Origin of the sequence: Streptomyces sp. NPDC058664, assembly GCF_042716635.1 — a bacterium.
Taxonomy (GTDB): Bacteria; Actinomycetota; Actinomycetes; order Streptomycetales; family Streptomycetaceae; genus Streptomyces.
Genome location: NZ_JBHXRW010000046.1, coordinates 1 through 57,350 on the forward strand (window position 1 = coordinate 1; position 57,350 = coordinate 57,350).

A 57,350-nucleotide genomic window follows, 5' to 3' on the forward strand; every position below is an offset into this window, starting at 1 on the left:
GCGGGCCATCTCGACGCAGTCGTCCCAGCGGCCTTCGAGCATGGCCTCGCGGAACTTCTTCGAGCCGTTGGCGTTCGTCCGCTCGCCGATCGCCAGGTAGGCGGTGTCCTGGCGGAACGGCACATGGCCGTACAGGGAGGACGCTCCCGGCTCCGGCGTCGGGCGCCGGTGGAGGACGGCCGCGCCCCGCACCCGCTCCACGATCTGCCGCAGGTGCTCCGGGGTCGTACCGCAGCAGCCGCCGACCAGGGCGGGGCCGTAGTCCCGTACGAACGCCTCCTGGGCGTCGGCCAGTTCGGCCGGCGACAGGGGGTAGTGGGCGCCGTCGGAGGTGAGGACGGGCAGGCCCGCGTTCGGCATGACGGAGATCGGGATGCGGGAGTGCCGCGACAGGTGCCGCAGGTGCTCGGCCATCTCCGCAGGGCCCGTGGCGCAGTTCAGGCCGATCATGTCGATGCCGAGCGGTTCGAGCGCGGTGAGGGCCGCGCCGATCTCCGTGCCGAGCAGCATCGTGCCCGTCGTCTCCACCGTGACCTGCACGATGACCGGCAGGTCCACGCCGACCCAGTCCAGGGCCCGGCGGGCGCCGATGACGGCCGCCTTCGTCTGGAGCAGGTCCTGCGAGGTCTCGATGAGGAGGGCGTCCGCGCCGCCCCGGATCAGGCCCTCCGCGTTCTGCCGGAACGCCTCGCGGAGCGGCTCGTACGTGACGTGTCCCAGGGTCGGCAGCTTCGTGCCGGGGCCCATCGAGCCGAGGACCCAGCGGGGGCGGCCGTCGGCGGCCGTGTGCGCGTCCGCCGTGGTGCGGGCGATCCGGGCGCCGGCCTCGGACAGCTCGTACACCTGGTTCTCGATGCCGTACTCGGCGAGGGCCGCCAGGTTCGCGCCGAAGGTGTTGGTCTCGACGCAGTCCACGCCCACCGAGAAGTAGGCGTCGTGGACGGAGGCGACGATGTCGGGGCGGGTCAGGTTGAGGATCTCGTTGCAGCCTTCGAGGCCCGTGAAGTCGTCCATGCTCGGGTCGGCGGCCTGGAGCATCGTGCCCATCGCCCCGTCGGCCACCACGACCCGTTTCGCGAACTCGTCCCGGAGCGACGGCCGGACAGCGCTCACGACAACCCCCTCAGATGCGTCACCAGGGTCGCCGTGCAACCCACCCCGTACGTCGTCCTGATCCGGTCCAGGAGCGTGTCCCGGTACAGCCGGTACTCCTGCGTCCCCACGGAGGCGAGGACGGTCGCCGCGACCGCGCAGCCCAGCTGCGCCGCGCACCGCTCCGGTACGCCCCACAGCCAGCCGGCGAGGAACCCGGAGCGGAAGGCGTCCCCGCCCCCGGTCGGGTCGACGACTCCTGCGACCTCCACCGCCGGCACCGCGAGCGGCTCCCGGGCCTCGCCGCGGATGCGGACGCCCGCCTCGCCGTGGGTGGTGACCCAGGTGCCGACCCTGCGCAGCACCTCCGCCTCCGCCCAGCCCGACTTCTCCAGGAGCAGCGCCGTCTCGTACTCGTTGGTGAACAGGAACCTGGCCCCGTCCACCAGCTCCCGCACCTGCGCCCCGTCGAGCCGCGCCAGCTGCTGCGACGGGTCGGCGGCGAAGGGGATCCCCAGGTCGCGGCAGGTGCGGGTGTGCCGGAGCATCGCCTCGGGGTCGTCCGGGGAGACCAGGACCAGTTCCAGGCGGCCGGTGCGCGCCACGACCTCGCGGAGGTCGATCTCGCGTGCCTCGGCCATCGCCCCCGCGTAGAAGGTGGCGATCTGGTTCTGGGCCCGGTCGGTCGTACAGACGAACCGGGCGGTGTGGAGCGACTCGCTGACGCGCACCGAGTCGGTGTCCACACCGTGGTCCTTCAGCCAGACCCGGTACGGCTCGAAGTCGGCGCCGACCGCGCCCACGAGGGCGGGACGCAGGCCGAGGACACCGAGTCCGAAGGCGATGTTCGCTGCCACTCCGCCGCGCCTGACCTCCAGGTTGTCGGCGAGGAACGACAGGGAGACCCGGTCGAGCCGGTCGGCGAGCAGCTGCTCGCCGAACCGGCCGGGGAAGGTCATCAGATGGTCGGTCGCGATGGATCCCGTGACAGCGATACGCATGTCCCTCAGACCCCTTCTCCCTGACGGGCTGCCTTCTTCAGGGCCCCCGCCGCCGTCCTCAGGGCCTCCACGCGGTCCGTGCGCTCCCACGTGAACTCGGGGAGCTCGCGGCCGAAGTGGCCGTACGCCGCCGTCTTCGCGTAGATGGGCCGCTTGAGGTCCAGGTCGCGGATGATCGCCGCGGGGCGCAGGTCGAAGACCTCGCTCACGGCCGCCTGGATCGTCTCGTCCGGCAGGGTGCCCGTGCCGAAGGTCTCCACGAAGAGACCGACCGGCTCGGCCTTGCCGATCGCGTACGCCACCTGCGCCTCGCAGCGGCGGGCGAGGCCGGCCGCGACGACGTTCTTCGCGACCCAGCGCATGGCGTACGCCGCCGAGCGGTCCACCTTCGACGGGTCCTTGCCGGAGAAGGCGCCGCCGCCGTGCCGGGCCATCCCGCCGTACGTGTCGATGATGATCTTCCGGCCGGTGAGTCCGGCGTCGCCCATCGGGCCGCCGACCTCGAAGCGCCCGGTCGGGTTCACCAGGAGCCGGTAGCCGTCGGACTCCAGGCTGACGCCCTCCTCGACCAGCTCCTTGAGAACGTGCTCGACGACGTACTCGCGCACGTCCGGGGTGAGCAGGCCCTCGACGGAGATGTCGGCGGCGTGCTGCGAGGAGACGACCACCGTGTCGAGGCGGACCGGGCGGTCCCCGTCGTACTCGATGGTGACCTGCGTCTTGCCGTCGGGCCGCAGGTAGGGCACGGTGCCGCATCTGCGGACCTCGGTGAGCCGGCGCGAGAGGCGGTGGGCGAGCGCGATGGGCAGGGGCATCAGCTCGGCGGTGTCGTCGCAGGCGTAGCCGAACATCAGGCCCTGGTCGCCGGCGCCCTGGGCCGCCAGCTCGTCGCCCGTGCCCTCGACCCGGGACTCGTACGCCGTGTCGACGCCCTGCGCGATGTCCGGCGACTGGGCGCCGATCGACACCGAGACGCCGCAGGAGGCGCCGTCGAAGCCCTTCGCGGAGGAGTCGTAGCCGATGTCGAGGACGGCCTCGCGCACCAGCTTCGCTATCGGCGCGTACGCCGTGGTGGTGACCTCGCCCGCGATGTGCACGAGACCCGTGGTGATCAGGGTCTCGACGGCGACGCGCGAGGACGGGTCCTCGGTGAGGAGCGCGTCGAGGATGGTGTCGCTGATCCGGTCGGCGATCTTGTCGGGGTGTCCCTCGGTCACCGACTCCGAGGTGAAGAGGCGGCGGCTCATGCCTGGACCTCCACCGGAACCTGCGCAGGGGTGTTGAAGAAGTGCTGCTCGATGGCGGCGAGGGTGCGGATGGACTCGACCTCCAGGGTCTCCATCTGGATGGCGGTGCCGCTCTCCTGCTCCAGGAGGAAGACGAACTCGACGAAGGACAGCGAGTCGATGAGCCGGTTCTCGATCAGGTCGAGGTCGGACGCGATGTCGTCGCGCTCGGGGTGACGGTCGAGGATCCAGTTCTTCACCGTCTGCAGGCCGTCGGCCATGGTTGCTCTCCTTTAGCTGCTACTGGATACGGAAGGGGTGGGGGCGGGGGCGATGATCGGGGCGGCCACCGCCACCGCGTAGTCCACGTCGTGGCTGATGGACACGGTGATCTCGGTGATGCCGGACTCGGCGGCCATCTCGGCGGCCGATCGGTGCAGCTCCACGAGCGGCCAGCCGCCCTCGGAGCGCCGCACCACGATGTCCGACCAGGGCAGGAACCTGCCCCTGACCCGTAAGGTCTTGAAGGCCGCCTCCTTGGCCGCGATCCGCCCGCACAGGCTCAGTACGTCGAGCCCGGAGGAGGTACGGCAGTCGGCGAGCTCGCCGGGGGTGAGCATCCGCTCGAAGAACCGCTCCCCGTACTGGGCGAGGAGCCTGCGGACACGGTTGACGGACACGATGTCCATGCCGAGGTTCGCCCACCCCAGGCCGCCCGCCGGCGGGGCGGCGGGACGGGCCGGCACGTCAGATCACCGGCCCGGCCGCGCCACTCGCATCGGCCCGCATACGGGCGTTCGCGTCGAGCACCGCCCGGCGGGCGGACTCCCAGTCGCCGTGGCGCCGGGTCAGTGCGGACAGCCACCGTTCGAGGCCGAAGGCGACGCAGCTGGTGAAGGCCGGGCCGCCGGTGGACTCCAGGGTGATGTCGCAGCGGTCGCCGAAGAAGTTCCGGTGCGTGTTGACCGAGGCGATGGCCAGGTCCTCGTACAGGAACTCGTACTTCACCGGGGTGAGCCGCTGGAGGAGCGCCTTCGAGCCGCCCTTGTCGAAGAACGGGTCGCAGGCGGCCTCCTTGCGCAGCGGCAGGTCGAGCGCCGCCGCGAAGGCCTGGATACGGGCCGTGAAGTCGGCGAGGTGCGTCTCGGCGTGCTCGCGGCCGCCGATGGCGACGATCTCGCGCATCCGGAAGCCGAGCTGGCGCCGCATGCCCTCGTAGTGGGTCTCCTTGCGGAAGCACCAGGAGCAGGTCGTGACGAGGGTGTCGTCGGCGACCCGGGTGCCCTGGTGGTCGAGGTAGACGGCGTAGCAGGAGGCCGAGGGCAGGCCGAGCGCGGCGGGTTCGAGCGCGGCGGCGGGCCAGTGCCCGTGCTCGCCGTCGAAGGGTGCGGTGAGGCGCCCCTCCAGGTCGAGCGGGGCGGTGAGGACGGCCTGGTGGGGGAAGTTGTCGTAGTAGTCCAGCTTCGCCAGGTCGGCGGCCGGCAGGAGCGGGGGCATGGTCATCGGGCGGGCGCCCGCGGTCACTCCCCAGCTCTCGAAGGTGTCGTCGAGGAGCCGCAGCAGGCGGGTCCCCTCTGGTCCCAGGGAAGGCAGGCCCCTGGTCGCCCCGACGTTCTCGGGGGTCGTCACGGTCATGGTCGGTGCACCTCTCGGGTGAGGGGTCCGGTCGCCGTCGCTCAGACGACGGGCAGGGTGTCGTCGGAGAAGATCCCGGTCTTCAGGAAGAAGGCGAGCGGCTTGCGGATCGCCTTGCGCTCGTGGGGGCGGCGGTTCGGGTCGGCGACCAGCGCGTTGCGCAGGGCCAGCGGATCGGGGATGCCGGCGTCGCGGTACACGTGGGGGTTGTAGAGGGAGTTGACGCTGTAGACGACGTACCGCTTGAGGTACGCCTCGACCTCGCGGACCCGCTCGGCGCTCACGGCCTGGCACATCCGGCCGTACAGCAGGGAGACCAGTTCGCGTCCGAAGGCGATGTGCCGGGACTCGTCCTGGTGGTGGATGCGGTTGACCTCGCGGATGGTGTGGCAGAGGGAGTCGTCCTTCGCCATCCGGGCGTTGTAGTGGTCGACGAGCTCCTCGAAGAAGAGGATGCGGGTGAAGACGAGGAAGTTCTCGACCTCCGGTTCCCAGGCCGCGTCGGCGCGCATCGCGGTGGAGCCGTAGATCTTGTGGCCGTAGCGGCGGCAGAACTCGGAGAAGAACCACATGTGTTCGTTCTCCTCACCGATGAAGTGGTGGAAGAAGTCCGAGGGCACTTCGAAGCCGGGCATGTGGATGCGGCCGACGACCTCGATGAGGAGCTCGCGGATGCCGTGCACGTTGAGGCTGTAGAAGTTGATCGACTCCCACTTCGACAGGCGCTGAAGCGTTTCCTCACCGAGGGTGTCGTAGTGCTCGGTGCCGTGGACGGTGAGCAGCTCCGGGGTCATCCAGAAACGGTTCTCCTCCAGCGTCTCGGGCCACTGGAAGGTCTGGTACGGGTTGTAGTAGTCCTCGACGGAACGCTCGCTGAGCCGCTCCAGGACCTCCATGAACCGGTCGGTGACGGGCAGGGGGGCGGTCACGCCCATGATCGTGGCTCCTCTTTTTTGGGGCTCGGTTCGCCTCCGGGGCCTGGAGTCGGGCTCACGCGTCCGTGCGTGCTCGCTCCCCCGTCCCTCGGGAGCTCCGCGTGCTCGGACGCGTTCCCCCGACGGCCCCCTTCGGCTCACTCGCCGGTGCGGGGGGACCGGCCCCGGCGGCTTTCAGGGACGGACTTCGTAGACCGCGTTGACCGGGGTCTCCGTGGCGCGCCGCCAGCGGGTGAAGCCGGCCTCCTCCGCGATGGCCCGGAAGGCCTTCTCGCCGGAGTGGTTGCCCAGGGCGTGCGGGCCGCGCTGGGCGACCGCGACGGGCAGGCACATCACGGCGGACAGGGCCATGAACATGCGGGCGGCGGGCGTCTGGGCGTCGATGTCCTGCGGGGAGACGTTCGACTCGACGAGCATCCAGGTGCCGTCCGCGTCCAGGGACTTGTGGACGTGCTGGGCGGCGGCGACCGGGTCGCCCATGTCGTGCAGGGCGTTGAAGAAGCACACCAGGTCGTAGCCGGAGCCCGGGTAGTCGTCGGCGGAGGCGACCTCGAAGACGACCCGGTCGGAGAGACCGGCCTCCTCGGCGAGCTCCCGCGCGATCGAGACGGCCTCCTCCGAGTAGTCGAAGCCGTGCACGGTGGCCTGCGGGAAGGCCTTGGCGATGAGGAGGGTGGTGTGGCCTACGCCGCAGCCGACGTCGGCGACCGTGCCGCCGGCGGCGAGCTTGTCGGTGACCTGGTGGAGGGCGGGCAGCCAGTCCGGGACGAGCTTGTGCTCGTACGTCGGCTGGAAGAAGGAGCCCATGCCGGTGTCGAGGGCCGCGTCGTGCTCGGCCCAGCCGACGCCGTCACCGGTGCGGTACGCGTCGACGAGCAGGTCCTCGGTGGCGTACAGCGCCTTGAGGGCGGTGAAGAACCCGGCGGCGTAGGTGACGGCCTTCGGGTCGGCGAGGACCTCGACGTGGTCGGCGGGGAGGGTGTACGCGCGGGAGCTCGGGTGCCGCTCGACGTACCCGGCGGAGAGCTGGGCGTGCAGCCACTCCTCGATGTACCGCTCGTTCGTGCCGGTCCTGGTGGCGAGCTGCGCCGCGGTCAGGGGGCCGTCGGCGGCCAGCGCCTTGTACAGGCCGCGGACGGCCGCGCCGGCGTCGGTGATGACCCTCTGGTGGAAGTCGTGGGCGCTCATGCGGCCGCCTCCTCGCGGTGGGTGGGGAGATCGCACGTGAACAGGAACGAGCGGGGCACGCGGGGGACCGACCGGGCCGGCACCGGGTAGGGCCAGCGGTCGAAGTCGGCGCCCGGCTCACCGGGCTGCCTGACCTCGCGCACGGCCCAGCCGCAGTCGGCGAGCAGCGCCTCGGGCTCCTCCGTGCCGAAGAGCCACGGGTTGCCGTCCTCCTTGAGCGCGCTCATGAAGGTGCGGGCCAGCGGGTTGTCCAGGGCGGACTTCGAGATGACGTCGCCGAGCAGTACGGAGCCGGGGGCGGCGTGCGCGGAGAGCGTCGAGATGAGGGCCCGTACGGCCTGCTCGGGCAGGAAGAACAGCAGGCCCTCGACCACCCACAGGACGGGCTCCTCGCTCTTCCAGCCCGCTTCCTCGAGGGGACCGGTCCAGTCCTGGGTGAGGTCGACGGGGACGGTGATCCGGGTGCGGCCGGCGGGCCGCGGCTCGTTCGCGAGCATCTCGGCCTTGGCCTCCAGGAGGGCCGGGCGGTCGAGCTCGTAGACGGTGACGCCGTCGGGCCAGGGCAGCCGGAAGAAGCGGGTGTCCATGCCGGCGGCGAGGAGGACGACCTGGCGGATGCCCCGCTCCTCCACGGCCTTGACGATCGCCCGGTCGAGGTAGGTGGTGCGGATGGCGAGGAACGGCACGATGCCGCCGCCGTCGTAGCGGTCGAGCAGCTCGAAGCCGATCTCGTCGGCGACGGTGCGCGCGTGGGGATCGGCGAACAGCCGGTCCTCGCGCTCGGTCTCCAGGGCGCGCGCGGCGGCGGTCCACTGGGCGGTGCGGGATACGGCCTCCACAGGAGGTCTCCCTTCGGTTGGTTTCCGGCGGTACGGGCGGCCGGGGATACAGGTGGCCGGGATACGGGCGGCCGGCGGTACGGGCGGTACGGACGGCCGTGTTCAGGGGCAGGGCCTGACGGAAGGACGGTTCCGTCAGGCGCTCATGACCGGGACACAGTTCTTGGCCGGTCGCGCGCAGGCGACGGGGTCCTCGGCCGCGGGCATCGACGACGGATGGTCGGCCTCGGAGTCGGCGGGGCGCCGGCGGAAGATGCTGTGCAGGATCATGCTGAACACGGCCGTCCCGTCGGGGGCCACCAGGGTGCACCGCGGTCTGACGGTGCCGGTGGCGGGGTTGAACGGCGACGGGGTGGAGCCGAGGATCTCGACGCGCGCGGTGAGGACGTCGCCCGGACGGACGGGACGCAGGTAGCGGACCTCGTCGATGCCGGGCGAGCCCGTACAGGCGCTGTAGGCGAGCAGCCCGTCGACGTAGCGGCGCATGAACATCGCCTGGGTGTGGAACCCGCTCGCGATCAGGCCGCGGAACGGCGACCGCTCCGCGCGCTCGGGGTCCGTGTGGAAGGGCTGCGGGTCGAAGCGCCTGCCGAACTCCAGCACCTCCTCCGTCGTGACGGTGACGGTGCCCAGCTCGTGGACGTCGCCGGGCCGGAAGTCCTCGAAGTAACGCATCACGCGCCCCCCTTGACCTAGGAGTGGTCTTTTCCTGGCACCCCCCAATCTATGAATCAGTCGTTTATTTTGTCAACCCAAAAGAACTGGATTCCCCTCGGTTCAGGGCCTGTTCGAGGTCGGCCCAGAGGTCCTCGGCGTCCTCGATGCCGACGGACATCCGCACCAGGCCCGGGGCGATCCCGGCGGCGGCGAGCGCGGGCCCGTCCAGCTCGCGGTGCGAGGTCGACGCGGGATGGGTCACGAGGCTCTCCACCCCGCCGAGGGAGAGCGCGAGCCGGGCCACCCGTACGCGCTCGACGAAGCGCCGGCCCGCCTCCCGGCCGCCCGCGAGCTCGAAGGAGAGCAGCCCCCCGCCACCCGAGAGCACCTTCCGGGCGATGTCGTACGAGGAGTGGCCGGCGAGCAGGGGGTAGTGGACGGCCGTGACGCCCGGGTGGCCTTCGAGCCGCTCGGCGAGGGCGGCGGCGTTGGCGCAGTGCTGCCGCATCCGCAGCGGCAGGGTGGGTATCCCGCGCAGGGTCAGCCAGGCGGCGAACGGATCGGCACAGGCGCCGAGTTCGACCGTACGGGGCCACACCCGGCGGCGCAGGGCGTCGTCCGCGAAGACGGCGGCGCCACCGAGGACGTCCGAGTGCCCGGAGAGGTACTTGGTGGTCGAGTGGACGACGATGTCGGCGCCGTGCTCGAGGGGGCGGCAGAGGACCGGCGAGGCGAGCGAGTTGTCGACGACGCTCGTCACACCGAGCGCGCGGGCGGCGGCGAGCAGCCCCGGCAGGTCGGGGACCCGGCCGGTGGGGTTGGCGATGGTCTCCAGGACGAGCAGCCGGGTCGCGGGGTGCACGGCGGCGGCCTCGACCTCCGCGGGGTCGTCGCCCGATATCCGTACGACCTCGATCCCGTACCGCTCGGCCAGGTCCGACAGGACCGCGTGGGTGCCCCCGTACAGGCAGTGCTGGGCCACCACCCGGTCGCCGGGCCGCAGGAGCGCGAGCAGCACCCCGCTGATGGCTCCCATCCCGGAGGCGAAGGCGATGGCGCCCGCACCTTGCTCGAGCCCGGCGAGGGTCTGCTCCAGGGCCCGTACGGTCGGATTGCCGCGGCGGCTGTAGACGTACTGCCCGTCGGGTCCCGCCATGGCGTCGGCGAGCTCGGCGGCGGAGTCGAAGGCGAAGGCGGAGGACTGCACGAGGGGCACGGAGAGCGGCCGGCTGCCGCCCTGGAAGGGCTCGTTGAAGACGTGCACGGCGCGGGTGTTCAGTTCCACGGCTTTCCTTCCCTGATACGGAAAAAGGGGTCGCGATACGGAAAAGGGGCCGCCCGACGTCCTGGACACGGACGTCGGGCGGCCCCTTCGGGGCGGTTCAGGCGGACACCTTCTCGCCCTGCGCGGCGGGCGCGGCGGCGGCCTCGGCGGCCACGGCCTTGTCGCTCTTCATGACGAGGAGGGTGATCACACCGCCGAGGGCGGCGACGACCGCGGCGCCGATGAAGGCGGCCGAGAAGCCGTCCGTCAGCTTCGGCAGGTTGCCGAGCTGGTCGGCGCCCTGGGACATGGCGACGGCGGTCAGCGCGGCGAGGCCGAGCGCGGAGCCGACGTTGTACGTGGTGTTGACGATTCCGGAGGCGAGACCGGCCTGCTCCTGCGGGGCGCCGGACATGGCGGCGATCATCGCCGGGATGTAGGCGAGGGACATGCCGAGCGCGGCGACGAGCGAGGCCGGCAGGACGTCGACGAGGAAGCTGCCGGTCGGCGGGACGGCGGCGAGCCAGACCAGACCGGCCGCGAGGACGAGCAGACCACCCGCGACGAGCGGCTTGGCGCCGAACTTCGTCATCAGCCGGGAGGTGATGGCCGTCATGAAGATCATGAGGAGCACGGTCATCGGGAGCAGCGCGGCACCGGACTCGAAGGCGCCGAAGCCGAGGACCTGCTGGAGGTACAGGTTGAGGAAGTACCACATCGGGATCCACGCGGCACCGAGCAGCGTCATGGCCAGGTTGGCCGAGCCGAGGCGCGGGACCCGCCAGACGCTGAGCGGCATGAGCGGCTCGCTGATGCTCTTCTGGATCACGAAGAAGAGGACGAGGAGGGCGGCGGCGCCGATCAGCTGGAGGATCGTGCCGGTGGAGCCCCAGCCGACCTCGGGGGCGCGGACCACGGCGAAGACGGCGAGCGCGAGACCGGCGGTGACGGCGGCGGCGCCGAGGACGTCGACCGAGCCGCGGCGGGACTCGACGTCCGGGAGCAGCTTGGTGGCGGCGAGGGTGGCGAGGCCGATCGGGATGTAGATGATGAAGACCCACTGCCAGCTCATCCACTCGGTGAAGACACCGCCGAGGAAGACGCCCGCGGTGCCGCCGGCGGGGGCGGCTGCGCCGTAGAGCGCCATCGCCTTGCCGAGCTCCTTCGGGTCGTGCATGAAGAGCATCATCAGCAGGGTCATCGCGGAGGGCGCGATGAGCGCACCGCCGACGCCCTGGACGGCGCGCCCGGCGATCTCGACCCAGGCGGTCTGCGCGGCGGCGGCCAGCACGGATCCGGCGATCATGACCGCCCAGCCGGTGACGAAGATCTTGCGGGCTCCGACGAGGTCGGAGAGGCGTCCGCCGAGGAGCAGCAGACCGCCGAAGACGATCACGTAGGCGTTGAAGATCCAGGAGAGCTCGCTCTGCGTGAAGCCCAGGTCCTTCTGCATCTCGGGGAGTGCGACCCCGATGATCGAGGTGTCCATGATGACCATGAACTGTGCGGCGGCGAGCACGACAAGTGCCCACCAGCGCCGGGGATTGACGGTTGACATTGCCCTGACCCTTCGCTCGCGACGAGCCCCGAGCTACGTTCGGGGCATACCCCTAGGGGGTACCTTCGCGGAGCACCGTAGCATACCCATGGGGGGTATGTAAGGGAGGGGTGGGGGCGCGTGGGAAGCACCCCTTCCGCACCGCCTGCCGGGCAGAATGCCCCCATGACCGCAGAGGAAGACCACGAGCTGCTCCCGCGCTGGAACGCCACCCTGCTCGCCGCCCGCGCCGGCCGCGGGGGCCCCGACCCCGCCCCGTACGGCCGGAACCTGCTCTCCCGCTGGGCCGAGCCACAGCGCCGCTACCACACGGTCGACCACCTCGGGGCGGTCCTCGACCACATCGACGAACTGGCCGACCAGGGCGGCGAAGGAGGCGAGTTGGAGCTCGTACGGCTCGCCGCCTGGTTCCACGACGCGGTCTACCGCCCGGACCGCTCGGAGAACGAGGAACGCTCGGCGGTCCTGGCCGAGAAGGCCCTCACCGAGGCCGGCCTCACCGCGCACGAGGTGGCGGAGGTGGCCCGCCTGGTCCGCCTCACCACCACCCACGACCCGGACCCGGGCGACCTGAACGGCGAGACGCTCTGCGACGCCGACCTCGCGATCCTGGCCACCGACCCGGACACCTACGGGGGGTACGTGGCGGCGGTCCGCGAGGAGTACGCCTTCGTCCCCGACCCCGCCTTCCGCGAGGGCCGCGCCGCGGTCCTCCGCCAGCTCCTCGGCCTGCCCCGGCTCTTCCGGACGCCGTACGGCGCGGCGGCGTGGGAGGAGAAGGCCCGGGAGAACATGGAACGCGAACTCAAGGAATTGACGGACATTTCCGACCGGGACTGAAAAGGCCCAGTCGAAGCCAAAACGTAATGGGAGGGCCCGCCTACCGCCGGTAAGATCATTCTGCTCATTCTTCGCCAGCGAGAGATGCCAGGAAGACCATGAAAATGCGCAGGGCCCTCCCTATTGCCGCCGTCATACCGGCCCTTCTCGCGATGTCCGCCTGCAGCGGCGAATCGCCGGAATCCGACGGCAAGAAGCCGAAGGCCGGCGCGAGCGCGAAGATCACGCAGAGCCCCGAGGAGAAGAAGGCCGCCGAGGCGAAGCGCCTGGGGGCGCTCGACGGAAAGGCCATCGAAAAGGCCGCCATCACCGGAAGGACCGCGGGCTTCGACGCCAAGAAGGTCGCCACGGCGGATGTCGAGGCCGGCCGCGGCATGGAGGCCGACAAGAAGGCCTGCCAGCCCCTCGCCAGCCTGATCGGCGGGTTCACGCACATCCCGGCGGTGAGCGTGGCACACCGCTCCCTCCAGCCCGGCGAGGCGACGAACGCGACCGTCGGCTCCATGTGGCTCGCCTCGCACTCCGAGGACGACGCCGTCAAGGTCATGAAGGAACTCCGCACGGCCGTCGCCGAATGCCCCAAGGGCTTCAAGACCCTGGGCCTCACGTACGGCAAGGTCGAGAACCTCCCGGCGCCGAAGCTCGGCGACGAGGCCGTCGGTTACCGGATCACCGGCGACATCGGCAAGCAGAAGGTGCCGATGACGTACACGGTGGTGCGCAGCGGGGGTGTGATCGTGGCGTTCTACGGCGTGAACATGCTGGACCCGAAGAAGGCGGCGATCCCGGAGCCGGTGGTGAAGGCCCAGCTGGAGCGCCTCTCCACCCAGACGGGCTGACGTAACACGAAGGGGGCCTCCCCGATGCGCGGTGCACCGGGGAGGCCCCCTTCCTCATTCGCTCGGACGGTCAGACGGTCAGCTGACGCTCCCCGATTCCGCCGGGAATTCCGGCGGCCAGGGCAGACGCGCGTCGTACAACGACTGCCGCTCGCCCATCAGCTCGTACTCCGCCTCCCGCCAGTTCGGATTGCTGCCGACGACGAAGCTCTCGCCGTCCCGCTCCAGCATCCAGGTGTAGGCGGCGTTCTCCGCCGGAATGCCGTGCCGTTCGTGGAGCACGGCGAACTCTTCTGCGGTCGCCCGCCGGATGTGGAGCCCGTTCTCGTAGTAGGGCTTGAGGAACATCAGTTCCACATGCCCGATAAAGACCTCGACCCTCGTCGTGGTCCGGTCCGCGAGCAGGGCCTCACTGGTCAGAAAGAGCTGGCGGTGTGAGGGGTTGAACCCGGTCACTCTGAAGAACCGCCCCTCTCGGACGAAATCTGTCATGCCCTCCAGCTCCTCAGAATTCCTCGGGAACGAGCGATCCGTCGGGGTAGGTGAAGCGCTTGGGGTAGACGCGCTCGTACGCCTTCAGTTCGGGGTTCCACATGTGCCACTCGATGGACTTCCAGGTGCGGTACTCCCGCCGGACGGCCGTGCGGAGTTTGATCATCTCCCACGCGGTTCCGTAGCCTCCGGACTGGATCACGCTCCAGGTGCTGTTCTGGATCGTCTCCCCTCGCGCCAGGAGCATGCTCAGCGCCTCGTCGGCGTTCCTGGCGCCTTGGACGCCGTCCAGGGACACCGAGATCCTGACGTTGGGGTGGATCACCGCTCGCTCCACTCCCACCGTCCACAGGGCGCGTTCTCCCATGCCCATGCTCGCCGGCATGACGATGCCGTAGTCCAGGTTGTTGAAGGTGCGCCCGCCGATGGCGTCGGCCAGGTGGTTCGAGCCGGGGCTGGTCGACCCGGCGTTGACTCCGAGGACGATGTGATCGCCGGGCTTGACGATGTCCTTGAGGATCTCCTCGCACTTCTTGACGATGGCGTCGTTGCTGGTCGACGCGACGGAGAACGACGCGACCGTGAAGCTCGCGACCCTGGAGGTCCCGGCGTCCGCCGCCTCGCACGCCTCGCCGGCCTTCCGGAGGATGCGGCTGAGGATGCCCTGGACGGCGGCCTCGGTCAGACCGATGGTGCGCATGGCCCGATAGGCGTCCATGAACCCGACGCCCAGCCTGAGGGAGGCGTCCAGCGCGGCCACCGCGGCCTTGGCCGTCCGGAAGATCGGGCCCGCGACGAACCAGCTGGCCGCCCAGGCGCAGTCGCCCCACGTGCCGCCCGACTTCCCCGGTGTGAGGAGCTTGGCGCAGCCGATGAAGTCGCCGAGCATGACGTCGACCGGGTCGATGCCCGAGTTGAACTCGAGCATCGTCAGCGTGTAGCTGAGCCGTTCGGTCTCGGGCTCCGACACGTCGGGCTTGAGGTAGATCGTGTCGGCGGCCGGGCAGCTGCCCGTGGTGGTCGCGTACTTCTCCCACGACACCGCGCACATGTACACGTCGACGTGCGACCTGTACGTGACGTCCGCCGTGACCGTGCAGTTCCCGACGTGGACCCACGGGCTGCAGTTGTCCTTGACGACGTTCTTCGGCTCACCGATGTACTCGATGTGGTCGAGAACCGCCCACACGTCGCCGATCCCGGTGGTGACGCCCTGCGAGATCTGCTCGCCGTTGCCGCTCTTCTCCGTGCGGTCCGCGGCGTCCTGGGCCTCCGTCGCCGCGTCACGCGCGCCTTCGGCGGCCTTCTCCGCCGCCGTCGCGTCCTCCTCCGCCTTGGTGGCGGTGGCACGGGCGCTCGCCGCGTCCTCCTCGGCCTTGGTGGCCGCTGCGCGGGCCGAAGCGGCGTCCTTCTCCGCCTCGGTGGCGGCGGTGTCCGCCGCGGCCGCGTCCGCCTCCGCGTCCATCGCCGCCGACGACGCCTTGAGGGCGTCCTCACCGGCCGACTTGGCGTAGCCGTCGGCCCGGCTCGCCGAGGCCTGGGCGGCCTTCGCGTCCGCCGCGGCCTGGGTGGCCGATTCCTGGGCCCGCTGGTACGCCTTGGCGGCACGGGCCGCGTCGGTCGCCGCGGCCGCGGACGACTGCGCCGCGACCTTCATGTCGGCCGCGGCCTGTTCGGCCAGGGCCTTCGCCTCGGCGGAGAACCCTTCCGCCTGGGTCGCGGCGGCGGCCGCGGCGGCCGCCTGCTGCTGTGCGATTGTCAGGGACTGCTGCCCCGTCAGCACCGCGAACGCCGCCGAGCTGTCGGCCTCCTGGAACGGACCGCCGAGGGTGATCGCCTCGTTGGCCGGCTTGATCACCGCCTTCGCGGAGTCACGGGCCGCGAGCGAGGCCTGCACGGCCGCGAGGGCCTTGCCGGCGGTGGTCGCCGCCCAGGCGGCGGTCTGCAGCGCCTCGCTGCGCGCCGCGGCTGCCTCCGTCTTGGCGGTCCTGGCCGCCGCGGAGGCCTTCTCCGACTGCTCCTTGGCACCCTTGGCGTCGGCCGCCGCCGCCTCGGAGGCGTCGATGGCCTCGGCCGCCGCGGCGTGCGCCGCTGCCGCGGAACCCGCCGCGATCCAGTAGGACGCCCAGGCGCTGTCGGACGCCGCCCTGGCGCGGGACGCGGAGCCCTGCGCCTTCGTGGCGGCCTCACGGGCGTCGACGGCCGCGGCCGTGGCCGCGTTCGCCGACGCGCGGGCGTTGGTGGCCGCCGCGGTCGCCGTGTTGGCGGCGGCCCGGGCGTCGGTGGCGGCGGTACGGGAGGCCGTGGCCGCGTCCGTACCCTCGTCGGCGTCGGCCTTGGCCTCGAAGGCCGCCGCCTTCGCGTTCAGCGAGTCCCGCCGCAGCTCGGCCTCGAGGGCCCTGTCGCGGGCGGCGACCGCGTCGCGCTCCGCCTGCTCGGCGACGCCCCGCTTGGCCGAGGCCGTGGTTCCCGCCGCCTCGGCCGAGGTGCGGGCCTCGCTCGCGATCCGGCCCTGGGCGAGGGCGTCGGCCTCGTGGCCCGCCGCCTTGTCCCGCTCGCGCTCCGCGGTGGCCCGGTGGGCCGCCGCGTTGGCGCGCTCCAGCTCGGCGACGGCGCGCTGCTGCTGCGCGTTCGCCGCGGCCTTCCGGGCGTCCTCCTCCTCCGCCAGCGCGGTTTCCTTGGCCTTCTTGGCCTTCTCGGCGTTCGCCGCGGCCGAGGCCGCGTAGGCGTCCGCGCTGTCCGCCGCGGCCTTCGCCTGGGCGGCGGCCTCCTGGGCGGCGATGCGGCGGAACTCGGTGTTCACCGCGTGCGCCTGGGTCTTCGCCAGGGCGAGCAGCGTCTGGGACGTCGAGACCGTGGCGTTCGCCGCGTTCAGGGCCGTCTCCGTCGCCTTCGCGGCGGCCGTGGCAGCGGCGCCGGAAGCACGCGCGACCTGCACCGACTGCTGGGCGTACATCAGGCCCCGGCCGCGCGGCACCTCGGTGGCGTCCGCGATCGTCCACGCCTGCTGCTGCGCCGTCACCGCGCGCTGGGAAGCGGCGGTGGCCAGGGCGGCCTCCTCCTTGGCCTTGGTGACCAGGGCCTCGACCTTGCCGCGGGCCCTCGCGAGGTCCGTGTTCGCCTGGTCGAACAGCGCCTGCTTCGGCTTGAGGATGTGGTGCGGGTCGCGGGCGAGCTCGTCGTGCCAGTACTTCTGCCAGAGCAGGACCTGCTCCGCGAGCCACGCCTGACCGATGGCCTCGACCATGTGGTCGGTGGCGGCCTTCGTCGCCGCGGCGGCGTCGGCCTCCGCCCGCATGATCAGGCCGCGCTGCGTGTTCTGCCCCGCGTACTCCGACTCCCACTCGGCCGAAGCCTGGGAGACGACGTCGCTCAGGGCGTTGCGCGGGTCGACCGGGTCACCGTGGTTGCACGTGGCCCACGCCTGCTTGAGGTTCTCGACCTCGACGCGGAACTCGGCCGTACCTTCGGTGACCTTCTTGGCGGGGAAACCGCCGTGCCGCAGGTACGTCGCGACGTCCGCCGACGTGGTGCCGCCCCAGAACATGCTGTTGGTCGTACTGGCGTCGCGCAGCATGGAGTCCGCCGCGAAGTCGTGCCAGTCGTCCTTGCCGCGGTTCTGCTCGGTGACGGCCTTCGCCCGGGTGAGCGCCTCCGCGCCGGGGTTGGTGTGTCCGTCCCAGCCGAGGCGTGTGGACAGCTTCGGCTGCGTGGCGTGCGTGAACGCCATGATCTCGGCGCCGAACTGCGGCGCGTGCAGCGTGATCTGCTCGCTGAACGAGCTCATCGCGTACGGCCTGTTGGCGTCCTCCAGGACGGCCTTGCGGGCCGCGATGGCGTCCACGTACTCGTAGGCGGCCTTCTTGTCCTGGGAGTTGGCCTGCCCCAGGGGCATCAGCTGGAGCCACGCGAGGTCGCCGATGACCGCGTGCAGCTGCGCGTCGGTCCCGGTCAGGCCCTCGATGGCCTTGGCCTTCGTCCTGGCGCCGCCCGCGTGCAGGGCGACACCGGTGATGCAGCGCTCCAGGCGCGGGGTGGAGCGGACGCCGCTGATGGCGGCCGCGAGCTCGTTGAGCCTGCGCAGCGCGTTGTCGGCGGCGTCGAAGATCGTCCGCATGCCGTCGGAGACCTTCTCGATCGCCACGGCGAGCGCGGGGACACGCCCCACGATCACGGCGGACGACGGGATGTCGACGAGGGCCCAGAGGCAGTCGTCGACGTCCCTCGACGCCAGGCACTCCTTCACCTTGACGGGGTCGAGCTGCTCGAAGAGGATCTGCCCGCCGTTGGCCGTGGCCCACTCGACGACGTTCACGGAGACGGCCGCGAGGCCCTTCCGGTAGTCGTCGACACAGGTCTGACCACACGCGCCGAGCAGGATCTGCTCCTCGCGCTCACCGAGCTTCGGCCAGTTGGAGGCACCGCCCTTGATGGGCGTGGTGCCCTCGTCCAAAGCCTCCTGGTGCGCGGCCTCGTTCTTCTCGCGCTGCTCCTGCTCGATCTTCTTGGCGGCCTCCTCGGCGGCCGAGCTGTCGCCCTCCGCGTCGGACGCCTTGTCCTCCGCGTCCTTGGCGTCCTTCTCCGATTCGGTCGCCTTGCGAGCGGCCTCCAGAGCGGCTTCGGCGGACCGGCCGGCCTTCTCGTTCGCCTCGGCGGCGTGCCGCTCGGCGTCCGTGGCCTCACGGCCGGCCTCGGCGGCGATGCCGCTCACCGCACCGGCGGTGGTACGGGCGCTGAGCGCGTCGTTCCCCGCCTGCTCGGCGTGGCCGGCGGCGGCGGCGGACGCGTCCTTCGCGCCCTTCTGGGCGGCGGCCGCGTCGGCCGCGGCCCCCCGGGCGCGGCTCAGGGCCTCGACGGCGCGCACCGAATCGGTGGCGGCGCGTGCGGCCGCTTCGGCGGCGAGCTTCGCGTCGCCGGTGGCCTGCGCGGCGGTCTGCTGGGCCGACTCGGCGGCCCGGGCGGCCTCGGCCGCCTTGGCCTCGGCCGCGGCGGCCTGCTGCTCGGCGGCGGTCTTCGACGACTGGCCGACGAGGACGGCGAACGCGGCCGCGCTGTCCTTCTCCTGGTACGGGCTGCCGAGGGCGACGGCCTCGGCCGCGGCGGTGATCGCCGCCTTGGAGGCGTCCCGGGCCGCGAGCGCGGCCTGGGCGGCGGCGTGGGCGCGGCCGACGACGGTCGCGGCCGACTTCACGGCCTCGGCCGCGGCGGTTCCGGCGGCGACCGACTCCTGCTGGGCCTTCCTGGCCAGCTCGGTCGCGTTCTCCGACGCCGTGGCCGCGTTGTCGGCGCGGATCGCCGCGTCCTGCGACGCGTCCAGGGCGGTGGCCGCGGCGGCGTGCGCCGTGGAAGCCGCGCCCTGGGAGGCGTGGAAAGCGGACCAGGCCGTGTCGGCGTTGGCCTCGGCGCGCCCGGCGGCGCCCTCCGCCGTGGTCGCGGCGGTGCGTGCCGAGACCGCGGCGGTGGTCGCCTGGTCCGCGGCGGTCTGCGCGGCGGTCGCGGCCGTGACGGCCTGGTTCGCCGCGGTACGAGCCGCGGTGGCGGCGGCCCGGGTCTCCGTGGCCGCGGCGCTGCCCTCGGCGGCGGTGGCGGCGGCTTCGAGGGCGGCGGCGCGGGCCGCGGTGGCCTGCTTCGCCCGGAGCGCGGCGACCGCCCGCTCCCGTGCGACCTGCGCGGCCCGCGCCTTCTCGTCGGCGACCTTGCGCTTCGCCGTAGCGTCGGCGGTCGCCGTGCCCGCGGCCGTATCCGCGCTGGTGGCGATGGTCTGCTGCGTGGCGGCGCGCTCCTCGGCCTCCTTGGCCTTGGTCCGCTCGGCGGCGGCCTTGGCGCGGGAGGCGACGGCGGTGGCCTGCTCGGCCTGCGCCTTCGCGCGCTCCGAAGCGGCGGTCTCGGCAGCGGTCTCGGCCTTGTCGCGCTTCTGCTCGGCGGCCGTCCGCGCGGCCTTCGCGGTGTTCGCGCTCTCCGTCGCGGCCGTGGCGTTCGCCTCGGCGCTGTCGGCGGCGGCCTTCGCCTGCGCGGCGGCCTCCTCCGCCGCGACCCGACGGAACTCGGTGGTGAGCGCCTGCATCTCGGTCTGCGCCTTGGCGAGCAGCGCGTCGGTCGTGGCGACCGTGGCGTTGGCCGCACCGAGCGCGGTCTCCGTCGCCTTCGCGGCGGCCGTGGCGGCGGCGGCGGAGGCACGGGCGACCTGCACGGACTGCTGGGCGTACGTCAGGCCCCGGCCGCGCGGCACGTGGGTCGTGTCGGCGACGGCCCACGCCTCCTGCTGCGCCGTCGTCGCCCTCTGGGCGGCGGCGGTGGCCTGGGCCGCGTGGGCCTTGGCCTCGGCGGCCTGGGTGGCGACGTTGGCGCGGTAGCGGGCGAGGTCCGCGTCGGCCTTGTCGAGCGTGGCCTTGTCGGGCTCGTTGCTGTAGTAGCCGGGCCACTTGGCGATGGTGTCGAGCCAGCCCTTGCGCCAGATCAGGAGCTGCTCGGCGAGCCACGCCTGCCCCATGGCCTCGACGAGGTCGTCGGTGGCCGCGCGGGTCGCCGTGGCGGCGTCCGCCTCCGCCTGGATGATCGTGGCGCGCTGGCCGGCCTGACCGGCGTACTCCAGCTCCCACTCGACCATCGCGTTCATGACGAGCTCGTTGAGCCTGCGCGACGGGTCGTACGGGTTCGCGTAGTCGCAGGCGGCCCAGGCCTGCTTGAGGTCCTCGACCTCGACGCGGTACTCGGCGGAGTCCTTGACGGGAGTCACCGTCGGGAAGCCGCCGCGCTTCAGGTAGGCCGCGATGTCGGTGGAGGTCCGGGAGCTCCAGCTGACCTGGCTGTCGCTGAGCATGCTCCTCGATGCCCAGTCGTGCCACTCGTCCTTGCCGAGGTTCTCCTCGGCGATGACCTTGGCGCGGGCGAGGGCCTCGGGGCTGGCCTCGCTGAGGGTGTCCTCGTCGAGGCGGTACGCCAACTGCCGCTGGGTGCCGAAGGTGAAGTTCCAGACGCCGTCGCCGAACTTCGGCGCCAGCCACTTCAGCGTGTTGGTGATGTCGTTCTTGGCGTAGACCTGGTTGGCGGCGGACAGGGCCTCGTCGCGGTCCCGGACGGTGTTGGCGTAGACGCTGCCGGCCGCTTCGTCGGCCTTCGCGGCCTCGCGCAGCGGGCTGTCGTAGAACCATTCGACGGCATGGACGACGTCCTTGAGCTGCTGCTCCGTGCCGGTCAGGCCCTCGATGGCCTTGGCCTTCATCAGAGGGCCGCCGATGTGGAGCGCGTTCGCCCCGATGCAGCGGTCGAGGCGCCGGTCGCTGCCGATGCTGTTGCGGTACTGGGTGAGGTCGTCCCGTTCGGGCTCGGTCTCGGCGGCGACCGGGGCCGCCTGGACCATTCCCGCGAGGACGGCGGACGCCGTCATCAAGGCCGTCGTACTGGTGGCCCTGATCAGGGCCGACCGTATGCGACGCCGGCGTCTGCCGACGTCTCTGAGCAAAGACATGTCCCGCCCTGCAATCTCTCGATCGTCAGGCAGCACCTGGGCATGGGCATGACAGCACCGCGGCTCCGCGCCCGGGACACACTCCCCCGGAACGCGACTGCCGGCACGCTCGCCCCCCACGAACCGGCGCTACCGCTTGCTCCGCGACGATGCCATGTCCAGCCCTTCACGTGAAGATCAAATAAGCTTCACGAATCCCCCACCGATGGCCACACGAGGGCAAACCGACCTGCTCATTGATCATGTTGTTACCCGGCGTAAGGCACTCCGCGCCCCGCCCCCGCATCCGGCCGTCTCACATCCCAAGAAGCCCGGCCGCCATGGAATGACAGCAACGAATCAACGGTTGACGCATGTCATGCCGTCTTCCTCAGCCGAGCCCACGACATCCGCCCCCGCCCCGCCCGCCACCACCCGGATGCCCATGGCCGTCTACGTCCTCGGCCTCTCCGTCTTCGCGCTCGGCACGAGCGAATTCATGCTCTCCGGGCTCCTCCCGCCCATCGCGGAGGACATGAACGTCTCCATCCCCCGCGCCGGCCTCCTCATCTCGGCCTTCGCGATCGGCATGGTCGTCGGCGCCCCGCTCCTCGCGGTGGCGACGCTCCGGCTCCCCCGCAAGACGACCCTGATCGCCCTGATCACCGTCTTCGGCCTGGGCCAGATAGCGGGCGCGCTCGCCCCGAACTACGCGGTCCTCTTCGCCTCGCGCGTCATCAGCGCCCTCGCCTGCGCCGGCTTCTGGGCGGTCGGCGCCGCCGTCGCCATCGCCATGGTGCCGGTGAACTCCCGCGCCCGGGCCATGGCCGTCATGATCGGCGGCCTGTCCATCGCCAACGTCCTCGGCGTCCCCGCCGGCGCGTTCCTCGGCGAGCACCTCGGCTGGCGCTCCGCGTTCTGGGCGGTCGGCGCGGCCTCCGCCGTCGCGCTCGTCGGCGTGGTGACCCGCATCCCGCGCATCCCCCTCCCCGAGACCAAGCCCCGGCTCAAGCGGGAACTGGCGATCTACCGGGACCGCCAGGTCCTCCTCTCGGTCGTGGTCACCGCGCTCGCCGCGGGCGGCGTCTTCTGCGCCTTCTCCTATCTCGCCCCGCTGCTCACCGACGTCTCCGGCCTCGACAAGGGCTGGGTCTCGGGCGTCCTCGGGCTCTTCGGCATCGGCGCCGTCGTCGGTACGGCGATCGGCGGCCGGGTCGCCGACGCCCACCTCTTCGGCGTGATGCTCACCGGCATCGCCGCCTCCACCGTCTTCCTCGTCGCCCTGGCACTCTTCGCGACCGACCCGGCCGCCACCGTCGTCCTCACCTTCCTCCTCGGCGTCTCCGCCTTCTACACGGCCCCGGCCCTCAACGCCCGCATGTTCAACGTCGCGGGCGCCGCCCCCACCCTCGCCGGCGCCACCACCACCGCCGCCTTCAACCTCGGCAACACGGGCGGCCCCTGGCTCGGCGGCACCGTCATCGACGCCGGCCTCGGCTTCGCCTCCACGGCCTGGGCGGGCGCGGCGATGACGGCCCTGGGCCTGGCGACGGCGGCGGTGGCGCTGAAGCTGCACAGGTCGCCGTCCCGCGTGGTGACGTCCGGCGCCCCGCGGACCGAGAAGGCCGTGCCATCGCTCCACTGAGATCCGGTACGCGAGACCGTGCCGTCGCCCCGCTGAAATCCGGTGCGTACGGAGTCGTCACCGCCCTACTGTGGCGCGGTGACGACTCGGATGATCATCCTCAACGGCGCCTCCAGCTCGGGAAAGTCCGGCATCGTCCGGTGCCTGCAGTCCGTACTCCCTGATCCGTGGCTGACGTTCGGGTGCGACTCGTTCGTCGACGCCCTGCCCGCGCGGATGCGGGACTCGGACGGCGGGATCGTGTTCGACGCGGACGGCGGGGTCAGCATCGGCGACGACTTCCGGGCCCTGGAGGCGGCCTGGGCGCAGGGCGTGGTGACCATGGCCCGCGCGGGCGCCCGGATCATCATCGACGACGTCTTCCTGGGCGGCGCGGCCTCCCAGTCCCGATGGCGCGACGCCCTCGGCGACCTGCCCGTCCTGTGGGTCGGCGTCCACTGCGACCCCACGGCGGCGGCGGGGCGCGAGATCGCCCGGGGGGACCGCACGCCCGGCATGGCCGCCCAGCAGGCTCAGATCGTGCACGAGGGTGTCGAGTACGACCTCACGGTCGACACCACCCGCACCGAGTCCCTGGACTGCGCACGCGCCATCGCGGCGCGCCTCGGCTGAACGGTCTACGAAGCCGGACGGCTCTTCGGTCGTCGCAGCCCCGCCGCCGTGAGGCGGCGCAGCAGCTCCTTCGATCCGACCTCGACCGCGCCGCCCGCCACCGCGTCCGCGTACCGGTCGGACGGAATGTCGTAGTGGTCGCGCTCGAAGGCGCGGGGCGGAGCGCCGATCGAGGCGGCGAAGGCGTGCAGCTCCTCGAAGGAGACGTCGCTGACCAGGTGCGACCACATGCGGCCGTGACCCGGCCAGGTGGGCGGGTCGATGTAGAGGGTCACGGCATGCCCGCCTTCGCCCCGCGCCGACCGCTCACGTCAGGCCCCCCACCGGCGCGACCACCACGCCCTGCTTGCCGCAGACCCAGTGCGGGTCCGGGCCCAGCTCCGGTTCCACGTCGAGGGCGTGCGGGTCGCCCGACGCGCAGACCGGGCAGATCGGCCAGCGGCCGTACCGTTCGAGCAGGGCGTCCTGGACGTCCTGGGCGACGAGGCCCGCGACGTACGTCACCCCCTCGGGCCACTGCTCGACCCACCAGCGCCGGTGGGTCACCGCGTCCTCCACCATCGACACGACCTCGGCGGCGGCCACCTCTCGGGCCGCCAGGTCGGCCAGTACCAGCGCGCGAGCGGCGTGCAGCGCCTGCTCCACGGGGTCGATGTCGTCCATGGACTCATTGTCACCCGCCCCGCGCCCACCACACGAGACAGGGCGAAGGTCCCGGCCGGATCCCGGGACCGACGGGGTCTTGTCGCCCCCCACTGCCGAAAGTATCTTTCAGGGGTGACCAATGTGGTGAAGGAAAGTTTCACAAGTGACGCGCCGCCCGCGCCCGCAGCCCTCGCGGCCAAGGTACGGACCCTCGCGCCGTCCATGACCCGCTCCATGCAGCGGGTCGCCGAGGCCGTCGCCGGAGACCCGGCCGGCTGCGCCGCGCTCACGGTCACCGGCCTCGCCGAGCTCACCGGCACCAGCGAGGCGACCGTCGTCCGCACCGCCCGCCTCCTCGGCTACCCCGGCTACCGCGACCTGCGGCTCGCCCTCGCCGGACTCGCCGCCCAGCAGCAGTCCGGCCGCGCGCCCGCCGTCACCGCCGACATCGCCGTCGACGACCCGATCGCCGACGTCGTCGCCAAGCTCGCCTACGACGAGCAGCAGACCCTCGCCGACACCGCCGCCGGCCTCGACACCGTCCAGCTCGGCGCCGCCGTCGCCGCCCTCGCCACCGCCCGCCGCATCGACATCTACGGCATCGGCGCCTCCGGCCTCGTCGCCCAGGACCTCGGCCAGAAACTGCTCCGCATCGGCCTCATCGCGCACGCCCACAGCGACCCGCACCTCGCCGTCACCAACGCCGTGCAGCTCCGCTCCGGCGACGTGGCCATCGCCATCACCCACTCGGGCTCCACCGGCGACGTCATAGAACCGCTGCGGGTCGCCTTCGACCACGGCGCCACCACGGTCGCGATCACCGGCCGCCCGGACGGGCCCGTCACGCAGTACGCCGACCACATCCTCACCACCTCCACCGCCCGCGAGAGCGAACTGCGCCCCGCCGCCATGTCGTCCCGGACCAGCCAACTCCTGGTGGTGGACTGCCTGTTCACCTGCGTCACCCAGCGTACGTACGAGACGGCGGCCCCCGCCCTCGCCGCCTCGTACGAAGCCCTCGCCCACCGCCACTCCCCCCGCACCCGCTGACGCCCATGCGCTGACCAAAGCGACCACCGCGACCACCGCATCGAAAGAGCCGCACGTGTCTGCTACCTACTCCGAACTCCGCGCCCAGCTCGCCACCCTCACCACCGAGGCCTTCCGCCCCGAGCTCGCCGAGATCGACCAGCTGCCCACCGCCGAGATCGCCGCGCTCATGAACAGCGAGGACCAGACCGTCCCCGCCGCCGTCGCCCGGCAGCTCCCCGCCATCGCCGCCGCCATCGACGCCACCGCCGAGCGCATGGCCCGCGGCGGACGCCTCATCTACCTGGGCGCCGGCACCGCCGGGCGTCTCGGCGTCCTCGACGCCAGCGAGTGCCCGCCCACCTTCAACACCGACCCGTCCGAGGTCGTCGGCCTCATCGCGGGCGGCCCGTCCGCCATGGTCAAGGCCGTCGAAGGCGCCGAGGACTCGAAGGAACTCGCGGCGGAGGACCTCACCGCGCTCGGCGTCACCGCCGACGACACCGTCGTCGGCATCTCCGCCTCCGGCCGCACCCCGTACGCCATCGGCGCCGTCGAGCACGCCCGCGCCCTCGGCGCCCTCACCATCGGCCTGTCCTGCAACGCGGACAGCGCGCTCGCCGCCGCCGCCGAGCACGGCATCGAGGTCGTCCCCGGCCCCGAGCTGCTCACCGGCTCGACCCGGCTCAAGGCGGGCACCGCCCAGAAGCTCGTCCTCAACATGATCTCGACGATCACGATGATCCGGCTCGGCAAGACCTACGGAAACCTGATGGTCGACGTCCGCGCCTCCAACGACAAGCTCCAGGCCCGCTCGCGGCGGATCGTCGCCCTGGCCACCGGCGCCCCGGACGAGCAGATCGAGACCGCCCTCGCCGCCGCCGACGGAGAGGTGAAGAACGCGATCCTCATGATCCTCGCCGATGTCGACGCCCCGACGGCCGCCCAGCGGCTGACCGCCTCCCGGGGGCACCTGCGCGCGGCGCTGCACGCACCCGGACCCGGGCCCACCGCGTAACCCCGGTGCGATCCCCGTAACCCCCGCAATCCCCGCGAGGACGGGACGCCCGGCCGACACCGGTCGGCCGGGCCCTTCCCTCCCCATCCCTCACGTCACCGGCAGAGGACGTCCTCGTCCGGCCGCACCCCCTCGGTCAGGAAGCGGGTCACCGCCCGGTCGCCGCAGGCGTTGCCGTTGCCCAGGTAGGCCCCGTGCCCTCCGTGGTCGACGGAGACCAGCCGGGCCCGCTCGCCGAGCGCCTCGCGCATCCGCAGCCCCTTGGAGTGCGGTGTCGCCGGGTCCCGCAGGTTCTGGATCATCAGGATGTTCGACGGACCGCGGTCGGTGACGCGTACGGGCTCCTCCACGGCCCCGCCCTTCCAGAAGGAACAGGGCGTGATGTTCGCCGGCATCCCCGCCGTCAGCGGGTGCCGCACCCGGTCCGCCGCGACCGCCCGCGCGTACGCCGGCACGGACGCCGGCCAGTTCACGTCGTTGCAGATCACGCCCACGGTGATCGCCGCCGCGTCGTCCGGCATCGCCCCCGTGAGCTCCCGCGGCAGCACCGGCTCGCCCGCCGGGTCGAGCGCCTCCGTCATCAGCCGCGCGAAGGACGGGAAGGCCGTGTCGGAGTACAGCGCGAGCTGGAAGGCCTGGAGGAACACGGCGCCCGTCAGCGACACCCCGGGCGTCGCCGTGGCGCGCGGCTCCCGGTCGAGCCGGGCCGCCAGGTCCAGTACGGCCCGCCGTACGTCCCCGGGGCGCTCCGCGAGCCGCAGCCCCTCCGCCGTCCGGTCCGGGTGCGCCGCCCAGGCCGCGAAGTCCGGCAGCCGGTCCTCGGCCCCCCGCACCATGCCCTCGAGCCAGCCGCGCGCCACCCGCCGCGGGTCCGGGTCGCTGCTGCTGTCCAGGACCCAGCGGTCGGTCCGCCCCGGGTACTTCTCGGCGTACGCCGCCGCCACGTAGGTCCCGTACGAGACGCTCCACGCCGACAGCTTCCGCTCGCCGAGCGCCTGCCGCAGCCGCTCCAGGTCCCGCACCTGGTTCGCGGTGGTGAGTCCGCGCAGCATCGCGCCGCCGTTACGGGCACAGGCCTCGGCGATCCGCTTCGACCGGGCGACGTTCTCGTCGATCCCGCCGTCCGCGCCCGGCCACGACCGCAGGGTCACCATCCAACGGTCCTCCTCGGCGAGCCCGCACCGCGCCTTCGCGGACCCGCCGACACCCCGCGGGTCGAACGCCACCAGGTCGTACGCCCCGTCCGTCTCCGCCGCCAGGGCGGCCCCCTTCTGCGCGAGCCGCTGTACCCCCGAACTCCCGGGCCCGCCGGGGATCACCATCAGCGTCCCGCGCCGCGCCTCCGGCCGCCCACCGGGCAGCCGGGACACGGCGAGACCGATCTGTTCACCGTCGGGATCGGCGTAGTCGAGGGGTACGGAGAGGGTCGCGCACCGCTGCCCCGGGAGCGGCTTCACGGCCGGGTCGCAGTCCCCCCAGTCCAGCCCGGCCGCGGTCGCGGGGACGGCCCCCGCGCCGGTGAGGGCGACACCGGCGACGGCGGCGGCGGAGAGGGCGAGCAGCAGGGCCTTGCGTCCACGGTTCGTTGTCATGCACACAGCCTCCCGAACCGGCCGCTCCCGTCCCATCCGGCAGGCACGCGGGTCAGGGGTGGGGCCAACCCCCCGTCGGTCGGAACTGGTTGGATTGCGGAATGACCGCACGTGAGGGGTACGGGAAGCACCCGGAGTACATCGCCGAAGTCCTGGACCTCCTGGGCGAGGACGTGCTGCTCCTCTCGTACGAGGAGGAGCGGGAGTTCGCCTCGGTGAGCCTGAACCGGTTCCCGGCCATCGGCTCCGCCCGGCTCGACTGGCACGGGGCCGAGGTCGTCGAGCGGCGCGACGGGTTCGACGGGGACGCGCTGGCGGCCCTCCTCGGCGCCCACGCCGGACCCGACGAGCTCGTGATCGTCTTCTGGGACAACTTCGCGGTCCCGTCGATCGGTCTGCCCGCCGCCCTGGCGGCGCGGCACGCGGGGGCGATCCTGGAACAGGGTTACGCCTGCTGGATCCTGCTCACGGACGGCGGGATCCTGATCGAGTTCCAGGACGGCGAGGGCCTGACGGCGGGAAGGCCGCCGGCCGGAACGCCCTGACGGGAACGCCCGAGGGCCCGGTCGTCACGGCCGGGCCCTCAGGGTGGGTGGGTCATCCGTCAGTAGAGACCCTTGAAGGTGTTCCAGCCGCTCGCGCCGATCAGAGCGCGCGTGCCGTACGCACCCGTGCCCGTGCCGCTGTACCGCCACAGCTTGCCGGCCGTGTCCCGCGCGACGAGGTCCGCGCGCCCGTCACCCGACAGGTCGCCGACGCCCACGAGCGAGGAGTAACCGCCCCAGCCGGCACCGACCTTCACCCGGGCGGTCACACCGCCGGTGGCGGTGCCGTGGTACCGCCACAGCACCCCGGCCGCGTCGACGCCCAGCAGGTCGCCGCGTCCGTCGCCGTTGAGGTCACCGGCGCCGACGATCCTCTTGTACGGCTTCCAGTTGCTGCCGATCTTCACCCGGGCCTTGACCCGGTGGTCGGCCGTGCCGCCGTAGAAGTACATGTCACCGGTGGACGCCTGGCGCACGACCAGGTCCGCGTACCCGTCACCGTTCACGTCACCCGGCGAGGTCAGCACGTCGTACTGTCCCCAGCCCGAGCCGACGAGCGTGTACGGCGAGGAGGCGGAGACCACCTTGCCGCACCCGGGCCGGTAGGCACGGAGCTGGTCACCGACGCGGGCGTACACGTCGGCGCACCGGTCGCCGTTCAGGTCGCCCGCCGGCACGAACGCGGAGGTCGTCGCGAACTTCGTCCCCGTACCGGCGATACGGGCCGACACCGCGCCCGTACCGGTCCCCCGGTACATCGACACCAGGCCCGCCGTGTCCATCACCAGCAGATCACCGAAACCGTCGTCCCCGGCGAGGTCGCGCCGCACGGCCTCGCCACCGCTCACGGAGAGCGCGCCGGAGACGGCGAGATCGGCGCCCTGTCCGTCGGCGGGCTTCACCGCAAGCGTCCAGGTGTGGGCCCCGTTGGCGACGAACCTGCCGGTGGCGTCCTTGCCGTCCCAGGCGGGGGCGACGGTGCCACGGCCCACGCCGGTGAGGGTGCGGACCGTCCTGCCGGTCGCCTTGTTCTTGAGCGCGAGCGACCACGTGCCGGGCTTCGACAGTGTCCAACGCGGCTTCCAGGTGGCGGACTTCAGATTCACCGACGTCGGCACGGCCGCGTCGAGGGCGGTCACGCGGCTGGTGACACCGCCGAGGCCGACGACGCGGATCGCCTGCCGGGAGTCGATGAAGGCGACGGCCCCGCCGAACCGGTCGATCGTCCAGTTCTGGCCGTAGTTGGTCACGCCGGGCGCGAGGGTTCCGAGGGTACGGGTGACGGGCGCGCCGGAGCGGACGTCGGTCACGCTCAGCGAGTCGCCGTCGCTGCCGCTGCCGGTCTCGGTGTGGGCGAGGAAGCCGTCACCCAGCTGCGGCCGGGCGTACCGGGACAGCTGGAAGCGGACCGAGGTCTTCTTCTCCCGGTCGTACACGACGGCGGACGTGTTGTCGCCGCAGCGGGCGTAGATCCACTTGCCGACGACGTCGAAGTCGAAGGTGCCGCAGTCGGTCCCGAGGTCCACGGTCGCGACGGTGGCGCCGGTGCGCAGGTCGACCGCCGTGACGGTGTCGTTCGCCGTGGACGCGGTCCAGAGCCACGTGCCCCACAGAGCCTGGTTCCTGGCCTCGGAGACCGAGAGGACCTTCCCGGTCTCGATGTCCGCGACGACCGAGCGGCTCGCGGAGTTCTCGGTGGCACGGAAGCGCACGTAGCGTCCGGCGACGTCGAGGAAGTGGGACGGCTTGAGCTGGCGCGTGGTGTCCAGTGTGATCTTGCGGGTGGTCGAGCCGAACCCGGTGGTGGCCACGTACACCGTCGGCGCGCAGGAGGAGCAGGGCGGATTCCCGCGGGACGGCGGGAGGTCGTCCGCCCCGAGGGCGACGAGGCGGCCGTCTCCGGTGTCGGTCCAACGGAACCCGACAGGCTGCGGGCCGACCGGATCGGCACACGGCGAGGTGCCGGAGGTGCCGGCGGAGGTCACGGCACAGCTCCAGACCGGGGTGGCCGTGCGCGGCTCCGTGAGGGACAGGTCGTACCCCTGGAGCGTGCGGTGGGCGTCCTCGTGCTCGGCCGTGATCCGGCCGTTCGCCATGGACAGGCCGGTCCGCCGGATCGGCTGGGGCGGGGTGCTCAGGACCTGGGCGGTGACCGGCACGCCGGCGGCGTCCAGGGTGACGCGCCGTACGCCCCAGTGGGTGGAGTCGGTGCCGCCCACGACGTACAGGGCGCCGTCCGAACCGGCCTTGAGCTCGGCGTCGGCGGCGGCGGAGACACCCAGGTCACGGGTCGCGCCGCTGGTGAGCGAGGTGGCCTTGAGCGGATGGGGCGTGTACCGGTCGCCGTAGTGGCCGACGATCCAGTCGCCGACGAGGCCGAGGCGGGCGTCGTTGCTGTACGCGTCGTTCGGCAGTTTGACGGTCGTGCCAGGGCCCGCGGGGGTGGCACGGGGGACGACGAGCGCCTCCATCGCCATCTCGCCGTACTCGCTGTAGACGACGACGTGGTCGTCGCTGAGCGCGGCCTTCAGGTAGGTGGGGAGATCGGGCCCGGTCGGCAGCGGGACGAGGACGCCGGTGGCGAAGTCGACCAGGCCGGCGGCCCGCACGGCGTCAGCCCGCGTGTAGCTGACGACAGCGCCCTCGGTGTCGAAGGCCAGGACTTTGGGGTGGCCGATGATGCGCTCGGCCGTCGTGACGGCGGCGTCCGCCGGGGCGCCCTCGCCGAGGCCCGGCAGATGGAGGGTCACGGCCCCCTCGGAGTCGGTGCTGAAGCTGAGCAGCCGGTCCGTGCCGAAGGCCCGGAGCCAGGTGTGTCCCTCGGGACGCGTGCGCGTCAGGGTCGTGCCGGTGGTCCAGTCGTGGACGGAGGCGTCCCAGTCGCCGTAAGGGCCGACGCACCCGAACCTGTCGCCGTGGAAAAGGATCATGTCGATCGAGTCGCAGGCGTCGCGGGAGGCCACCCGCCCGTCCGAGAGGCTCTGCCAGCGCAGCCCCACTGCGGGGTCGATGGTCTGGAGACCCGTACCCGCACCGAAGAGGGACTGGGGCGGTGGGGCGATGCTCGGCGGCGCGGCGACGGTCACGTCGTACGGTGCGCCGGACGCGACGGCGGGGGTGGTCGTGAGGGCCGTGAGGCCGGTGATGCCGAGGGCCGCGCTCAGCGCGAGCGCGACGGCTCTTCGGACGGACAAGTACGTGTCCCCTCGTACGGGTGCGAAGACGGGTACGACGAGGGAGGGCGGGCACGACGGGCGAAGCGGCGGCGGCAGGGCGCCGGATTCGGGCTGCGCGGGCCGGGGGCCGGCGGGACCCCCCCTGTCGGCAGCTGGATCGTACATTCACGCGAATCGACGCGCCAGAAAATTGCGCGTGGCACGACCGCGTCACATCGTCACCGCGTCACCGCGTCACCGCGTCGCATCGTCCTCAGGTGCTCCGCGAGCCGGTCGTACTGCTCCCGCACCCCCGCCTCCATGCCCGCCGCCAGCGCCTGGTCCCTGAGCTCGTTCGACGGCCAGTGGGACGTGCTGGTCAGGGCCGTGCCCCCGTCCGGGGTGGCGTCGAAGGTGAGGGTCACCCTGACCGGGTCCGCGTCCGGCATCTGTTCGAAGACCTCCGTGTAGTCGAGCCGCTCGACCGGGACGACGTCCTCGTACGTGCCCGAGAAGACGATCTCCTGGCCGTCGGGGGCACGCTGGCCCCAGCGCCAGGCGCCGCCGGCCCGGAGGTCGATGTCGACGACCGTCGTGGTCAGCCCGGACATCCCGTACCACTGCCGCACGTGCCCGGGATCCGTCCACGCCTCCCAAACCCGGTCCGGCGGGGCGTCGAAGGTGCGGGTGACGACCAGTTCGCGGTCGGCCGGTGTCGTCAGGAGGGTGACCATCGCCGTGTCCCTTCACGAAGGGGTGATTCCAGGATCACCCCGGCATCCGCGTAAAGCGAGTGAACACGTTCAAGTGCCGGGCGCTATGGTGCTCCCACGCGGCCGCCCCATCCATCGCGCGCGCCGCCGTTCCGACCTGTGGGGGGTCCCCTTGCCGCGCTCAACGCGCAGGCTTCCGCACGCCTTCGTCCGTGCGGCCGCCGTCTTCGCTCTTTCGGCGGGCGTCATCGTGCCCGCCGTCGTCCACGCCCCTGCCGCGCACGCGGACTGGCAGGGCACGTCCGGCACCACGCTGGACGACGGACGCTATCGCCTGGCGCTGCCCGCCAGCGCCCTGTGGATCAAGGTCAGCGTGCTGGCCTCCACCGCTCCGGACGCCGTCGTCCTCGCCTCCACGGAGGCACTCACCTCGGACAACTACAGCAGTTGGACGACCGAGGCGCCGATCGCCCTCCCCGAGGGCACCGCCCTCGGCGACTACCCGGTCCGGGTGGACTACCGGCTGCCCGGCGAGACCACCAAGCAGTGGACCGGCACCTACGGCCACCGGCAGCACATCGGCGTCTCCGGCCTGTCCTGGAACCGCCGCAGCACCAGCTACGACCAGCGGCAGGCCGTGCTCTCCGGCACGACCACCCTCTGGAACCCGGCCACCGGTGCCCGCACCGCCGCCCCCGAGGGCACGAAGGTGCAGGTGAAGCTGGACCTGTACGACGGCGACTCCCGCACCACCACCGCCACGGCCACCACCCGCGCGGACGGCACCTTCTCCCTGCCGGTGACGCCGAACGGCGTGGTCAACAGTGGATCCGCGACCGTGGTCACCACGGGCACCGCCGACGACCCGGACGCCCCGGCCTCCGTCCCGCACCTGGGCATCGAGGCCCTCGTCTACCGGATCAGCGCCGACGTGAACAAGTACCGCGTCCTCGCAGGATCGGACGTGCAGGTCACCGGCCACGTGGAGCGGTACACGGCCGGAGGCTGGAAGCCCTTCGCCGCCGCCCCGGTCATCGCGACCGGCAGCGAGCCGGGCTACTACGAGCGGACGGCCGTGAACGTGATCGGCGGCGCCACCTCCTCGGCGACCGGCACCTTCTCCTTCGCCGCGCGGGCGCAGTACAGCACCAGCGACGTCTACACGTCCCTGCGGCCCTCGGTGTACTACCGGGAGGGCCGCGCGTACGACCGGAGCGACATCGCCGTCCCGCAGCAGTTCTCGTACGCCCAGTACACGCTCACCCTCGACGAGTACGGGCTGGTCACCGCCAAGGGCATGGTCGGCACCAGCTACAACTGCGGCGACGGCCAGCCGGTGCAGCTCCAGGCCTCCGTCGACGGCGGACGCACCTGGCGCGTCCTGCGCTACGGAGGCACCGACTCCTCCTGCGCGTACAACCTGACCGCCCGGGTGGGCTTCGAGACCGCGCTGTACCGCGTCCACCACCCCGAGACGAACGAGTTCGTCTCCAAGACCGCCACGGCCCTGAAGCGGACCCGCCTGCACACCCGCTTCTCCGCCTTCACCATCAGCCCCACCCGGCCCGTGGTGAACGGGAAGATGACCGTCTCCGGCACCGTCCAGCGCATGGTCGGCGGAGTGTGGAAGCCGCTCGCCGGCGCCAAGCTGACCCTGGTCTACAAGCCCCGGGGCGAGAACCAGTGGTACTGGGTGAACCAGGGCGTCACCACCAACAGCTACGGCAACTTCAGCTACCGCGCCACCGCCTACGGAGACGGCTCCTGGGCCCTGTACCTCAACAGCACGGGCACCTACTACTACAGCGAGACGATTGCGAAGTACATCGATGCGCGCTGACCTCCGCCTCCCCCTGACGGCGGTCCTCACCGCCGCCGCCCTGGCCGTCACGACCGCGCCCGCCCTTGCCGACGGGACCACGGCGGCCGACACGCCCGTCGGCATCGGCCGGGCCGTCACCGACGACACCCAGCGCGGCACCTTCCGGGTGACCGCGTGGACCGACGCGGCGCAGGCCAAGGTCACCGCCGTCTCGGCCCGGATCCGGCAGGGCGACACCGTCCTCGCCGACATCCCGGCGCTCACCCCGGCGCCCTCCTGGGACCCGGCGCTCGTGAACACGTTCGTGCTGCCCGACTCGGCCACGCTGAAGCTCGTCGAGGACGGCGGCGGCATCCCGGCCCTCGGCACGTACTCCATCGACGTCACCGCCACCGACTCGCTGGGCAACAAGGAGACCCGCACCGACGCCGGACAGCTCGACTTCCGGCTGCGCCCCGAGCTCTCCGTCTTCACCCTCGGCAAGCCCACCTACGCCGACCGCAACGCCCGCCCCGCGGGCGCGCTCGTCGGCATCCAGCCCGGCTCGGGGGACGTGGTGCCGCTCGCCGGCGAGACGGTCTCCGTCCAGCGGATCACCCCGGTGAAGACCCCCGCCCAGGAGGTGTTCACCGACGGTTCCGGCGGCTTCGCCGGGGCCCCGTATCCGATCTCCACCGAGGAGTTCGACCACGGGAGCACCTTCGTGGCGACGTTCACGGGGGACTCCGCCCAGGTCCACGGCAGAACCGAGCAGTACCGCCAGGTCCACGAGTGGATCCCGCGCAAGGTGCTCGTCACGGCCGCGTCCGACAAGAGGCGGGCGCTCAACGGCGAGACCGTCACGATCAGCGGCCGGATGACCGACCCGGCGGCCGGGAACGCTCCGGTCCCCCATCACCCGGTCCGGGTGCGCCTCGGCGCCCCCCGGTACGGCATCGGCACGCCCGTCACCGTCCTCACGGGTGCGGACGGCCGGTACGTCGCACGGCTCGTCGCCGCCTCGGGCAGGGAGGCGGGCGGCTGGACGGTCGACTCCCCCGACCGCTACCTGAGCTACGACCCCGTCTACGGGGCGCTCGCCATCCCCGTGGAGTCCCGTACCGACCTCACCTCCGTCGGCCTCTCCGCCGACGGCCGGGTCACGGTCTCCGGCACCTTCCGCGCCACGTACGAGAAGGACTACTTCCCGACGACGCAGTACATCCAGCTGGAGCAGTCCGTCATCGGCGGCTGGAAGCGGATCGCCACGGCGAGCGTGAACTCCGCCTACTACAACGACTTCACGCTCTCGGCCGCGAGCCGGGGCGGCTGGTACCGCGTCCGGCACCTGACCACCGACCAGTTCGCCGAGTCCGGCTCCGGTTCGTTCCGGCTCGTCCGCAACGACACCCGGATCGTCTCCCTGAACGCCGGCCCCGAGCCGGTCGTCAAGGGCGGGTACGTGACCGTCACCGGCGGGCTCCAGCACTACTGGGACGGGGCCTGGCGGGCGTACGGGAACGCCCCGGTCGTCGTGCAGTTCCAGCCGCGGGGCACCACGACCTGGAAGCAGGTCGCGACCGGCCGGGCCGCCGCGAACGGCAAGGTCTCGCTCCGGGTGAAGGCCACCGCGGACGGCTCCTGGCGCATCCGCCACTACGGCGACTACCGGCACTTCAGCTCCCCGGCCGCGGCCGGCGGCGACTACGTCGACGTGCGCTGATCACCGCTGCCGAGAAACGCCCGAGGGCGGCACCCCCTGGTGGGGGTGCCGCCCTCGTTCCGTTCTTCGCGTTCAGCGATGAACCACCGATCCCGGAGGATCAGAAGTCCATGTCACCGCCCGGCATGCCGCCGCCGGCCGGCGCGGACGCCTTCTCCGGCTTGTCGGCGATGACGGCCTCGGTGGTGAGGAACAGCGCGGCGATCGACGCGGCGTTCTGCAGCGCGGAGCGCGTGACCTTCGCCGGGTCGATGATGCCCTCGGCGATGAGGTCGACGTACTCGTTGGTCGCGGCGTTCAGGCCGTGGCCGACGGGCAGGTTGCGGACCTTCTCCGCCACGACGCCGCCCTCGAGGCCGGCGTTGATCGCGATCTGCTTCAGCGGGGCCTCGAGGGCCAGCTTCACGATGTTCGCGCCCGTGGCCTCGTCGCCCGTGAGGTCGGCCTCGAGCTTCTCGAAGACCGAGGAGGCCTGGAGCAGGGCCACGCCACCGCCGGCGACGATGCCCTCCTCGACGGCCGCCTTCGCGTTGCGAACGGCGTCCTCGATGCGGTGCTTGCGCTCCTTGAGCTCGACCTCGGTCGCGGCGCCGGCCTTGATGACCGCGACACCGCCGGCGAGCTTCGCCAGGCGCTCCTGCAGCTTCTCGCGGTCGTAGTCCGAGTCGCTGTTCTCGATCTCGGCGCGGATCTGGTTCACGCGACCGGCGACCTGCTCGCTGTCACCGGCACCGTCGACGATGGTGGTCTCGTCCTTGGTGATGACGACCTTGCGGGCGCGGCCCAGCAGGTCGAGGCCCGCGTTCTCCAGCTTGAGGCCGACCTCCTCGGAGATGACCGTGCCGCCGGTGAGGATGGCGATGTCGTTCAGCATCGCCTTGCGGCGGTCGCCGAAGCCCGGAGCCTTGACCGCGACGGACTTGAAGGTGCCGCGGATCTTGTTGACGACCAGGGTCGACAGGGCCTCGCCCTCGACGTCCTCGGCGATGATCAGCAGCGGCTTGCCCGACTGCATGACCTTCTCCAGGAGCGGGAGCAGGTCCTTCACGGAGGAGATCTTGGAGTTGACGATCAGGAGGTACGGGTCGTCGAGCGACGCCTCCATGCGCTCCATGTCGGTGGCGAAGTACGCCGAGATGTAGCCCTTGTCGAAGCGCATGCCCTCGGTGAGCTCGAGCTCGAGACCGAAGGTCTGCGACTCCTCGACGGTGATGACGCCTTCCTTGCCGACCTTGTCCATCGCCTCGGCGATGAGCTCGCCGATCTGGGTGTCGGCGGCGGAGATGGAGGCCGTGGAAGCGATCTGCTCCTTGGTCTCGACATCCTTCGCCTGCTCGAGGAGGGCGCCGGAGACGGCCTCGACGGCCTTCTCGATGCCGCGCTTGAGGGCCATCGGGTTGGCACCGGCGGCGACGTTGCGGAGGCCCTCGCGGACGAGCGCCTGGGCGAGAACGGTGGCGGTGGTCGTACCGTCGCCGGCGACGTCGTCCGTCTTCTTGGCGACTTCCTTGACCAGCTCGGCGCCGATCTTCTCGTACGGGTCCTCGAGCTCGATCTCCTTGGCGATGGAGACACCATCGTTGGTGATCGTGGGGGCGCCCCACTTCTTCTCGAGGACGACGTTGCGGCCCTTGGGGCCGAGGGTGACCTTGACGGCGTCAGCGAGCTGGTTCATGCCGCGCTCGAGACCGCGCCGGGCCTCCTCGTCGAACGCGATGATCTTGGCCATGTGAAGTGGTCCTCCCGGACATGGGGTGGATAACGCTCCAGGACCGCGCCGACGCCCGCGACGGACGGCCTCCGCAACTCCGTGTGGTTCCTTGCCCCACCCGGCCGGCGACCTCGTCGTGCTCGATCCTCGTAGCACTCTCACCTTCCGAGTGCTAACGCCAATGATTAGCACTCGACCCATGCGAGTGCAAGCGACTCTCGACGATCGGGACGGTGATCGGGGCGCGGATCGAGCGGCGTCCGAGCGCGGACCGAGCGGCTCCGGAAGGCGGACCGGGCGGTGCCGGAACGCGGACCGGACCGCGCCGGAACGCACGAGGGGCCCGCGTCCCCTCAGGGATGCGGGCCCCTCGACGGCGTTGCGTCGGTGGCCGATCGCGCCGCGCTCAGACGGCGAGCTTGACCATGTCCGCCTGCGGACCCTTCTGGCCCTGCGAGATCTCGAACTCGACTCGCTGTCCCTCTTCGAGGCTGCGGTAGCCATCCATCTGGATCGCGCTGTAGTGGACGAAAACATCCGCACCACCGTCGACCGCGATGAAGCCGTAGCCCTTCTCCGCGTTGAACCACTTGACGGTGCCCTGAGCCATGCCTAACTCCCCTATTACTGGCCCTTGCGCGGGACCGCACTTCGCGGACCCGGGTCAGACCCTGCGCCGGAACGCGTCGACCGCGGCTGAATGTATCTGCCCAACTGCCCTCTGCAACAGGTCATTCGAGCGAGAATTCTGGGCGTCACGGAAAGGCGAATAGGGGAGAATTCGCTGGATCACGGGGCAAGTCGGGCCCGGCAAATCGCGCAGAAGGTACACAACGCGCAGGCACTTTGGCTGCTTCTTGTCGCGCGGCGACGCATTCTCATATGCGTCCGGCATGGGCAGCGGAGGGGACTTCCCCAACTCTACCCCGCTCAACCATGCAGAATTGCCCCTTCCGCTTTATGGCGCGGAAGGGGCAATTCGAGATCTTCGAGAAAGATGGGGCAGTTGATAAGGCTCAGCAGCCGCCGGCACTGTGCCCGACGGTCAGCCTCCGGCGACGGCCGGGATGATCGAGACGCCCGCGCCGGCCGGGGTGGCCGTCTCCAGACCCTGCTCGAAGCGCACGTCGTCGTCGTTCACGTAGACGTTGACGAAGCGGCGCAGCTTGCCCTGGTCGTCCAGGACGCGGGCGGCGATGCCCTTGTGGTTCTTCTCCAGGTCCGCGATGACCTCGGCGAGGGTCGCGCCCTCGGCCTCGACCTCGGACCGACCGCCCGTGTAGGTGCGGAGGATGGTGGGGATGCGGACGTTCACGGCCATGTCTTCGTAACCTTTCAGAGGGCCAGGCCGGCGTCGCGGAACGCGTCCAGGCTCGGGCGGATGGTGACGGTCGCCTGAGAGGTGTCGGCCACCGCGTCCAGGGTCTTGAGTCCGTCGCCGGTGTTGAGGACGACGGTGGTGAGGTTCGGGTCGATCAGACCGGCCTCGACGAGCTTCTTCGTGACGCCGACGGTCACACCGCCCGCGGTCTCGGCGAAGATGCCCTCGGTCTGCGCGAGCAGCCTGATCGCGTCCACGACCTGCTCGTCGTTCACGTCCTCCACGGCGCCGCCGGTGCGGCGGGCGATGTCGAGGACGTACGGGCCGTCGGCCGGGTTGCCGATCGCGAGGGACTTGGCGATGGTGTTCGGCTTCTGGGGCCGTACGACGTCGTGGCCGGCCTTGAAGGCCACCGACACCGGGGAGCAGCCCTCGGCCTGGGCGCCGAAGATCTTGTACGGCTTGTCCTCGACGAGGCCCAGCTTGATGAGCTCCTGCAGACCCTTGTCGATCTTCGTCAGCTGCGAGCCCGAGGCGATCGGGATGACGAGCTGGTCGGGGATGACCCAGCCGAGCTGCTCGCAGATCTCGTACGCCAGCGTCTTGGAGCCCTCGCCGTAGTACGGGCGGAGGTTGACGTTGACGAAGCCCCAGCCCTCGCCGAGCGGGTCGCCGATGAGCTCCGAGCAGAAGCGGTTGACGTCGTCGTAGTTGCCCTCGATGGCGACGAGGTCACCGCCGTAGACACCGGCCATGACGACCTTGCCCTGCTCCAGGTCGTGCGGGATGAACACGCAGGAGCGGAAGCCGGCGCGGGCGGCGGCGGCGCCGACGGCGCCGGCCAGGTTGCCGGTGGAGGAGCAGGAGAGGGTGGTGAAGCCGAAGGCGCGGGCGGCCTCGATGGCCTGGGCCACGACCCGGTCCTTGAAGGAGTGGGTCGGGTTGCCGGAGTCGTCCTTGACGAAGAGCTTGCCGGGGGCGACGCCGAGCTCGCGGCCGAGGTTGTCGGCCTGGACGAGCTTGGTCCAGCCCGGGTTCAGGTTCGGCTTGTCGGCGACGTCGGCGGGGACGGGCAGCAGGGGGGCGTAGCGCCAGATGTTGGCGGGGCCGGCCTCGATCTGCTTGCGCAGCGCCTCGGGGTCACCGGTGGGGAGCTCGTACGCGACTTCGAGCGGTCCGAAGCAGAGTTCGCAGGCGAAGATCGGACCGAGGGCGAAGACTTCACCGCATTCGCGACAGGAAAGCCCGGAAGCGGGACCGAGGTCGACGGTGGTGGCGGGGGTGGCGGTCTGTACAGCCATGGAGGCGAGGCCCTTTCTCCTCATCTTTCCCATGACGAATTTTTCGCCATGAGACGGATTTGGCACCTTCCCTAGCCGGGAGCCTCGCGCAAACAAGCTGCGTCCGTCAGGACACCACTAGGGGTGGTGGCCGGGAGACGGGTGGGCGAGTAACCGACTGGAGGGTTGCCGGGGCTTCAACGGGCCGTTTCCCTCTGCCCCTCTGGATGAGCGGTATTCGATTGTGAAGCGCGGTGAAGTCGGTCGCCGACTTCGTTCCTGTGCTCCGACGCGGTCGGCACCCCGACGTGCATCGGGGATCCGCGTTGTTCAAGACTGTAACCGAAGGCCCGGACGCTTGGACCGGCCGTCCGAACCGCGAGATGGAGATCACGTGCTGGAAGAGGTGGAGCGCTGGCTGGGCCGGCGGTCCTGGTCCGTGGCGGACCGGCCGCTGGAGCGGATCCTCGCCGCCAAGCGCTCGACGCGCGTCAGCGTGGTGCTGCCCGCGCTGAACGAGGAGGCGACGGTGGGGGACATCGTCGCCGTGATCCGGCGCGAGCTGATGAGCGAGTCGGTGCCGCTCGTCGACGAGCTGGTGGTGATCGACTCGGGCTCCACGGACCGTACGGCGGAGGTGGCGGCGGCGGCCGGGGCACGGGTGGTCGCGCGGGACGCGATACTCCCCCGGATACCGGCGGTGCCGGGCAAGGGCGAGGTCCTGTGGCGGTCGCTGATGGTGACGAGCGGGGACGTCGTCTGTTTCGTGGACGCGGACCTGCGGGACTTCTCCGCGGACTTCGTGACGGGGATCGTGGGCCCGCTCCTGACGGACCCCGACGTCGACTTCGTGAAGGCGATGTACGACCGGCCCTTCGGAGACACCCCTGGTCAGGGCGGCAGGGTGACGGAACTGGTGGCCCGTCCCCTCCTCAATCTGCACTGGCCGCAGCTGGCCGGTCTCGTGCAGCCGCTGGGCGGCGAGTACGCGGCACGGCGCTCGCTGCTCGAACGGCTGCCGTTCCCTGTCGGTTACGGAGTGGAGCTGGGGCTGCTCGTGGACGCCCTGCACACGGTGGGGCTCGACGCCCTCGCGCAGGTGGACGTGGGGGTGCGCAAGCACCGGCACCAGGACGGGCAGGCGCTCGGCCGGATGGCGGCGGCGATCTACCGGACGGCGCAGCTGCGGCTGTCGCGGGGGCATCTGGTCCGGCCGTGGCTGACCCAGTTCGAGCGCGGCGAGAAGGGCTTCGAGCCGCGGACGTACGCGGTGGACACCGAGGAGCGGCCGCCGATGGCCGAGATCGCGGAGTACGCGCGCCGCCGCGTGGCGTAACGCCCTACGATGATCCGTTTTGCCTACATTTCCCTTCTATGCGCTTCAGACACCATCACCTGGGAAGGGTGCTCGCGGCCGTCGGACTGGTGACGGGCTCGTTCGCGTTCGCCACGGCCGGACCGGCCGCGGCAAACGTGGCCGAGCCCGTCGGCGAGCGGTACGAGGGGTCGCTGTACGGCGGCACCCACGTGCCGTCGGCCCTCGCCTTCTCCGTACCGGTTCCCGACCCGGAGACCACCCGGGCGGACCCGCGCACGGTGAAGCGAACCCCTACTCCCTCCCCGGCGCCCCCGGCACCCGGTCCCCGGGGCGACGGCGGCTCGACGGCCGGGACAGGCGGCAACACCGAGCGGCTCTGGCTGCTCGGCGCCCTGGCGCTCGCCCTCGCGGCGACGGGCCTGGTGGCGAGGGCGGCGACGCGCGGCGGAGGCGACCGACCCGCGTGACCCGCGTGACCTGCTTGACCTGCGGCTACGGGGCCGCGACCTGCTTGACCTGCGGCTACGGGGCGTGGCCGGATCCCCCCGTCTCGTATACGTACGTTTGAGCGTTTACGGGACGGGCTAGGTTCGCCCCATGGCTACTGTGCTGGTCGCATCAAACCGTGGACCCGTCTCGTACACGCTGGGCGAGGACGGTTCGCTCGACGCCCGCAGGGGCGGGGGCGGCCTGGTCTCGGGCCTGAGCGCCGTGTCCTCCCAGGAGAGCGTGTGGGTGTGCGCGGCGCTCGGGGAGGGCGACCGGGAAGCGGTCCGGCGCGGGGTCGGCGAGCCCGGCGTACGGATGCTGGACATCGACCCGGAGGTGTACGCCGACGCGTACAACGGCATCGCGAACTCGGTGCTGTGGTTCCTCCACCACCACCTCTACGACATCCCGCGCGAGCCGGTGTTCGACGCGGCGTTCCGGCGCCGCTGGGAGTCGTACCGGGCCTACAACCGCGCCTTCGCGGAGGCGCTGGCCGCCGAGGCGGACGAGGGCGCGGCGGTCCTGGTCCAGGACTACCACCTGGCCCTGGTCCCGGGGCAGCTCCGCGACCTCCGCCCCGACCTGCGGATCGCCCACTTCACCCACACCCCGTGGGCCTCCCCCGAGTACCTGCGGATGCTGCCGGGGGACGTCCGCGAGGAACTCCTGTGGGGGATGCTCGGCGCGGACCGGCTGGGCTTCCACACCTGGGACTGGGCGACGGAGTTCCTGCGGGGCTCCGGCCTCGACACCGCGACCGGGGTGGCGGACCCCTCGTTCCCGGGCGGCGACCCCCGCGGGTGGGTGACGCACCGGCGGGGGACGGAACCGGAGCGGACCACCCGGGTCGAGGTGTACCCGCTGGGCGTCGACGCCGACGAGCTGCGGGCGCTCGCGCACCGGCCCGAGGTGGACGAGCGGCTGACGCGGCTGCGCGAGGAGGTCGGCGGCCGGAAGACCGTCGTCCGCGTGGACCGCACCGAGCTGTCGAAGAACATCCTGCGCGGCCTCCTCGCCTACCGCGAGCTGCTCACCACCCGCCCCGAGTGGCGCGACCGGATCGTCCACCTGGCCTCGGCGTACCCGTCCCGCCAGGACCTGGAGTCGTACCGGACGTACACGGCCTCGGTGACGAGGCTGGCGGACGAGATCAACACCGAGTTCGGCACGGCCGACTGGCAGCCGGTCATCGTCTCGGTCCAGGACGACTTCACCCGCTCCCTGGCCGCCTACCGCCTCGCGGACGTGGCCCTGGTGAACCCGGTGCGCGACGGCATGAACCTGGTCGCGAAAGAGATACCGGTGGTCTCGGAAGCGGGCTGCGCACTGGTCCTGTCGACGGGCGCGGGCGCGTACGAGGAACTGCGCGAGGACGCCCTGACCGTGAACCCCTACGACGTGTCGGAGACCGCCGAAGCCCTCCACAAGGCCCTGTCGATGCCCCCGGCCGAACGGGCGGACCGCACCAAGCGCCTCGCGGCGGCCGCCACCGCCCTGCCCCCGCAGCGCTGGTTCCTGGACCAGCTGGAGGCGCTGCGGGAGTCCTGAGCGCGGTGAGACCCGTGACGGGCGCAGCTCAGTGGCGCCCGGAACGAAAGTCGGGAAGGCTGCGGCGCATGGTTTCAGTAGTGCAGAACGTGGCGATCGACTGTGCGGACGCCTATGAGCTGGCCCGGTTCTGGAGCGGTGTGACGGACCGTCCGCTGGATCCGGACGCCGGGCCGGGCGACCGGGAGACCCAGGTGCCGCTCGCGGAGGGACCGGTGCTGTACTTCAACCAGGTGCCCGAGGCCAAGACGGTCAAGAATCGTGTCCATCTCTGTCTGCGCCCCGAGACCTCGCGCGATCAGGAGGTGGACCGGCTGCTGGGCCTCGGCGCCACCTTCGTCGCCGATCACCGGAACCCCGACGGTTCGGGCTGGGCGGTCCTCGCCGATCCCGAGGGCAACGAATTCTGCGTTCTGCGCAGCGACTCCGACCGAGCCGCCGTGAACACCTGACGCGGGCCCGTCCGGAGGCCGGACTCAGCGGGAGCCTTCCCGCTGCTCCCTCCCCCACGCCGCCAGCGGTTCGAGGGCCTCGTTGAGGCGGATGCCGTCCTTCGTGAGGGCGTACTCGACGCGGGGTGGCACCTCGTCGTACGAGACGCGGTCCACGATGCCGTCCGCCTCCATCTCGCGGAGGTGGGAGGCGAGGACCTTCTCGGTGATGCCCGGGACCAGCCGGCGCAGCTCGCCGAAGCGGCGGTGCGGCTGCTGGTGGAGGGCCCAGAGGATGAGGACCTTCCACTTGCCGCCGATCACCTCCATCGCGGTGTCGATGCCGCAGACGTGTCCGTCGTCCGCTCCCGGCCTGTTCAGCGTCGCCATGCGTCCCCCTCCGGCCTGTTCGCTCACCTCAGGGTAACCACCCACTCCGAAGTGGGTACTTGAGCAGGTCGGAGGCCTGCCGCAGCCTTGTGGACATGACGCAGAACACCGCAGTGAAGTCCCCCGTCACCCTCCTCGGCCTCGGTGCGATGGGCACCGCCCTGGCCCGTACCTGGCTCGACGCGGGTCACCCGCTCACCGTCTGGAACCGCACCCCGGCCCGCGCGGAGGCGCTCGCCGCCGAGGGCGCGAAGGCCGCGGACAGCGCGGCCGCGGCCGTCGCCGCCGGCACCCTCGTCGTCGTCTGCCTCCTCGACGACGCCTCCGTCGGCGCCGCCCTCGACGGCGTCGACCTGACCGGCAAGGACCTCGTCAACCTGACCACCACGACCCCCGCCCAGGCCCGGGCCCGCGCCGCCTGGGCCGAGGAGCGGGGCGCCCGCTACCTGGACGGCGGGATCATGGCCGTACCGCCGATGGTCGGTGTCCCGGAGGCCGGCGGGTACGTCTTCTACAGCGGCTCGCGCGAGCTGTTCGAGGAGCACCGGGAGACCCTTGCCGTGCCGGTCGGCACGAGCTACGTCGGTGAGGACGCCGGTTTCGCGGCGCTGCACGACGTGGCCCTGCTGAGCGCGATGTACGGGATGTTCGGGGGCCTCGCGCACGCCTTCTCCCTGATCCGGGGGGAGGCCATCGACCCGGCCGCGTTCGGCCCGCTGCTCTCGGGCTGGATCGCGGCGATGGCAGGCCCCGCCGTGCTGCAGACCGCCGCCCAGCTGAAGAGCGGCGACTACACCACGGACGTGGTCTCCAACCTGGCGATGCAGGTGGCCGGCACGCGGACGCTGCTGACCACGGCCGAGGAGCAGGGCGTGAGCCCGGAGCTGATCCAGCCGTACTTCGAGCTGATGCGCCGCCGGCTCGCCGCGGGCAGCGGCGAGGAGGACCTGACGGGCGTGGTGGACCTCCTTCGCCGGTGATCCGCGACCGTCGATCCGGTAATCCGTGACCGTTGATCGGTACGACATCTCCTCCTGAGGGGTCGTCCCGTGTCAGACTCTGCGGCGATCGTTCCCCCAGGCGATCCGTTTTCCCCCAAAAGGCAAGCGGAAGGATCGCGACAGACGTGAAGAAGATTGTCGTGGGCATGACCCTCGGGTCCGCGCTCACCGCCCTTCTCGCCGCGGGGCCCACCCCCGCCACCGCGCAGGAGGCCCCGGACACCCCGGCCGGGGCCGCCGCGCACCGGCCGGACAACCGTCCGGGACCGCTCACCAAGCAGCGCACCGAGCTGCGGGAGAAGGCGATCGACCTGGTCGCCAAGGGCAAGGCCAAGGCGAACGCCGAAGGCGTCGTCGAGGTCGCGCCCGGCAAGTTCACCGAGATCGAGACCACCACCGCCGACCGCCAGGAGAAGATCTTCACGATCCTCTCCGAGTTCGGCACGGAAGGTTCCGGCAAGCTCGGCACCGTCCCCGGCCCCCTGCACAACGAGATAGCCCGGCCCGACCGGAGCGTGGACAACTCCAACGCCTGGACGGCCGACTTCGACAAGGCGTACTACGAGAACCTCTTCAACGGCCCCGGCGAGTCGATGAAGACGTACTACGAGAAGCTCTCCGGCGGCCGCTACTCGGTCACCAACACCGTCGAGGACTGGGTCAAGGTCCCCCACAACGCCTCCTTCTACGGCGACAACGCCGTCGAGGACAACGGCGGCTCGTGGGCCTTCGTCCAGGACACCGGCGACGCCTGGTGGAACGCGCAGATCGCCGCGGGCAAGACCCCGGCCGAGATCGACGCGTACCTCGCCCGGTTCGACGTCTGGGACCGCAACGACTGGGACCACGACGGGAACTTCGACGAGGCCGACGGCTACATCGACCACTTCCAGGCCGTCCACGCCGGCATGGGCGAGGACGCCGGCGGCGGCGCGCAGGGCGAGGACGCCATCTGGTCGCACCGCTGGTACGTCAACGGCGACGACTACGGCCTCACGGGACCCGACGTCTCCGGCACCCAGAACAAGGCGGGCGGCGCCCGCATCGGCCAGTCCAAGTACTGGCTCGGCGACTACACCACCGAGGGCGAGAACGGCGGACTCGGCGTCTTCTGCCACGAGTTCGGCCACGACCTCGGCCTGCCGGACTACTACGACACCGACGGCGGCGAGAACTCCACCGCCTTCTGGACCCTCATGAGCTCCGGCTCCTGGCTGAGCCACGGCGCCGCCGCGAACGCGGGCATCGGCACCCACCCGGGCCTCATGGGCGCCGAGGAGAAGCTCTTCCTCGGCTGGCTCGACTACACCGACGCCCCGCTCGGCGCCACCGGCACGTACACCCTCAACCCGGCGCAGCTCCAGGTCACCGGCAAGGACCAGGCGGTCCGCGTCGCGCTCCCCGACAAGGCGAGCAGCACCACCTACACCACCCCCGCCTCCGGCACCCACGCCTGGTGGACCGGCTCGGCCGACGGCCTCAACCAGTCCCTCACCCGCTCCGTGCCGGCCGCCTCGCGCGTCACCGTCAGGGCGAGCGCCTGGTACGAGATCGAGGCCGACTTCGACTACCTCTTCGCCGAGTACTCCCTCGACGGCGGCGCCAACTGGGCCCGCGCGGGCGCGGCCGTCGACGGCTCGTCGGGCGGGAAGTGGACGACCCTGCGGTACGCCTACGACTCCGCGGGCAAGCCGTCCCTCTTCCGGTTCCGCTACCAGACCGACGGCGGCGTGCACTTCGCCGGCGCGTTCCTCGACGACATCACGCTGAGCTCGGGCGGTACGACCCTGGCCACCGACGACGTCGAGCAGGGAACCGGCGGCTGGACCGCCACCGGCCGCTGGAACATCTCCACCGGCACCGAGACGGCCACCCACCCGCGCTACTACCTCCTGGAGAACCGCGAGTACGTCGGCTCCGACGCGCTCCTCGCCGAGGGCCCGTACCAGTTCAGCAAGCCCCTCACCGCGCCGGACTGGGTCGAGTACTTCCGGTACCAGAACGGCATGCTCGTCTGGTACGTCGACCGGTCCTTCGACGACAACAACGTCAGCGCCCACCCGGGCGGCGGTCAGGCCATGGCCGTCGACGCCCGCCCGGCCCCGTTCCGGTACGCCGACGGGACCGCGCCCAGCAACCGGCGCCAGCCCTTCGACGCGACCTTCGGCCTCGAGGCCACGGACGCGACCTGCCTCCACAAGGAGGTCCTGGTGGGCAAGGGCAACAGCCAGACCGCCGAGACACGGGCGGCCTGCGCCCCCTCCGTCCCCGGCATCCCGGTCTTCGACGACACCGACCCGAACGCCTACTACGACACGACGGCCCCGCAGGCCAGCGTGAAGGTCGCGGGCCACGGCGTCCGCGTCACGATCACCGGCGACGCCGGCGACGACCTGACGATCAGCGTGACCAACCCGGCCGCGCACTGATCGACCGCTGAAGGGGCGGTACGGGAGCGGGGCCTCAGGCCTCCTCGCGTACCGCCCTCGCCAGTTCCGTCAGGAACGCGACCACGCCCCCCGGCCCCCGCACCGCGAGGTCCGCGCGGTCGGCCAGTTCCGGGACCTCCGTGGAGCCGCTGCACACCAGGAGGCCCGGGGTGCCGTCGGAGCGGAGCTTCTCGACGGCGGCGAAGGCGGGCAGGTCGCCCAGGTCGTCACCCGCGTAGAGCACGGACCCGGCCCCCACCTCCCGTACGTACTCGGCGAGCGCCACGCCCTTGTCCATGCCCGGGGGCCGCAGCTCCAGGACCATGCGGCCGGGTTCGAGCACCAGGCCGTGGTGGGTGGCGAGGTCGCCGAGCGGGCCCTTGAGCGCCTCGAAGGCGGCCTGGGGGTCGGTGGCGCGACGGGTGTGGACGGCGACCGCGCGGCCCTTCTCCTCGATCCAGACGCCCGACCAGGCCCCCGCCCGGTCCAGGAAGCCGGGGAGCTCGGCGCGTACGGAGGCCACGCCCGGGTGCGGGGCGGCGGCCTGGACGGTGCCGGTGACGGCGTCCCAGCGTTCGGCGCCGTAATGGCCGAGGACCACCAGGCGCTCGAGTCCTGGCACTCCGGCGAAGCCGCCGTAGCGGACGGCGACCCCGGCGGGCCGGCCGGTCACGACGACCACGGAGGCGACCTCGGGGGCGAGGGTCGCGAGCGCGGCGACGGCGCCGGGGTGGGCGCGGGCCTGCTCGGGGTCGGGCACGATCTCGGCGAGGGTGCCGTCGAAGTCGAGGGCGACCACGGCCTTCTCGGGCCGCGCGAGCAGCGCGTCGAGGCCGTCGCGGCCGATTGACGTGGTCGGGTGCGGGAGGCTGTTGACCATGCTCCCGACCTTACCGAGGTACAGCGGTCACGTCAGCGGGGCCGACTACCGCCTCCGCTGCCTCTCCTCCCGGACCCGCCGCAGCCGGTTGACGGTCACCGGGTCGTGGGCGAGGGCCCTCGGGTCGTCGAGGAGCGCGTTGAGCAGCTGGTAGTAGCGGGTCGGCGAGAGGCCGAGCCGCTCACGGACGGCCCGCTCCTTGGCACCGGGGCCGGGCCAGGAGCGGCGCTCGACGGCGAGAAGGGCCCGCTCACGCGCGCCGAGTCCGCTCTCGTCGTCCCGCACCGCTTCCTGGTCTTCGGTCATACGACCAACCTATTACTCGACTCACTCGGCGTTCTCGGCCGCCGTCGCCATCCGGCCGATCGAGCCGAGTACGGAGGCGGGGCGGCCGTCCGGCGTGACGGCCTTGCCGATGTTCTGCTTGACGTTCTCGCTGACCTTGGCCCAGGACGTCTTGCCGACCGGCGGGAGCTGGCTGTCCGGGAGGGTCTTGAGGAAGACGCGCAGGTCGGCGTGGTCGGGCTCGGTCTCCATGCGGGTCGAGGCGCTGACGGTGACCGGCAGGAGGTCGTTGTCGCCGGCGAACTTCAGCACGTTCTCGTCGTTGAAGGCGAAGTTCAGGAAGTCGCCGATCTCCTTGCGGTGACCGTTCTGCTTGAAGCCCATGATCCAGTCGGCGACGCCCATGGCGGCCTCCGGCGGTCCGTCGACGCCGGGGAGCGGGATCTGCCCGACCTCGACGCCCTTCTTCGCGGCCTGCTGGAGGAGCGAGGGGTGGCCGTTGAGCATGCCGACCTCGCCGTTCGCGAAGGCGGCGAAGGCGGCCTTGCGGTTGAGCTTGCCGGGGGCGAGGGGGCCTGTGAGGCCCTTGCCGACGAGGTTCTTCTTCAGCCAGTCGAAGGTCTTGATGTTGGCGTCGGAGTCGATGGCGTAGCGGTCGGTGCCGTCGGTCCAGCCGCCACCGCCGCTGAGCAGCCACATCAGGGCCTCGGCCTGGGCCTCCTCGGGGCCGAGCGGCAGCGCGAACGGGGTTCGGACACCGTTGTCCTTCAGCTTCTCTGCGGCGTCGGCGAGCTCGTCCCAGGTGGTGGGGGCCTCGGCGCCGGCCTCCTCGAAGAGGGCCTTGTTGTAGAAGAGCGGCCGGGTGGAGGCCACGAAGGGCAGGCCGTACTGGGTGCGCTTGTACTCGCCGGCGGCGACGAGCGGGGCGAGGAAGTTGGCCTGGACGGGGATGGAGAGCAGTTCGTCGGCGGCGTAGAGCTCGCCGGCGGCCGCGTAGTCGGCGTAGGCGCCGATCTGCGCTATGTCGGGGGCCTTGTCGGCCTCGACCATCTCGGCGACCTTGCGGTCGACGTCGTCCCAGGACTCGACCTGTACCTCGACCTTGACGCCCGGGTGCTTCGCCTCGAAGGCGGCGACGAGGTCGGTCCAGTACTTCTTGGTGGTGTCGCCACCGGTGAGGTCGTAGTCGGCGGCGACCAGTCTGAGGGTCACGTCGCCGGAGTCGCCTCCCAGGGAGCCGCAGCCGGCGACCGTCGCGGTCAGTCCGAGTGCGGCGGCGGCCGCGGTCAGTCCAAGGAATCGTCGCCGCTCCACGGCTTCATCCACCTTTTGCTCGTCGTTGAGCTGCTTCGAGCGCCTTGTTTGCTCTGCGCAGGGCCGTAAGTCTCTCCCGGCCACAGGTATGAGGTCTACACCACCTGGGTATCGCTTGCGCAACACCGACGGGGCGACGGGCCCGCGACGGGGGCCGACGGGACGATGGGCCCATGACGGGCCCCGAATTTGTATCCGTGCGCAACAATCCTCGACAGTGGACTAGACCTTTTGGGTCCCCGCGCGACACACTGTCCCCCGTGAGACACGTCATCGCCCTGGATGTGGGCGGCACCGGCATGAAGGCCGCCCTGGTCGGGGCGGACGGCACCCTGCTCCACGAGGCCCGCCGCGCCACCGGACGCGACCGCGGCCCCGAGGCGGTCGTGGAGACGATCCTCGGCTTCGCCGCAGAGCTCCGCACCCTCGGCCTGGAACGCTACGGCCGGCCCGCCGCGGCCGCCGGACTCGCCGTCCCGGGCATCGTCGACGCCGACAACGGCATCGCCGTCTACGCCGCCAACCTCGGCTGGCGCGACGTCCCGCTGCGCGCCCTGCTCAGCCACCGCCTCGACGGCGTCCCGGTCGCCCTGGGCCACGACGTGCGCACCGGCGGCCTGGCCGAGGGCCGCATCGGCGCGGGCCACGGCGCCGACCGCTTCCTCTTCGTCCCGCTGGGCACCGGCATCGCCGGCGCCATCGGCATCGGTGACCGGATCGAGGCCGGCGCCCACGGCTGCGCCGGCGAGATCGGCCACATCGTGGTCCGCCCCGGCGGCACCGCCTGCGCCTGCGGCCAGCGCGGCTGTCTGGAGCGCTACGCCTCCGCCTCCGCCGTCTCCCAGGCCTGGGCCGAGGCCAGCGGCGAGCCCGGCGCCGACGCCGCCGACTGCGCCCGGGCCGTCGCCTCCGGCGACCCGGCCGCCGTGCGGGTCTGGCAGGACGCCGTCGACGCCCTCGCCGACGGCCTGGTCACCGCCCTGACCCTCCTCGACCCGCGCACCCTGATCATCGGTGGCGGACTGGCCGAGGCCGGGGAAACCTTGTTCACACCCCTGCGGGCCGCCGTGGAACAACGCGTCACGTTCCAGAAACTGCCCGCCATCGTGCCGGCGGCCCTGGGGGACACCGCCGGATGCCTGGGCGCGGGCCTCCTCGCCTGGGACCTGCTCGCCGACCAGCGCCCCCAGCGCCCCACCGACTCGGAGGTTTCCGCCTGATGGCCGATCACAAGGTTCTCGCCGGCGCACACGTCGTGCTGCCCACCGGGATCGTCGAGAACGGACGCGTGATCGTCGACGGCGGACGCATCGCGGGGGCCACCGCCGAGGACGCCCCCACCCTGGACCTGACCGGCCACTGGCTCGTCCCCGGCTTCGTCGACATGCACAACCACGGCGGCGGCGGCGCCTCCTTCACCTCCGGCACCGTCGACGAGGTCCTCAAGGGCGTCCACACCCACCGCCTGCACGGCACGACCACCGTCGTCGCCTCCTTCGTCACCGGCGAGATGGACTTCCTCACCCAGCGGGCCGGGCTGCTCTCCGAACTCGCCGAACAGGGCGAGCTCGCCGGCCTCCACTTCGAGGGCCCGTTCATCTCCCCCTGCCGCAAGGGCGCCCACGACGAGACGCTGCTTCGCGACCCCGACCCGGCCGAGGTCCGCAAGCTGATCGACGCCGCACGCGGCCAGGCCAGGATGGTCACCCTCGCCACCGAGCTGCCCGGCGGCATCGACTCCGTACGCCTGCTCGCCGAGCACGGCGTGATCGCCGCCATCGGCCACACCGACGCGACGTACGAGCAGACCGTGGCGGCCATCGACGCGGGCGCCACCGTCGCCACCCACCTCTACAACGCGATGCCCGGCCTCGGCCACCGCGCCCCCGGCCCCATCGCCGCCCTCCTGGAGGACGAGCGGATCACCGTCGAGCTCATCAACGACGGCACCCACCTCCACCCCGCCGCCCTGGAGCTCGCCTTCCACCACGCGGGCCCCGAGCGCGTCGCCTTCATCACCGACGCCATGGACGCCGCCGGCTTCGGCGACGGCCGCTACATGCTCGGCTCCCTGGAGGTCGAGGTGAAGGACAGCGTCGCCCGCCTCGTCGAGGGCGACTCCATCGCCGGCTCCACCCTCACCCTGGACCGCGCCTTCAAGCGCGCCGCCACCATCGACGGCCTCCCCGTCGAGGCGATCGTCCAGGCCATCTCCGCCAACCCCGCCCGACTGCTCGGCGTGTACGACCGGGTCGGCTCCCTGGAGCCCGGCAAGGACGCCGACATCGTCGTCCTCGACGCCGGGTTCGAGCTCAAGGGCGTCATGCGCAAGGGCGAGTGGATCGTGGATCCGACGGCGGTCTGATCAGGGGTCATACGGAAGGGCGGTCGGCCGCGGGTCTGGGCCAACCGCCTTTCGTTTGGCATGATCGGTGCCCGTCGGAACATGCGTTCCGCAGAACTTCACGCGGAGTACGGAGTCACGGGGTGGACAGGTCTTGATCGTCACGGTCACCCTCGCCACCGCACTGGACCTGACCTACCGGGTCCCCGCCCTCACCCCGCACGCCTCGCACCGGGTCACCCAGGTCATCGAACGCCCCGGCGGCAAGGGCCTCAACGTGGCCCGCGTCCTCGCCGCCCTCGGACACGAGACCGTCGCCACCGGCTTCGCGGGCGGCGCGACCGGCGCGATGCTCCGCGAAGGGCTCGCCGCGCATTCGACGGTCCGCGACGAACTCGTCGAGACAGCGGGCCCCACCCGCCGTACGGTCACGATCGTCGACACCTCGACGGGCGACACCACGCGGCTCGACGAACCCGGACCGGCCGTCACCCCCGCCGAGTGGACCGCCTTCCGCGCCCGCTTCACGGAGCTCCTCGACGGCGCCGCGGCCGTCGCCCTCTGCGGCGGCCTCCCGCCGGGCATCCACGTCGGGGCGTACGCGGAACTCGTCCGTCTGTCCCGCGCGGCCGGAGTCCCCGCCCTCCTGGACACCGGCGGCGAACCCCTCCGTCGTGGCATCGCCGCCCGCCCGGACCTGGTCAAGCCGAACGCCGACGAACTCGCCCGGCTGACCGGCTCCCGCGACCCGCTGCGCGCGACCCGCGACGCCCGGGGACGCGGCGCCCGCGCGGTCGTCACCTCACTCGGCCCCGAGGGCCTGCTCGCCGCCACCCCTGAGGGCCTGTGGCGCGCGACACCGCCCGCCACCATGAAGGGCAACCCCACGGGCGCGGGCGACTCGGCCGTCGCGGGCCTGCTCTCGGGCCTGGTCGACGACACGCCCTGGCCCGAACGACTGTCCCGGGCGGTCGCCCTCTCGGCGGCGACGGTGCTCTCCCCGGTGGCCGGCGAGTTCGACGCGACGGCCTACGAGGAGCTGCTGCCGAAGGTGACGACGGAGAGACTGACGGACGCGGCGTGACCGCCGGACCCACCAGGGCGGGTGGGCGCCGGAGTCACCGGCCGGTCTCGCCGGCTTCCAGGTAGACCTGGTCGAGGATCGCGTCGCAGGTGTTGCCCGCCTCGCACGAAATCTTGAGCGTGTTCGTGCCCTTGTTCAGGTTCACGTAGGCGTACGTGTACGTCCACCCCTTCTCCCAGTCGCCCTCGGCGGCCTTGGCGAAGTTGGACATGTTCACCTCGCGGGGCGTCGCGTCGTTGACCGTCAGCGAGGTCTTGGCGTCCTTGCCCGGCACGCTGTAGATGATCCGCAGCGTGTACGCCCCGGAGTCCGGCACGTCGACGGACCAGCTGGCCGAACCACCCACGCCGTTGAAGGAGACGTAGGCGCCGTCCGGCCCCTTCGCGCCCTTGATGTCCTTGCCGACGGTCGCCGTGCCGCCCAGCTTCAAGGTGGCCGCGTCCTGCTTCGGGAGCTCGGCCGGGGTCTCGGCGGTGCTCGGCTCGGCGCTCGGCTCCTGGGAGACCGTCGGGGGCGCGGTCGCGGTCGTGCCGCCGCCGGCCTGGGTGCCCTTGTCGTCCTTGTCGCCGCTGTTGCTGATCACCGCGGCCGTGATGCCCATCACGACGACCGCGACGACCGCGACCGCGCCGATGAGGAGCCCCTTGGTGTTGGGGCCGCGGCCGGAGCCGCCGTGCTGATGCTGCGGCGGCGGGGACTGCCTCGGCGGGCCGCCGTACGTCTCCGGGGCGGCGTACTGCGCCTGCGGCCGGCCGTACGGGGCCTGCTGCTGCGGCGGTACGTAGGGCTGCTGGTGCCCCTGGGGCTGTCCGCCGTACTGGCGACGGTCGCCGACCGTTCTGACCTGGTTGTACGAGGTCCGGGGCACACCGGGCTGAGGGGCCGCGGGACCGGGGTAGCCGTAGCCGCCGCCCTGCGGGGGCTGGGCACCCGCCGCCTGCCCGTCCTCGTACAGGTAGCCGAACGGGTCGTCGTTCTCGGGCTTGTTCGCGCCGTCGTTACCGGCAGCCATCCGGGTTCCTCTCCATGCTCGCCAGCCGTCGCCGACCGGCCGAGCCTACCTCGAACGGACCAGCCCCCGGAGCGGTCCCAGGGGTGTCGAGGGACTCAGCCCGCCCGCCGGTGGAGCTTGGCGCGGGAACGCTTCTCCACGTACATCCGCTGGTCCGCGGAGTTCAGGACCTCTTCCACGGTCATTCCGCACTCGGCCCAGCCGATGCCGAAACTGGCCCCGACGCGGACCGCCCGGCCGTCCACGCGGATCGGCGGAATGATCGCGTTGCGGAGGCGTACGGCCAGGTCGGCGGCGTCGGCCGCGCCGAGGCCGTCGGCGAGGACGACGAACTCGTCACCGCCGAGCCGGGCGACGGTGTCCCCGTCGCGCACGCCGGTGGTGAGCCTGCGGGCGACCTCGATGAGGACGGCGTCGCCCGTGTGGTGGCCGAAGCGGTCGTTGATCGACTTGAAGCCGTCGAGGTCGCAGAAGAGGACGGCGAGGCCCTTGGTGCCGTCGTCCGTGTCGCCGCTCGAAGGGGCGACGATGTGGACGTGGTGGTCGTACGGCCCGGCGCCGCCCGCCGGCTCGAAACCGAAGCCGTGCTCGTGTTCGTGCTCGTACGCCACCTCGTAACCGGAGTGGCCCGCGTGGCCCGCGTGGGCGGGAACGGCGGAGACGGCGGTGTCGTAGCCGGAGCGGCCCGGGTCGTGGCCCGTGTCGTAGCCGCCGTCACGGGCGGAGTCGTAACCGCCGCCGTATCCGCCGGCCTGCTCGACCGCGGCGTGCGCCGCCGGGCGCTCGCAGAGCCGGGCGGAGAGCCGGGAGCGCAGCTCGGCACTGTTCGGAAGGCCGGTGAGGGCGTCGTGCGAGGCGCGGTGGGCGAGCTGGAGCTCGTGGCGCTTGCGCTCCTCGATGTCCTCGACGTGGGTGAGGAGGAAGCGGGGGCCGTCGGCGGTGTCGGCGACGACCGAGTTGCGGAGGGACACCCACACGTACGTGCCGTCGCGCCGCCCGAGCCGCAGCTCGGCCCGGCCGCCCTCGGCGGAGGTCCGGAGCAGGGTGCCTATGTCCTCGGGGTGGACGAGGTCGGCGAAGGAGTAGCGCCGCATGACGGAGGCGGGCCGGCCGAGGAGCCGGCACAGGGCGTCGTTGGTGCGGAGCAGCCGGCCGTGCTGGTCGCCGCCCATCTCGGCGATGGCCATCCCGGAGGGGGCGTACTCGAAGGCCTGGCGGAAGGACTCCTCGCTGGCGCGCAGGGCCTGCTGCTCCCGTTCGAGCCGGACGAGGGCGCGCTGCATGTTGGAGCGGAGCCGTGCGTTGCTGATGGCGATCGCCGACTGGGAGGCGTACATCTGGAGCGCCTCCTGGCCCCAGGGGCCGGGGTGCCGGCCGTTGCGCGGGCGGTCGACGGATATGACGCCGAGGAGCTCACGGCCGGAGCCCGACGCGTACATCGGGGCGTAGAGGCGGTCGTGCGGGTGCCACTCGTCCTCGAAGCGGGGCGCGGGGCCGTCGGTGTGCCACTGGGGGACGTCGTCCTCCATCAGCACCCAGCCCTCGGTGTGCGAGATGAACCGCAGGTCACCCCAGGCGTCGGCCATGGCGAGGCGCCGCTCCCAGGAGGCGCGGGAGCCGACCCGGCCGGTGATCAGTGCCTCCGCGGCGGAGCTTCCGGCGAAGGCGGCGACGACGAGGTCACCGTCGGGGCGTACGAGGTTGACGCAGGCCAGCTCGTAGTTGAGACCGGCGACCACACCGTCGGCGACGGTCTGCAGGGTGTCCGCCAGACTGCGCGCGGTGTTGAGGTCCGCCACGACCTGATGCAGCTGCCGCAGGGTCGAGAGACGGACGTACGGCTCCGACTCGGTCTCCATCGCTCGCTCTCCCCGAGACCTCGACAGCAACTCCAGGGTTCTCATCGGTTTCGTACTGCACTGTCACCGCCACTGAATCACAGCGAGCTGCGCACCCGGTACACAGGGTCAGCAAATACTCGACTCTGTGACTCAAGTCACAGAAGATCATGGCGGGTCGCGCGAGCCCTCCCGTGACGGACTCCGCGCAGGTCAGACGCACACCCCGACGCCCCGGACGCCCGAGGGCGCCCCGGCCCTTCCGGACGGGGCCGCCGGAGGCGGGCAGCAGCCTCACGGGCGGGGCGGCCGGAGGCGGGTCCTAGGACCCGCGGGGGTGGCCGACTGGTCCCCCCGCCCGATGCGGCGCCCGGAAGACCCGGACTAGCGTGCGAGTGTGCTCCAGAAGACCCCCGCCTCGCCCCCCGTGTCCGATCTCGCCATCCCCCATGCTGAGGGGGTGAGCAACGACGAGTTCCGGGCGGCGATGTCCCGCCTCGCGGCGGGCGTGGTCCTCGTGACCGCGCACGACCCCGACGACGGCCCGCGCGGCGAGGACGTCGGCATGACCGCCACCGCCTTCATGTCCGTCTCCCTCGAGCCGCCCCTGGTCCTGGTGAGCCTCCGCAACGGCTCCCGCATGGACGACCTGCTCACCGACGTCCCCGTCTGGGCGGTGTCGATCCTCTCCGAGAGCCAGCGGCACATCGCCGGGCGCTTCGCCATGAAGAACCGCGTCAGCGACCGGCTCCTCTTCGCCGACCTGCCGTACACCCGCGGCGAGGCGAGCGGCGCCCCGCTCATGGGCGGCGCGCTCGCGACCCTGGAGTGCCGCACGGAGAGCCGCGTCGTCGCCGGTGACCACACGCTCGTCGTGGGCCGGGTCCTGACGGTCGGCTCCCTCGCGGCGGAGGGCGGCCCGCTGACGTACTACCAGGGGAAGTACCGGCACCTGTCCTGAGGCGCCCGGAACTCCTGAAGCTGAAGTTTCGCTCCTGAAGCGCGCTCAGCCCCAGTCGCGGGACTGACGGGTCCGCTTCGTCTCCGAGCGCTGCTTCTTCTCCCTCAGCCGGCGCTCGTTGATGCCGCGCGGGATCTTCGTCGGTCTGCGGGGCTTCGGCGGCGGGGCCGTCGCCTCGGCGAGGAGCGCGGCAAGCCGGACCGCCGCCGTCTCGCGGTTGCGC

49 protein-coding genes and 1 riboswitch (1 of these 50 running past the window's edge) are annotated in these 57,350 nt (G+C 71.9%); of the genes, 19 read left to right on the forward strand and 30 right to left on the reverse strand.

The annotated features are described in order from the left end of the window. From ACFWUY_RS29885 to ACFWUY_RS29940, 12 genes are all read right to left on the reverse strand, one after another. Nucleotides 1–1,113 (reverse strand): homocysteine S-methyltransferase family protein (locus ACFWUY_RS29885; protein WP_384116629.1); only part of this gene is annotated, 1,113 nt, incomplete at its 3' end. Beyond that, the gene (locus ACFWUY_RS29890; protein ID WP_384116632.1) at nt 1,110–2,093 is read right to left on the reverse strand and encodes a carbohydrate kinase family protein; all 984 of its coding nucleotides are present in this window, start codon (nt 2,091–2,093) and stop codon (nt 1,110–1,112) included. The genes ACFWUY_RS29890 and ACFWUY_RS29885, both read right to left, overlap by 4 nt. A gap of 5 nt (nt 2,094–2,098) precedes the next feature. Further along, nucleotides 2,099–3,340: a methionine adenosyltransferase gene (gene metK, locus ACFWUY_RS29895; protein WP_384116635.1), complete on the reverse strand. Its 1,242-nt coding sequence runs from the start codon at nt 3,338–3,340 to the stop codon at nt 2,099–2,101. Next, nucleotides 3,337–3,600, reverse strand: a complete 264-nt coding sequence (locus tag ACFWUY_RS29900) for a phosphopantetheine-binding protein (RefSeq protein WP_384116638.1) — start codon at nt 3,598–3,600, stop codon at nt 3,337–3,339. Before ACFWUY_RS29900 ends, metK begins: the two co-directional genes overlap by 4 nt. Nucleotides 3,601–3,612: 12 nt before the next feature. Then, entirely contained in the window at nt 3,613–4,065 is a 453-nt protein-coding gene (gene acpS / locus ACFWUY_RS29905; RefSeq protein WP_384116641.1) for a holo-ACP synthase, read from the reverse strand. A 1-nt stretch (nt 4,066) separates the two neighbouring features. Further along, nucleotides 4,067–4,954, reverse strand: coding sequence for a hypothetical protein (locus tag ACFWUY_RS29910; RefSeq protein WP_384116644.1), 888 nt, complete (start codon nt 4,952–4,954; stop codon nt 4,067–4,069). 41 nt (nt 4,955–4,995) lie between these two features. After that, entirely contained in the window at nt 4,996–5,889 is an 894-nt protein-coding gene (locus ACFWUY_RS29915; RefSeq protein WP_384116646.1) for a diiron oxygenase, read from the reverse strand. A 174-nt stretch (nt 5,890–6,063) separates the two neighbouring features. Beyond that, complete coding sequence (locus ACFWUY_RS29920; protein WP_384116649.1) at nt 6,064–7,077, reverse strand: class I SAM-dependent methyltransferase; 1,014 nt, start codon at nt 7,075–7,077, stop codon at nt 6,064–6,066. After that, nucleotides 7,074–7,916, reverse strand: coding sequence for a class I SAM-dependent methyltransferase (locus ACFWUY_RS29925; RefSeq protein WP_384116651.1), 843 nt, complete (start codon nt 7,914–7,916; stop codon nt 7,074–7,076). Before ACFWUY_RS29925 ends, ACFWUY_RS29920 begins: the two co-directional genes overlap by 4 nt. Before the next feature lie 135 nt (nt 7,917–8,051). Then, on the reverse strand, nt 8,052–8,591 hold the full coding sequence (locus ACFWUY_RS29930) for a MaoC family dehydratase (RefSeq protein WP_384116654.1): 540 nt from the start codon (nt 8,589–8,591) through the stop codon (nt 8,052–8,054). A gap of 64 nt (nt 8,592–8,655) precedes the next feature. Next, complete coding sequence (locus tag ACFWUY_RS29935; RefSeq protein ID WP_384116656.1) at nt 8,656–9,858, reverse strand: trans-sulfuration enzyme family protein; 1,203 nt, start codon at nt 9,856–9,858, stop codon at nt 8,656–8,658. A gap of 97 nt (nt 9,859–9,955) precedes the next feature. Continuing rightward, on the reverse strand, nt 9,956–11,395 hold the full coding sequence (locus ACFWUY_RS29940; RefSeq protein ID WP_384116659.1) for an MFS transporter: 1,440 nt from the start codon (nt 11,393–11,395) through the stop codon (nt 9,956–9,958). Nucleotides 11,396–11,560: 165 nt separating this feature from the next. Between ACFWUY_RS29940 and ACFWUY_RS29945 the strand changes: the two genes are divergently transcribed. Beyond that, nucleotides 11,561–12,235 (forward strand): hypothetical protein, encoded by a 675-nt coding sequence (locus ACFWUY_RS29945; RefSeq protein WP_384116662.1) that lies wholly within the window; start codon nt 11,561–11,563, stop codon nt 12,233–12,235. A 104-nt stretch (nt 12,236–12,339) separates the two neighbouring features. Then, the gene (locus ACFWUY_RS29950) at nt 12,340–13,074 is read left to right on the forward strand and encodes a hypothetical protein (protein ID WP_384116665.1); all 735 of its coding nucleotides are present in this window, start codon (nt 12,340–12,342) and stop codon (nt 13,072–13,074) included. 78 nt (nt 13,075–13,152) lie between these two features. Here the strand turns inward: ACFWUY_RS29950 and ACFWUY_RS29955 are convergent, their stop codons facing one another. Together ACFWUY_RS29955 and ACFWUY_RS29960 are read right to left on the reverse strand one after the other, a co-directional pair. Beyond that, a complete protein-coding gene (locus ACFWUY_RS29955; protein ID WP_384116668.1) occupies nt 13,153–13,566 on the reverse strand; it encodes a hypothetical protein in 414 nt (137 codons plus the stop codon). A 13-nt stretch (nt 13,567–13,579) separates the two neighbouring features. Next, nucleotides 13,580–20,953, reverse strand: a complete 7,374-nt coding sequence (locus ACFWUY_RS29960) for a polymorphic toxin type 27 domain-containing protein (protein WP_384116671.1) — start codon at nt 20,951–20,953, stop codon at nt 13,580–13,582. A gap of 499 nt (nt 20,954–21,452) precedes the next feature. On the opposite strand from ACFWUY_RS29960, the gene ACFWUY_RS29965 reads away from it, so the two are divergent. Together ACFWUY_RS29965 and cpt are read left to right on the forward strand one after the other, a co-directional pair. Next, entirely contained in the window at nt 21,453–22,658 is a 1,206-nt protein-coding gene (locus ACFWUY_RS29965; RefSeq protein WP_384116781.1) for a Cmx/CmrA family chloramphenicol efflux MFS transporter, read from the forward strand. Between the two features lie 90 nt (nt 22,659–22,748). After that, entirely contained in the window at nt 22,749–23,270 is a 522-nt protein-coding gene (gene cpt / locus ACFWUY_RS29970) for a chloramphenicol phosphotransferase CPT (RefSeq protein WP_384116783.1), read from the forward strand. Nucleotides 23,271–23,275: 5 nt separating this feature from the next. Here the strand turns inward: cpt and ACFWUY_RS29975 are convergent, their stop codons facing one another. Beyond that, complete coding sequence (locus ACFWUY_RS29975) at nt 23,276–23,545, reverse strand: DUF4031 domain-containing protein (protein ID WP_384116674.1); 270 nt, start codon at nt 23,543–23,545, stop codon at nt 23,276–23,278. 31 nt (nt 23,546–23,576) lie between these two features. After that, nucleotides 23,577–23,933, reverse strand: coding sequence for a hypothetical protein (locus tag ACFWUY_RS29980; protein WP_359212395.1), 357 nt, complete (start codon nt 23,931–23,933; stop codon nt 23,577–23,579). Between the two features lie 114 nt (nt 23,934–24,047). Here ACFWUY_RS29980 and ACFWUY_RS29985 point away from each other — a divergent pair, with 114 nt between their 5' ends. Both ACFWUY_RS29985 and murQ read left to right on the forward strand, forming a co-directional pair. Then, complete coding sequence (locus tag ACFWUY_RS29985; protein WP_384116678.1) at nt 24,048–24,965, forward strand: MurR/RpiR family transcriptional regulator; 918 nt, start codon at nt 24,048–24,050, stop codon at nt 24,963–24,965. Between the two features lie 55 nt (nt 24,966–25,020). Continuing rightward, a complete protein-coding gene (murQ, locus tag ACFWUY_RS29990; RefSeq protein ID WP_384116681.1) occupies nt 25,021–25,962 on the forward strand; it encodes an N-acetylmuramic acid 6-phosphate etherase in 942 nt (313 codons plus the stop codon). Between the two features lie 95 nt (nt 25,963–26,057). Here the strand turns inward: murQ and ACFWUY_RS29995 are convergent, their stop codons facing one another. Further along, nucleotides 26,058–27,554: an alpha/beta hydrolase gene (locus ACFWUY_RS29995; RefSeq protein ID WP_384116684.1), complete on the reverse strand. Its 1,497-nt coding sequence runs from the start codon at nt 27,552–27,554 to the stop codon at nt 26,058–26,060. Nucleotides 27,555–27,655: 101 nt separating this feature from the next. Here ACFWUY_RS29995 and ACFWUY_RS30000 point away from each other — a divergent pair, with 101 nt between their 5' ends. Continuing rightward, a complete protein-coding gene (locus ACFWUY_RS30000; protein WP_384116687.1) occupies nt 27,656–28,099 on the forward strand; it encodes a hypothetical protein in 444 nt (147 codons plus the stop codon). Nucleotides 28,100–28,158: 59 nt separating this feature from the next. On the opposite strand, the gene ACFWUY_RS30005 is transcribed toward ACFWUY_RS30000, so the two are convergent. Together ACFWUY_RS30005 and ACFWUY_RS30010 are read right to left on the reverse strand one after the other, a co-directional pair. Beyond that, on the reverse strand, nt 28,159–31,293 hold the full coding sequence (locus ACFWUY_RS30005) for an FG-GAP-like repeat-containing protein (protein ID WP_384116690.1): 3,135 nt from the start codon (nt 31,291–31,293) through the stop codon (nt 28,159–28,161). Nucleotides 31,294–31,493: 200 nt separating this feature from the next. Further along, nucleotides 31,494–31,988, reverse strand: a complete 495-nt coding sequence (locus ACFWUY_RS30010; RefSeq protein ID WP_384116692.1) for an SRPBCC domain-containing protein — start codon at nt 31,986–31,988, stop codon at nt 31,494–31,496. A gap of 151 nt (nt 31,989–32,139) precedes the next feature. Here ACFWUY_RS30010 and ACFWUY_RS30015 point away from each other — a divergent pair, with 151 nt between their 5' ends. Next, the gene (locus tag ACFWUY_RS30015) at nt 32,140–33,807 is read left to right on the forward strand and encodes a hypothetical protein (RefSeq protein WP_384116695.1); all 1,668 of its coding nucleotides are present in this window, start codon (nt 32,140–32,142) and stop codon (nt 33,805–33,807) included. Next, nucleotides 33,797–35,491, forward strand: coding sequence for a hypothetical protein (locus ACFWUY_RS30020; protein ID WP_384116697.1), 1,695 nt, complete (start codon nt 33,797–33,799; stop codon nt 35,489–35,491). Before ACFWUY_RS30015 ends, ACFWUY_RS30020 begins: the two co-directional genes overlap by 11 nt. Before the next feature lie 100 nt (nt 35,492–35,591). On the opposite strand, the gene groL is transcribed toward ACFWUY_RS30020, so the two are convergent. The 4 genes from groL to thrC form a co-directional block, all read right to left on the reverse strand. Next, the gene (gene groL / locus ACFWUY_RS30025; RefSeq protein WP_384116700.1) at nt 35,592–37,220 is read right to left on the reverse strand and encodes a chaperonin GroEL; all 1,629 of its coding nucleotides are present in this window, start codon (nt 37,218–37,220) and stop codon (nt 35,592–35,594) included. Nucleotides 37,221–37,608: 388 nt separating this feature from the next. After that, complete coding sequence (locus tag ACFWUY_RS30030; protein WP_015035246.1) at nt 37,609–37,812, reverse strand: cold-shock protein; 204 nt, start codon at nt 37,810–37,812, stop codon at nt 37,609–37,611. A gap of 435 nt (nt 37,813–38,247) precedes the next feature. Beyond that, on the reverse strand, nt 38,248–38,523 hold the full coding sequence (locus tag ACFWUY_RS30035; RefSeq protein WP_384116703.1) for a MoaD/ThiS family protein: 276 nt from the start codon (nt 38,521–38,523) through the stop codon (nt 38,248–38,250). Nucleotides 38,524–38,537: 14 nt separating this feature from the next. Beyond that, entirely contained in the window at nt 38,538–39,824 is a 1,287-nt protein-coding gene (thrC, locus tag ACFWUY_RS30040; protein ID WP_384116705.1) for a threonine synthase, read from the reverse strand. A 17-nt stretch (nt 39,825–39,841) separates the two neighbouring features. Further along, a riboswitch (SAM riboswitch) is annotated at nt 39,842–40,037 on the reverse strand. Nucleotides 40,038–40,197: 160 nt separating this feature from the next. Between thrC and ACFWUY_RS30045 the strand changes: the two genes are divergently transcribed. The 4 genes from ACFWUY_RS30045 to ACFWUY_RS30060 all read left to right on the forward strand — a co-directional run bounded on the left by ACFWUY_RS30045 (nt 40,198) and on the right by ACFWUY_RS30060 (nt 43,610). Continuing rightward, entirely contained in the window at nt 40,198–41,139 is a 942-nt protein-coding gene (locus ACFWUY_RS30045; protein ID WP_384116707.1) for a glucosyl-3-phosphoglycerate synthase, read from the forward strand. Between the two features lie 38 nt (nt 41,140–41,177). Beyond that, entirely contained in the window at nt 41,178–41,588 is a 411-nt protein-coding gene (locus ACFWUY_RS30050; protein WP_384116710.1) for a hypothetical protein, read from the forward strand. A 130-nt stretch (nt 41,589–41,718) separates the two neighbouring features. Continuing rightward, complete coding sequence (locus ACFWUY_RS30055; protein ID WP_384116713.1) at nt 41,719–43,158, forward strand: trehalose-6-phosphate synthase; 1,440 nt, start codon at nt 41,719–41,721, stop codon at nt 43,156–43,158. Nucleotides 43,159–43,226: 68 nt separating this feature from the next. Next, a complete protein-coding gene (locus ACFWUY_RS30060) occupies nt 43,227–43,610 on the forward strand; it encodes a VOC family protein (protein WP_384116717.1) in 384 nt (127 codons plus the stop codon). A 24-nt stretch (nt 43,611–43,634) separates the two neighbouring features. Here ACFWUY_RS30060 and ACFWUY_RS30065 read toward each other — a convergent pair whose 3' ends face one another. Continuing rightward, nucleotides 43,635–43,979, reverse strand: a complete 345-nt coding sequence (locus tag ACFWUY_RS30065; protein WP_384116720.1) for a winged helix-turn-helix transcriptional regulator — start codon at nt 43,977–43,979, stop codon at nt 43,635–43,637. Nucleotides 43,980–44,074: 95 nt separating this feature from the next. Between ACFWUY_RS30065 and ACFWUY_RS30070 the strand changes: the two genes are divergently transcribed. Then, nucleotides 44,075–44,959 carry an NAD(P)-dependent oxidoreductase gene (locus ACFWUY_RS30070; protein WP_384116723.1) on the forward strand — a complete coding sequence of 295 codons (885 nt, stop codon included), beginning with the start codon at nt 44,075–44,077 and terminating at the stop codon, nt 44,957–44,959. Nucleotides 44,960–45,105: 146 nt separating this feature from the next. Next, nucleotides 45,106–47,409: an immune inhibitor A domain-containing protein gene (locus tag ACFWUY_RS30075; RefSeq protein WP_384116726.1), complete on the forward strand. Its 2,304-nt coding sequence runs from the start codon at nt 45,106–45,108 to the stop codon at nt 47,407–47,409. Nucleotides 47,410–47,443: 34 nt separating this feature from the next. On the opposite strand, the gene otsB is transcribed toward ACFWUY_RS30075, so the two are convergent. Genes otsB through ACFWUY_RS30090 form a run of 3 tightly spaced genes read right to left on the reverse strand, consistent with a single transcriptional unit; the run spans nt 47,444 to nt 49,900 of the window. Continuing rightward, nucleotides 47,444–48,289, reverse strand: a complete 846-nt coding sequence (otsB, locus tag ACFWUY_RS30080; RefSeq protein WP_384116729.1) for a trehalose-phosphatase — start codon at nt 48,287–48,289, stop codon at nt 47,444–47,446. Nucleotides 48,290–48,334: 45 nt separating this feature from the next. Next, on the reverse strand, nt 48,335–48,595 hold the full coding sequence (locus ACFWUY_RS30085) for a DUF3263 domain-containing protein (RefSeq protein WP_384116733.1): 261 nt from the start codon (nt 48,593–48,595) through the stop codon (nt 48,335–48,337). Nucleotides 48,596–48,616: 21 nt separating this feature from the next. Beyond that, a complete protein-coding gene (locus ACFWUY_RS30090; protein WP_384116736.1) occupies nt 48,617–49,900 on the reverse strand; it encodes an ABC transporter substrate-binding protein in 1,284 nt (427 codons plus the stop codon). Nucleotides 49,901–50,148: 248 nt separating this feature from the next. Between ACFWUY_RS30090 and ACFWUY_RS30095 the strand changes: the two genes are divergently transcribed. The 3 genes from ACFWUY_RS30095 (at nt 50,149) to ACFWUY_RS30105 (ending at nt 53,316) form a co-directional block, all read left to right on the forward strand. Beyond that, nucleotides 50,149–51,108, forward strand: coding sequence for an ROK family protein (locus ACFWUY_RS30095; RefSeq protein WP_384116739.1), 960 nt, complete (start codon nt 50,149–50,151; stop codon nt 51,106–51,108). Then, nucleotides 51,108–52,253 (forward strand): N-acetylglucosamine-6-phosphate deacetylase, encoded by a 1,146-nt coding sequence (nagA, locus tag ACFWUY_RS30100; protein WP_384116742.1) that lies wholly within the window; start codon nt 51,108–51,110, stop codon nt 52,251–52,253. Before ACFWUY_RS30095 ends, nagA begins: the two co-directional genes overlap by 1 nt. Nucleotides 52,254–52,386: 133 nt before the next feature. Further along, nucleotides 52,387–53,316: a 1-phosphofructokinase family hexose kinase gene (locus tag ACFWUY_RS30105; protein WP_384116746.1), complete on the forward strand. Its 930-nt coding sequence runs from the start codon at nt 52,387–52,389 to the stop codon at nt 53,314–53,316. Between the two features lie 34 nt (nt 53,317–53,350). Here the strand turns inward: ACFWUY_RS30105 and ACFWUY_RS30110 are convergent, their stop codons facing one another. Further along, nucleotides 53,351–54,328 (reverse strand): carbohydrate-binding protein, encoded by a 978-nt coding sequence (locus ACFWUY_RS30110; RefSeq protein WP_384116749.1) that lies wholly within the window; start codon nt 54,326–54,328, stop codon nt 53,351–53,353. A gap of 95 nt (nt 54,329–54,423) precedes the next feature. Further along, on the reverse strand, nt 54,424–56,187 hold the full coding sequence (gene cdgB, locus ACFWUY_RS30115) for a diguanylate cyclase CdgB (RefSeq protein ID WP_384116756.1): 1,764 nt from the start codon (nt 56,185–56,187) through the stop codon (nt 54,424–54,426). A 376-nt stretch (nt 56,188–56,563) separates the two neighbouring features. On the opposite strand from cdgB, the gene ACFWUY_RS30120 reads away from it, so the two are divergent. Beyond that, a complete protein-coding gene (locus ACFWUY_RS30120) occupies nt 56,564–57,127 on the forward strand; it encodes a flavin reductase family protein (RefSeq protein ID WP_384116760.1) in 564 nt (187 codons plus the stop codon). Between the two features lie 45 nt (nt 57,128–57,172). Here ACFWUY_RS30120 and arfB read toward each other — a convergent pair whose 3' ends face one another. After that, a protein-coding gene (gene arfB / locus ACFWUY_RS30125) for an alternative ribosome rescue aminoacyl-tRNA hydrolase ArfB (protein WP_384116766.1) crosses the window boundary here: on the reverse strand, nt 57,173–57,350 show its end. 260 nt of this gene lie beyond the right edge of the window; only the last 178 of its 438 coding nucleotides appear in the window; the start codon falls outside the window, past its right edge; it ends in the stop codon at nt 57,173–57,175.

Coding starts and splice junctions, on each gene's coding strand:
- ACFWUY_RS29890 (WP_384116632.1), bottom strand. CDS start 2,093: ATGCGTATCGCTGTCACGGGATCCATCGCGACCGACCATCTGATGACC.
- metK (WP_384116635.1), bottom strand. CDS start 3,340: ATGAGCCGCCGCCTCTTCACCTCGGAGTCGGTGACCGAGGGACACCCC.
- ACFWUY_RS29900 (WP_384116638.1), bottom strand. CDS start 3,600: ATGGCCGACGGCCTGCAGACGGTGAAGAACTGGATCCTCGACCGTCAC.
- ACFWUY_RS29910 (WP_384116644.1), bottom strand. CDS start 4,954: ATGACCGTGACGACCCCCGAGAACGTCGGGGCGACCAGGGGCCTGCCT.
- ACFWUY_RS29915 (WP_384116646.1), bottom strand. CDS start 5,889: ATGGGCGTGACCGCCCCCCTGCCCGTCACCGACCGGTTCATGGAGGTC.
- ACFWUY_RS29920 (WP_384116649.1), bottom strand. CDS start 7,077: ATGAGCGCCCACGACTTCCACCAGAGGGTCATCACCGACGCCGGCGCG.
- ACFWUY_RS29930 (WP_384116654.1), bottom strand. CDS start 8,591: ATGCGTTACTTCGAGGACTTCCGGCCCGGCGACGTCCACGAGCTGGGC.
- ACFWUY_RS29940 (WP_384116659.1), bottom strand. CDS start 11,395: ATGTCAACCGTCAATCCCCGGCGCTGGTGGGCACTTGTCGTGCTCGCC.
- ACFWUY_RS29945 (WP_384116662.1), top strand. CDS start 11,561: ATGACCGCAGAGGAAGACCACGAGCTGCTCCCGCGCTGGAACGCCACC.
- ACFWUY_RS29950 (WP_384116665.1), top strand. CDS start 12,340: ATGCGCAGGGCCCTCCCTATTGCCGCCGTCATACCGGCCCTTCTCGCG.
- ACFWUY_RS29955 (WP_384116668.1), bottom strand. CDS start 13,566: ATGACAGATTTCGTCCGAGAGGGGCGGTTCTTCAGAGTGACCGGGTTC.
- ACFWUY_RS29960 (WP_384116671.1), bottom strand. CDS start 20,953: ATGACGGCGTCCGCCGTCCTCGCGGGAATGGTCCAGGCGGCCCCGGTC.
- ACFWUY_RS29965 (WP_384116781.1), top strand. CDS start 21,453: ATGCCCATGGCCGTCTACGTCCTCGGCCTCTCCGTCTTCGCGCTCGGC.
- cpt (WP_384116783.1), top strand. CDS start 22,749: ATGATCATCCTCAACGGCGCCTCCAGCTCGGGAAAGTCCGGCATCGTC.
- ACFWUY_RS29980 (WP_359212395.1), bottom strand. CDS start 23,933: ATGGACGACATCGACCCCGTGGAGCAGGCGCTGCACGCCGCTCGCGCG.
- ACFWUY_RS29995 (WP_384116684.1), bottom strand. CDS start 27,554: ATGACAACGAACCGTGGACGCAAGGCCCTGCTGCTCGCCCTCTCCGCC.
- ACFWUY_RS30000 (WP_384116687.1), top strand. CDS start 27,656: ATGACCGCACGTGAGGGGTACGGGAAGCACCCGGAGTACATCGCCGAA.
- ACFWUY_RS30010 (WP_384116692.1), bottom strand. CDS start 31,988: ATGGTCACCCTCCTGACGACACCGGCCGACCGCGAACTGGTCGTCACC.
- ACFWUY_RS30020 (WP_384116697.1), top strand. CDS start 33,797: ATGCGCGCTGACCTCCGCCTCCCCCTGACGGCGGTCCTCACCGCCGCC.
- groL (WP_384116700.1), bottom strand. CDS start 37,220: ATGGCCAAGATCATCGCGTTCGACGAGGAGGCCCGGCGCGGTCTCGAG.
- ACFWUY_RS30030 (WP_015035246.1), bottom strand. CDS start 37,812: ATGGCTCAGGGCACCGTCAAGTGGTTCAACGCGGAGAAGGGCTACGGC.
- ACFWUY_RS30035 (WP_384116703.1), bottom strand. CDS start 38,523: ATGGCCGTGAACGTCCGCATCCCCACCATCCTCCGCACCTACACGGGC.
- thrC (WP_384116705.1), bottom strand. CDS start 39,824: ATGGCTGTACAGACCGCCACCCCCGCCACCACCGTCGACCTCGGTCCC.
- ACFWUY_RS30050 (WP_384116710.1), top strand. CDS start 41,178: ATGCGCTTCAGACACCATCACCTGGGAAGGGTGCTCGCGGCCGTCGGA.
- ACFWUY_RS30055 (WP_384116713.1), top strand. CDS start 41,719: ATGGCTACTGTGCTGGTCGCATCAAACCGTGGACCCGTCTCGTACACG.
- ACFWUY_RS30060 (WP_384116717.1), top strand. CDS start 43,227: ATGGTTTCAGTAGTGCAGAACGTGGCGATCGACTGTGCGGACGCCTAT.
- ACFWUY_RS30065 (WP_384116720.1), bottom strand. CDS start 43,979: ATGGCGACGCTGAACAGGCCGGGAGCGGACGACGGACACGTCTGCGGC.
- ACFWUY_RS30070 (WP_384116723.1), top strand. CDS start 44,075: ATGACGCAGAACACCGCAGTGAAGTCCCCCGTCACCCTCCTCGGCCTC.
- otsB (WP_384116729.1), bottom strand. CDS start 48,289: ATGGTCAACAGCCTCCCGCACCCGACCACGTCAATCGGCCGCGACGGC.
- ACFWUY_RS30085 (WP_384116733.1), bottom strand. CDS start 48,595: ATGACCGAAGACCAGGAAGCGGTGCGGGACGACGAGAGCGGACTCGGC.
- nagA (WP_384116742.1), top strand. CDS start 51,108: ATGGCCGATCACAAGGTTCTCGCCGGCGCACACGTCGTGCTGCCCACC.
- ACFWUY_RS30110 (WP_384116749.1), bottom strand. CDS start 54,328: ATGGCTGCCGGTAACGACGGCGCGAACAAGCCCGAGAACGACGACCCG.
- cdgB (WP_384116756.1), bottom strand. CDS start 56,187: ATGGAGACCGAGTCGGAGCCGTACGTCCGTCTCTCGACCCTGCGGCAG.